The sequence below is a fragment of the Chryseobacterium sp. sg2396 genome, assembly GCF_042610505.1.
GTDB lineage: Bacteria > Bacteroidota > Bacteroidia > Flavobacteriales > Weeksellaceae > Chryseobacterium.
Genome location: NZ_JBHGAQ010000001.1, coordinates 1 through 57,671, shown reverse-complemented (window position 1 = coordinate 57,671; position 57,671 = coordinate 1). Strand labels below are relative to the sequence as shown.

The 57,671-nt window shown below is 43.1% G+C and carries 52 protein-coding genes (1 of these 52 running past the window's edge); 9 read left to right on the top strand and 43 right to left on the bottom strand.

Annotated elements, in window-relative coordinates:
• On the bottom strand, positions 1 to 1,380 hold the 5' portion of the coding sequence (locus ACED20_RS00260; RefSeq protein ID WP_378103236.1) for a transketolase C-terminal domain-containing protein. 1,053 nt of this gene lie to the left of the window's left edge; 1,380 of the gene's 2,433 nt are visible here — the first part of the coding sequence; the start codon lies at positions 1,378 to 1,380; its stop codon lies off the left edge, out of view.
• A gap of 138 nt (positions 1,381 to 1,518) precedes the next feature.
• On the opposite strand from ACED20_RS00260, the gene ACED20_RS00255 reads away from it, so the two are divergent.
• Positions 1,519 to 1,812, top strand: a complete 294-nt coding sequence (locus ACED20_RS00255; protein WP_294198951.1) for a hypothetical protein — start codon at positions 1,519 to 1,521, stop codon at positions 1,810 to 1,812.
• A 1-nt stretch (position 1,813) separates the two neighbouring features.
• Here ACED20_RS00255 and ACED20_RS00250 read toward each other — a convergent pair whose 3' ends face one another.
• The 15 genes from ACED20_RS00250 to ACED20_RS00180 all read right to left on the bottom strand — a co-directional run bounded on the left by ACED20_RS00250 (position 1,814) and on the right by ACED20_RS00180 (position 18,360).
• Positions 1,814 to 2,791: a polyprenyl synthetase family protein gene (locus tag ACED20_RS00250; RefSeq protein ID WP_294198952.1), complete on the bottom strand. Its 978-nt coding sequence runs from the start codon at positions 2,789 to 2,791 to the stop codon at positions 1,814 to 1,816.
• Positions 2,792 to 2,860: 69 nt separating this feature from the next.
• Positions 2,861 to 3,733: a hypothetical protein gene (locus tag ACED20_RS00245; RefSeq protein WP_378103235.1), complete on the bottom strand. Its 873-nt coding sequence runs from the start codon at positions 3,731 to 3,733 to the stop codon at positions 2,861 to 2,863.
• Positions 3,734 to 4,012: 279 nt separating this feature from the next.
• Positions 4,013 to 4,951 (bottom strand): sterol desaturase family protein, encoded by a 939-nt coding sequence (locus ACED20_RS00240; RefSeq protein ID WP_294198970.1) that lies wholly within the window; start codon positions 4,949 to 4,951, stop codon positions 4,013 to 4,015.
• Positions 4,952 to 5,026: 75 nt separating this feature from the next.
• The gene (gene rlmN / locus ACED20_RS00235; protein WP_294198954.1) at positions 5,027 to 6,061 is read right to left on the bottom strand and encodes a 23S rRNA (adenine(2503)-C(2))-methyltransferase RlmN; all 1,035 of its coding nucleotides are present in this window, start codon (positions 6,059 to 6,061) and stop codon (positions 5,027 to 5,029) included.
• A 158-nt stretch (positions 6,062 to 6,219) separates the two neighbouring features.
• Positions 6,220 to 6,321: a hypothetical protein gene (locus ACED20_RS00230; protein WP_378103310.1), complete on the bottom strand. Its 102-nt coding sequence runs from the start codon at positions 6,319 to 6,321 to the stop codon at positions 6,220 to 6,222.
• Positions 6,322 to 6,500: 179 nt separating this feature from the next.
• Positions 6,501 to 7,550: a tRNA preQ1(34) S-adenosylmethionine ribosyltransferase-isomerase QueA gene (queA, locus tag ACED20_RS00225; protein WP_294198956.1), complete on the bottom strand. Its 1,050-nt coding sequence runs from the start codon at positions 7,548 to 7,550 to the stop codon at positions 6,501 to 6,503.
• Positions 7,551 to 7,989: 439 nt separating this feature from the next.
• The gene (locus ACED20_RS00220; RefSeq protein ID WP_295220593.1) at positions 7,990 to 8,667 is read right to left on the bottom strand and encodes a hypothetical protein; all 678 of its coding nucleotides are present in this window, start codon (positions 8,665 to 8,667) and stop codon (positions 7,990 to 7,992) included.
• Positions 8,664 to 9,152 carry a DNA-deoxyinosine glycosylase gene (locus tag ACED20_RS00215; protein ID WP_294229488.1) on the bottom strand — a complete coding sequence of 163 codons (489 nt, stop codon included), beginning with the start codon at positions 9,150 to 9,152 and terminating at the stop codon, positions 8,664 to 8,666. The genes ACED20_RS00220 and ACED20_RS00215 overlap by 4 nt, the downstream gene beginning before the upstream one ends.
• Positions 9,153 to 9,263: 111 nt before the next feature.
• Positions 9,264 to 11,258 carry a S9 family peptidase gene (locus ACED20_RS00210; protein WP_378103234.1) on the bottom strand — a complete coding sequence of 665 codons (1,995 nt, stop codon included), beginning with the start codon at positions 11,256 to 11,258 and terminating at the stop codon, positions 9,264 to 9,266.
• A 441-nt stretch (positions 11,259 to 11,699) separates the two neighbouring features.
• Entirely contained in the window at positions 11,700 to 12,044 is a 345-nt protein-coding gene (locus ACED20_RS00205) for a phage holin family protein (protein WP_294229493.1), read from the bottom strand.
• Between the two features lie 731 nt (positions 12,045 to 12,775).
• On the bottom strand, positions 12,776 to 13,198 hold the full coding sequence (locus ACED20_RS00200) for a PaaI family thioesterase (RefSeq protein ID WP_294312617.1): 423 nt from the start codon (positions 13,196 to 13,198) through the stop codon (positions 12,776 to 12,778).
• A 323-nt stretch (positions 13,199 to 13,521) separates the two neighbouring features.
• Entirely contained in the window at positions 13,522 to 14,304 is a 783-nt protein-coding gene (locus ACED20_RS00195) for an alpha/beta fold hydrolase (RefSeq protein WP_378103233.1), read from the bottom strand.
• A 78-nt stretch (positions 14,305 to 14,382) separates the two neighbouring features.
• The gene (locus ACED20_RS00190; protein WP_378103232.1) at positions 14,383 to 16,509 is read right to left on the bottom strand and encodes a DNA topoisomerase 3; all 2,127 of its coding nucleotides are present in this window, start codon (positions 16,507 to 16,509) and stop codon (positions 14,383 to 14,385) included.
• A gap of 323 nt (positions 16,510 to 16,832) precedes the next feature.
• Positions 16,833 to 17,861: a pirin family protein gene (locus ACED20_RS00185; protein WP_345766031.1), complete on the bottom strand. Its 1,029-nt coding sequence runs from the start codon at positions 17,859 to 17,861 to the stop codon at positions 16,833 to 16,835.
• Between the two features lie 202 nt (positions 17,862 to 18,063).
• Positions 18,064 to 18,360 (bottom strand): GNAT family N-acetyltransferase, encoded by a 297-nt coding sequence (locus tag ACED20_RS00180; RefSeq protein ID WP_294264105.1) that lies wholly within the window; start codon positions 18,358 to 18,360, stop codon positions 18,064 to 18,066.
• Positions 18,361 to 18,830: 470 nt separating this feature from the next.
• On the opposite strand from ACED20_RS00180, the gene ACED20_RS00175 reads away from it, so the two are divergent.
• The 4 genes from ACED20_RS00175 to ACED20_RS00160 all read left to right on the top strand — a co-directional run bounded on the left by ACED20_RS00175 (position 18,831) and on the right by ACED20_RS00160 (position 24,273).
• On the top strand, positions 18,831 to 19,859 hold the full coding sequence (locus ACED20_RS00175) for an ATP-binding cassette domain-containing protein (protein WP_345766032.1): 1,029 nt from the start codon (positions 18,831 to 18,833) through the stop codon (positions 19,857 to 19,859).
• A complete protein-coding gene (locus tag ACED20_RS00170; protein ID WP_294264101.1) occupies positions 19,852 to 20,508 on the top strand; it encodes a methionine ABC transporter permease MetI in 657 nt (218 codons plus the stop codon). Before ACED20_RS00175 ends, ACED20_RS00170 begins: the two co-directional genes overlap by 8 nt.
• 247 nt (positions 20,509 to 20,755) lie before the next feature.
• Entirely contained in the window at positions 20,756 to 21,568 is an 813-nt protein-coding gene (gene metQ, locus ACED20_RS00165) for a methionine ABC transporter substrate-binding lipoprotein MetQ (protein WP_378103231.1), read from the top strand.
• 443 nt (positions 21,569 to 22,011) lie between these two features.
• Positions 22,012 to 24,273 (top strand): glycoside hydrolase family 3 C-terminal domain-containing protein, encoded by a 2,262-nt coding sequence (locus ACED20_RS00160; RefSeq protein WP_378103230.1) that lies wholly within the window; start codon positions 22,012 to 22,014, stop codon positions 24,271 to 24,273.
• Positions 24,274 to 24,328: 55 nt separating this feature from the next.
• Here ACED20_RS00160 and ACED20_RS00155 read toward each other — a convergent pair whose 3' ends face one another.
• From ACED20_RS00155 to ACED20_RS00145, 3 genes are all read right to left on the bottom strand, one after another.
• Complete coding sequence (locus tag ACED20_RS00155) at positions 24,329 to 24,931, bottom strand: hypothetical protein (RefSeq protein WP_378103229.1); 603 nt, start codon at positions 24,929 to 24,931, stop codon at positions 24,329 to 24,331.
• A 242-nt stretch (positions 24,932 to 25,173) separates the two neighbouring features.
• On the bottom strand, positions 25,174 to 25,920 hold the full coding sequence (locus tag ACED20_RS00150) for a metallophosphoesterase (protein WP_378103228.1): 747 nt from the start codon (positions 25,918 to 25,920) through the stop codon (positions 25,174 to 25,176).
• Positions 25,921 to 26,199: 279 nt separating this feature from the next.
• Positions 26,200 to 27,582 carry an MFS transporter gene (locus ACED20_RS00145; protein ID WP_378103227.1) on the bottom strand — a complete coding sequence of 461 codons (1,383 nt, stop codon included), beginning with the start codon at positions 27,580 to 27,582 and terminating at the stop codon, positions 26,200 to 26,202.
• Between the two features lie 143 nt (positions 27,583 to 27,725).
• On the opposite strand from ACED20_RS00145, the gene ACED20_RS00140 reads away from it, so the two are divergent.
• Positions 27,726 to 28,196 carry an Lrp/AsnC family transcriptional regulator gene (locus tag ACED20_RS00140; RefSeq protein ID WP_378103226.1) on the top strand — a complete coding sequence of 157 codons (471 nt, stop codon included), beginning with the start codon at positions 27,726 to 27,728 and terminating at the stop codon, positions 28,194 to 28,196.
• A gap of 275 nt (positions 28,197 to 28,471) precedes the next feature.
• Positions 28,472 to 29,239: a methyltransferase domain-containing protein gene (locus ACED20_RS00135; RefSeq protein WP_295211897.1), complete on the top strand. Its 768-nt coding sequence runs from the start codon at positions 28,472 to 28,474 to the stop codon at positions 29,237 to 29,239.
• Between the two features lie 370 nt (positions 29,240 to 29,609).
• Here the strand turns inward: ACED20_RS00135 and ilvA are convergent, their stop codons facing one another.
• The 7 genes from ilvA to ACED20_RS00100 form a co-directional block, all read right to left on the bottom strand.
• A complete protein-coding gene (gene ilvA, locus ACED20_RS00130) occupies positions 29,610 to 30,872 on the bottom strand; it encodes a threonine ammonia-lyase IlvA (protein WP_294236810.1) in 1,263 nt (420 codons plus the stop codon).
• 11 nt (positions 30,873 to 30,883) lie between these two features.
• Positions 30,884 to 32,365 (bottom strand): ketol-acid reductoisomerase, encoded by a 1,482-nt coding sequence (gene ilvC, locus ACED20_RS00125; protein WP_294236808.1) that lies wholly within the window; start codon positions 32,363 to 32,365, stop codon positions 30,884 to 30,886.
• An 80-nt stretch (positions 32,366 to 32,445) separates the two neighbouring features.
• Positions 32,446 to 33,036 carry an acetolactate synthase small subunit gene (ilvN, locus tag ACED20_RS00120; RefSeq protein ID WP_294203547.1) on the bottom strand — a complete coding sequence of 197 codons (591 nt, stop codon included), beginning with the start codon at positions 33,034 to 33,036 and terminating at the stop codon, positions 32,446 to 32,448.
• 122 nt (positions 33,037 to 33,158) lie between these two features.
• On the bottom strand, positions 33,159 to 34,901 hold the full coding sequence (ilvB, locus tag ACED20_RS00115; protein WP_294236805.1) for a biosynthetic-type acetolactate synthase large subunit: 1,743 nt from the start codon (positions 34,899 to 34,901) through the stop codon (positions 33,159 to 33,161).
• Between the two features lie 202 nt (positions 34,902 to 35,103).
• Entirely contained in the window at positions 35,104 to 36,786 is a 1,683-nt protein-coding gene (gene ilvD / locus ACED20_RS00110) for a dihydroxy-acid dehydratase (RefSeq protein ID WP_294236803.1), read from the bottom strand.
• Positions 36,779 to 37,681 (bottom strand): branched-chain amino acid transaminase, encoded by a 903-nt coding sequence (locus ACED20_RS00105; RefSeq protein WP_294229543.1) that lies wholly within the window; start codon positions 37,679 to 37,681, stop codon positions 36,779 to 36,781. The genes ilvD and ACED20_RS00105 overlap by 8 nt, the downstream gene beginning before the upstream one ends.
• A 388-nt stretch (positions 37,682 to 38,069) precedes the next feature.
• Positions 38,070 to 38,666: a Crp/Fnr family transcriptional regulator gene (locus tag ACED20_RS00100; protein WP_294201914.1), complete on the bottom strand. Its 597-nt coding sequence runs from the start codon at positions 38,664 to 38,666 to the stop codon at positions 38,070 to 38,072.
• Positions 38,667 to 39,023: 357 nt separating this feature from the next.
• Here ACED20_RS00100 and ACED20_RS00095 point away from each other — a divergent pair, with 357 nt between their 5' ends.
• Entirely contained in the window at positions 39,024 to 40,157 is a 1,134-nt protein-coding gene (locus tag ACED20_RS00095; protein ID WP_378103225.1) for a cysteine desulfurase family protein, read from the top strand.
• A gap of 275 nt (positions 40,158 to 40,432) precedes the next feature.
• On the opposite strand, the gene ACED20_RS00090 is transcribed toward ACED20_RS00095, so the two are convergent.
• From ACED20_RS00090 to ACED20_RS00015, 16 genes are all read right to left on the bottom strand, one after another.
• Positions 40,433 to 42,673: a xanthine dehydrogenase family protein molybdopterin-binding subunit gene (locus ACED20_RS00090; RefSeq protein WP_294317067.1), complete on the bottom strand. Its 2,241-nt coding sequence runs from the start codon at positions 42,671 to 42,673 to the stop codon at positions 40,433 to 40,435.
• Between the two features lie 29 nt (positions 42,674 to 42,702).
• Positions 42,703 to 43,722 (bottom strand): xanthine dehydrogenase family protein subunit M, encoded by a 1,020-nt coding sequence (locus tag ACED20_RS00085; protein WP_294317070.1) that lies wholly within the window; start codon positions 43,720 to 43,722, stop codon positions 42,703 to 42,705.
• Entirely contained in the window at positions 43,719 to 44,198 is a 480-nt protein-coding gene (locus ACED20_RS00080) for a (2Fe-2S)-binding protein (RefSeq protein ID WP_294201909.1), read from the bottom strand. Before ACED20_RS00080 ends, ACED20_RS00085 begins: the two co-directional genes overlap by 4 nt.
• A 292-nt stretch (positions 44,199 to 44,490) precedes the next feature.
• Positions 44,491 to 45,402 (bottom strand): bifunctional molybdenum cofactor biosynthesis protein MoaC/MoaB, encoded by a 912-nt coding sequence (moaCB, locus tag ACED20_RS00075; RefSeq protein WP_378103224.1) that lies wholly within the window; start codon positions 45,400 to 45,402, stop codon positions 44,491 to 44,493.
• A gap of 233 nt (positions 45,403 to 45,635) precedes the next feature.
• On the bottom strand, positions 45,636 to 46,076 hold the full coding sequence (locus ACED20_RS00070; protein ID WP_294236790.1) for a molybdenum cofactor biosynthesis protein MoaE: 441 nt from the start codon (positions 46,074 to 46,076) through the stop codon (positions 45,636 to 45,638).
• Positions 46,060 to 47,178, bottom strand: coding sequence for a ThiF family adenylyltransferase (locus ACED20_RS00065; RefSeq protein ID WP_378103223.1), 1,119 nt, complete (start codon positions 47,176 to 47,178; stop codon positions 46,060 to 46,062). The genes ACED20_RS00070 and ACED20_RS00065 overlap by 17 nt, the downstream gene beginning before the upstream one ends.
• A gap of 1 nt (position 47,179) precedes the next feature.
• A complete protein-coding gene (locus ACED20_RS00060; RefSeq protein ID WP_294236784.1) occupies positions 47,180 to 47,407 on the bottom strand; it encodes a MoaD/ThiS family protein in 228 nt (75 codons plus the stop codon).
• A 1-nt stretch (position 47,408) separates the two neighbouring features.
• Entirely contained in the window at positions 47,409 to 47,903 is a 495-nt protein-coding gene (locus ACED20_RS00055; protein ID WP_294229558.1) for a molybdopterin-binding protein, read from the bottom strand.
• A gap of 2 nt (positions 47,904 to 47,905) precedes the next feature.
• Positions 47,906 to 48,640, bottom strand: a complete 735-nt coding sequence (locus ACED20_RS00050) for a sulfite exporter TauE/SafE family protein (RefSeq protein ID WP_378103222.1) — start codon at positions 48,638 to 48,640, stop codon at positions 47,906 to 47,908.
• A 21-nt stretch (positions 48,641 to 48,661) separates the two neighbouring features.
• On the bottom strand, positions 48,662 to 49,840 hold the full coding sequence (glp, locus tag ACED20_RS00045) for a gephyrin-like molybdotransferase Glp (RefSeq protein WP_378103221.1): 1,179 nt from the start codon (positions 49,838 to 49,840) through the stop codon (positions 48,662 to 48,664).
• A complete protein-coding gene (locus ACED20_RS00040; protein WP_378103220.1) occupies positions 49,837 to 50,421 on the bottom strand; it encodes an NTP transferase domain-containing protein in 585 nt (194 codons plus the stop codon). The genes glp and ACED20_RS00040 overlap by 4 nt, the downstream gene beginning before the upstream one ends.
• Entirely contained in the window at positions 50,421 to 51,401 is a 981-nt protein-coding gene (gene moaA, locus ACED20_RS00035; RefSeq protein WP_294236771.1) for a GTP 3',8-cyclase MoaA, read from the bottom strand. Before moaA ends, ACED20_RS00040 begins: the two co-directional genes overlap by 1 nt.
• 3 nt (positions 51,402 to 51,404) lie before the next feature.
• A complete protein-coding gene (locus ACED20_RS00030; RefSeq protein WP_294236768.1) occupies positions 51,405 to 52,529 on the bottom strand; it encodes an XdhC family protein in 1,125 nt (374 codons plus the stop codon).
• A 215-nt stretch (positions 52,530 to 52,744) separates the two neighbouring features.
• Entirely contained in the window at positions 52,745 to 54,892 is a 2,148-nt protein-coding gene (locus tag ACED20_RS00025) for a molybdopterin cofactor-binding domain-containing protein (protein WP_294236765.1), read from the bottom strand.
• A gap of 9 nt (positions 54,893 to 54,901) precedes the next feature.
• Positions 54,902 to 55,534, bottom strand: a complete 633-nt coding sequence (locus tag ACED20_RS00020) for a hypothetical protein (protein WP_378103219.1) — start codon at positions 55,532 to 55,534, stop codon at positions 54,902 to 54,904.
• Positions 55,535 to 55,550: 16 nt separating this feature from the next.
• Entirely contained in the window at positions 55,551 to 56,018 is a 468-nt protein-coding gene (locus ACED20_RS00015; RefSeq protein WP_294229576.1) for a (2Fe-2S)-binding protein, read from the bottom strand.
• Positions 56,019 to 56,527: 509 nt separating this feature from the next.
• On the opposite strand from ACED20_RS00015, the gene ACED20_RS00010 reads away from it, so the two are divergent.
• Positions 56,528 to 57,445, top strand: coding sequence for a universal stress protein (locus ACED20_RS00010; protein WP_294291348.1), 918 nt, complete (start codon positions 56,528 to 56,530; stop codon positions 57,443 to 57,445).
• A 28-nt stretch (positions 57,446 to 57,473) separates the two neighbouring features.
• On the opposite strand, the gene ACED20_RS00005 is transcribed toward ACED20_RS00010, so the two are convergent.
• On the bottom strand, positions 57,474 to 57,671 hold a 198-nt coding region (locus tag ACED20_RS00005), incomplete at its 5' end, for a hypothetical protein (RefSeq protein ID WP_378103218.1).

The window sequence follows — 57,671 nt, the reverse complement described above, 5'->3', positions numbered from 1 at the left end:
TTCCGCCTTCCATTGAGACTGTGAATACAAATGAGAAGAATAATTGTCCTTTTCTACCTCAAAGATCTCGTGGTATTTCTGCATCAGCTGATTTCTTTCCGAAGTGTTTGATCCTCTGGTTGCCAGCAAAGCTTTTCTTACCAAATGGAATACATCTTTTTTCGCCTTGGAAACAAGCTTATTGAATTGACCAATATAACCTTCAATCTCAGTATTCTGTCCTTTCAGATTCTCCACCAATGGCAATACAGTCTGGCTAAGATCCGTAATGGTTTTCTGGTAGTTTTCCCAGGCAGCTTTCTGGCCGGCCTTTACCGTCTTTTTCGCCTCATCGTCGATGGCACTCAGATCTTCTGCCGTAGCCAGGACCTCTTCTTTGCCGTCGATCTCAATGGAATAATTCAGGATCCATTCTCTGAATTTCACCAAACCGTCAAATTGGGATTCCCAGGCCAGACGTTCTTCATTTTTATATCTTTCGTGGGAACCCGATGTCGAGTGTCCCTGCGGCTGTGTTACTTCCACCACATGCACCACTACCGGAATGCTTTCCACCCGGGCAAACTGTTCCGCGCGCGCGTAAGCATCCAGCAATGCCGGATAATCCCATGCTTTTACCTGGATGATCTCACAGCCCTGAAATTCACCTTCTTTTCTCTGGAAACCGCTCAGCATTTCGGCAATATCCGCCTTTGCCCGCTGTTTCATCGTCGGAACCGAAATTCCGTACCCGTCGTCCCAGATCGATACGATCATCGGAACCTGAAGGGCACAGGCCGCGTTTAAGGTTTCCCAGAAATGGCCTTCCGCCGTAGAAGCATCACCGATGGTTCCGAAAGCGATCTCGTTACCGTCTTTCGAAAACTTCTCCGAGCCCTCAAATTTTACGGATTTATATACTTTGGAAGCCTGGGCCAGTCCCAATAATCTCGGCATCTGTCCCGCAGTAGGAGAAATATCCGATGAAATGTTTTTCTGGGCCGTTAAATCTTTCCAGCTTCCGTCTTCATTTAAACTTCTTGTGGCAAAATGGCCGTTCATCTGTCTTCCGGCAGAAGCGGGTTCTCTTTCTACATTGGTATCGGCGTACAGCTGTGCGAAGAAACTTTCCACCGTAAGTGCATCTACAGACAACGCAAAAGTCTGGTCCCTGTAATATCCGGAACGGAAATCCCCGTTTCTGAAAACCTTTGCCATTGCCAGCTGGGGAAGCTCCTTACCATCCCCAAAAATACCGAATTTAGCTTTTCCTGTAAGCACTTCCCGTCTCCCCAAATAGGACATTTCACGAGAAATCCTGCCTAATTTATAATCTTCAAGTATCTGATTTTTAAAGTCCTGAAAGGAAATTTGCTGCGTTTCAATATAGGTAGTCTGCATAGCCAAATATTAAATATTTTTAATGTTGAAGTATTTTGCTAATATACACTTTTTAAATTAATTTTAATTTTTAATAATCTTTTTTAAAAATTTGATAATAAAAAAAAATGTGTCTATCTTGGGATAAATTTGTAGGTAATGGAGAAAAAGTCGACCCATATTCTTAATGCTTCAAGCAATCTTCTGGGATTTTCGCTGGTGATTATTACTTCATTAAAGATCTCGAGAATCAGCCGCAGCACGCATTTGGACGAATTTGCAGGATTGGCGTGCACGTTTTTTGCCTTAAGCTGCTTCTTTTCTTTTCTGGCCATCCGCACCGCCCATGAAAAACGTGCGGGCAGGTTTGAAACCATTGCGGATTATTTATTTTTAATCGCTTTATTTTGCATAGTTGCAGCCGTTATTATCGTAACCCTGAAAATAATTTAAACTAGAATTTCCTTTCAATCACATAATCGAGCATAATGTGCAGCGACCTTTTTGCTTCGGAATCCGGAAATTCATTCAGAATATCTTTTGCTTTCTGCTGGAAATTTTTCATTACCGTAATGGCATAATCGAGGCCGCCGGAACTTTTAACAAAACTAATCAGTTCCTTCACCCGCTTCTGGTCGTTGTTGTAGCGTCTGATGGTATTAAAATAATACTTCCGGTCCTTTTCTTCCGCATTTTTTAAGGTATGAATCAGCGGAAGGGTCATTTTCTGCTCCTTTATATCTATTCCCACCGGCTTACCGATCACGTTGGAGGTAAGATAGTCGAAGAGGTCGTCTTTGATCTGAAAGGCCATCCCCGTATAGGTTCCGAAGTCCATCATTTTTTTGGCCAGCTGTTCGTCCGCATTGTTCGACAACACGCCGATTTCACAGCATGCAGCGATGAGAGTAGCTGTTTTCTGCCGGATGATTTCATAATATACATCTTCCGTAATATCCAGCTTCCTTGCTTTTTCCAGCTGAAGAAGCTCCCCTTCCGACATTTCGCGGATGGTCCTGGAAATCACACCCAGCAGATCGTAATCTTTATGATCCGTAGACAGCAGCACCGATTTCGACAGAAGGTAATCCCCTACCAAAACGGCAATTTTGTTCTTCCAAAGCGCATTGATAGAAAAGAAATTACGGCGTTTGAAGCTTTCATCCACCACATCATCATGGACCAGCGTCGCCGTATGAATCAGCTCGATCATGGAAGCACCGCGATAGGTTTTTTCATTGACTATCCCTACAAGCTTTGCACAGAGAAAGACAAACATCGGACGCATCTGCTTCCCCTTTGTCGTAACGATAAAACGGGTGACCTTATCCAATAAAGGCACTTTGCTCTGCATGGATTCATAAAACTTCTGCTCGAAAAGTTTCATTTCCTCATTGATCGGTCGCTTGATTTCTTCTACAGTGTTGGCCACAGTCTTTGAATGATGGATAAATTATTAATTCCCACAAAGATAATTTTTTTCAGGCAAATTCAAGGGAATTTAATTCCCGAGTTTATCTTTCGGGATAAAATAGAGGCTCTGTTTTCCGCCGCCTACCGGAGAATTGAATTTTTCCCCGGAAATATATATCCCGCTATCATCCACTGCTATGCCTTCAATCTGCCCGATCGCCAAGGCACTTCCGAGATAGTATCTCTTAGGATTTTCTTTAAAAAACATCCCGGCTTCTGTTTCGTTAAAAACCTCCAGAAATACCTCGGTCTTTTTGGTATAGCCGACCAGATAGAGTTTTTTATCGAAATAGGAAGCATCTGTCACCATAAAGCCGGTTTTGTAAGTTTCCGTTTTCCGGGCTCTCTGCTTTCCGGATATTTCCGGATCAATAAGATAATGGGTTGTTGATTTGGCGCCCCATTCTTTGGTAAAAAGATGGATCTTCCCATCCAAGTACGCCATGGCTTCCGCATCGAAATCGGTTTCGGAATATTTCGGGACGAATTCCTGCTGTTCGGGATATTCAAACGAAATCAGCAGAAGCGAATCTTTTGAGGAAGCTTCCATGGGCACTTTGTAGATCTCCAGGTCTTTCCGGGTTCCGCCGTTATTGCCGAAGTCGCCGATATAGAAATGAGTTCCATCGTTTGCCAAAGCTTCCCAGTCTTTATTTTTACCGTTAATTTTCAGAGTACTGATGATCTTGCCCGTTTTTTTGTCCAGTTCAAAAAGCTCCGGCGTATTGCCGCTGTCGTTGAAAGTATATAGTTTTCCGTTGATAAGGCTCAACCCCGAACTTTCTTTAATCCGGTTATCCAGATAGCCGACTCTGTATTTCCTGATTTTCAGCAGTGTGGATTGCTGGGAAAATGATAAAGTGGAAATAGCCAAGGCAATGATCACGAGTGTTTTTTTCATCGGATAAAGTATTATTTAAATATAAACGGGAAGATAATGACCAAAATTTGTTCCTACCTATGATCCGATGAGATTAAATTTATTGGATCTTAAACGGTATGTTAAAGCATTAAGGAATAACAGACCGTGTATGAAAATTTTTGCAGACCTGATGTTATCCTTTGTGGTCTCAATGAAAATCAAACCTTTTGACTGAGGAACTCACAGCCCTTACTAAAGCTTTGCGAAATCCATTGGGAGCCTTAGGATGACGTTACGCTGTCATTAGCCTGAACCTATTTAAGCCGATTTCTTTTGCTTTCCTTCCTTCTGTTTGTTTTTTCTTTCGAGGTAATCCTTTTGGTACTGCCTTACGGTTTTCCCGGTTCCGTCATGCCTCCATCCCGGCGAATTGAAAATATAATTAATACGGTCTGAAAGTTTCAGTCCCGGCTGTTTGATGTCTTTCCAGATTTTCCGCCATTCGTAGAAGAGAACGGTGTCCGGTTTGTTGTCCGGCATTTTAGGATAGATTCCATATTTTACAGGAACATTCGGGTCTTCCTTTTCGAAAGTTCCAAACATTTTATCCCAGATGATCAGGCACATTCCCATATTCCGGTCCAGGTATTTAATGTTGCAGGCATGATGTACCCGATGATGTGAAGGAGTAACCAGGATGTATTCCAGGATGCCCATGCTTTTTACGGTCTGCGTATGCACCCAGGTTCCGTATACCTGACCGATGGCGTATACCACCATGATATGCCACGGATCAAAGCCTAAAAAAGCCAACGGTGAAAAGTAGAGATACCGGTATAAAGGCTGGAGCACCGGGCTTCTGAAGCCGGTCGTCAGGTTAAAATATTCAGAATTGTGATGGGTAATATGAACGGCCCAGAAGGCTCTGGAATGATGATCCACATAATGCAGTACAAAATAGGCAAAATCGGTTACGACGAAACACAGCAGCCAGTACCAGAGGGTAAAGTCCCACGTAAAAAGCCTGTGGTTGTAAAAGAAAAACATCACTGCCATGGCAAAAGCCTTCATCACAAGATCAAGCCCGAAATTGAGCACCGCCAGAAAAATACTTGTTGCAACGTCTTTTCCGTTATACAGCTTGGCTTCAGAGATATGACTGTAAATCATTTCTGCCAAGATAATCGCAGCGAGGATCGGGATAGACCAAGCATATACACTTTCTAATCCGTCTTCACCTAAAAAGTAATCCACCATCACTTCAAATTTGTCCTGCAAATTTAAGGTTTTGAGAATTTGTTAAGAAAAATTTTTAATTTTTTTAATAAAAATTTAATCCGTTGTTTTATTGGCCAGCTGGCCGCAGGCTGCATCGATATCGCCTCCGCGGCTTTTTCTTACCACACAGACGATTCCGGCATTTTCAAGCTGACGGATATAATTTTCTTCCGCCTGCTTGTTGCATTGATCATATTTTCCATCGCCAATCGGATTATACTGGATGAGGTTCACTTTGGAAGGAACCTGCCTGCAGTATTTAATTAAAGCTTTGATGTCTTCATCACCGTCATTGATGCCTTTCCATACACAGTATTCAAAAGTAATAACCGAGCCTGTTTTTTTATACCAATACTGAAGGGATTCCATAATTTCCGTTAATGGGAACTTATCGGAAAACGGCATGATCTCGTTACGCTTGGATTCAATAGCCGAGTGCAGCGACAATGCCAATTTCACCTTCAGTTCTTCATCGGCCAGCATCTTTATCATTTTAGGAATTCCCGAAGTGGAAACGGTAATTCTCCTTGGTGACATGCCCAAACCTTCCGGCTGGGTAATCTTACGGATGGCTTCCACTACATTTTTGTAGTTCATCATCGGCTCGCCCATCCCCATAAAAACGATGTTGGAAAGCGGCCTGTCGAAATACATTTTGCTTTGGCTGTCGATCAGGGCCACCTGGTCCACAATTTCGGCTACTTCAAGATTTCTCATTCTCTTGAGCCTTGCCGTCGCGCAGAATTCGCAATTCAGGGAACATCCTACCTGAGACGAAACACAGGCTGTTGTTCTGGTTTCTGTAGGAATAAGAACGGATTCCACTAACAAACCGTCATGCAGTTTTACCCCATTTTTAATGGTTCCGTCCGTACTCTTCTGGAGCTGGTCCACCGAAACCGGATTAATGGTATATTCTTCGGCAATTCTTTCCCGAAGGGTTTTCGAAAGATTCGTCATTTCATCAATCGAATGAAGATTTTTACTCCACAGCCAGTCGTATACCTGCTTCGCGCGGAACGGTTTTTCTCCCAAAGAAGCAAAGTATTCTTTAAGCTGGTCAAGTGATAAAGTCCGGATATCTTTCATATATAGGTAAGAGCCAAGTTAAAAGTAAAAATTCAAAAGTTTTACAACTTTGTGTTGTTAACTATTGCTGCTAAAATATTTTTTAATTCAGCGCTTTCATTTAACAATAATTGAAATTCTTCTGAATTATAACTGTCTAAATTTTTTAAAATCCGAAGTCAGAAATTGCTTTCCCGAGATTCTCTTAAGGCAATTTTCACCTTATTTTTAAAATTAGCTTTCGAAGATCCTGCTTGTGATTCTTCATAATTTGCCCCTATCGAAGTGGCTGATTTTCCAAGTTAAAACCTAATTAATTTACTTTCAGGATCATTTGGCAGTATTCTTAAAAACTTAAGACAATTCACTCCAAACAAAAAAGTTCTTGTAAGTAAATCATTTTGTTTCATATTGTGTTCTTTAACTTTTTACCTTTAACCTGGCTCTTTTTACTTATTTTTTATAAAATTAACATCGCATCCCCGTACGAGTAGAATTTGTATTTTTCTTTTACGGCTTCTTCGTAAGCGTGCATGATGAAGTCTCTTCCTGCAAACGCTGCAATCATCATAATCAGGGTAGATTTCGGCGTGTGGAAGTTGGTGATCATACAGTTGGCTACTCCGAAATCGTGCGGCGGATAAATGAACTTATTCGTCCATCCGTGGAAAGCGGAAATTTTCTTATTGGAAGAAACGGAGGTTTCCAGGGTTCTCATCGTGGTGGTTCCTACTGCACAAACTCTTCTGTGAGCATCAACGGCATTATTGATGATCTGAGCATTTTTCTCATCTATGAAAATTTCCTCAGATTCCATTTTGTGCTTGGAAAGGTCTTCTACTTCAATCGGATTAAAGGTCCCCAATCCTACATGAAGGGTAACTTCAGCAAAATCAATCCCTTTTATTTCCAGTCTTTTCATCAGATGTCTTGAGAAGTGAAGTCCTGCGGTAGGAGCTGCAACGGCACCTTCTACTTTTGCATAGATTGTCTGATATCTTTCGGCATCTTCCGGCTCAACATCTCTTTTGATATATTTAGGAAGCGGCGTTTCGCCAAGTTCCTTCAGTTTGGCTCTGAATTCTTCATAAGAACCATCGAATAAGAATCTCAGGGTTCTTCCTCTTGAAGTGGTATTGTCGATAACCTCAGCCACCAGAGATTCGTCTTCCGTGAAGAATAATTTATTTCCGATTCTGATTTTTCTTGCAGGATCTACCAGAACGTCCCAAACACGCGTTTCCTTGTCTAGCTCTCTCAATAGGAAAACTTCGATTTTCGCTCCGGTTTTTTCTTTGTTTCCGTAAAGACGGGCCGGGAAAACTTTGGTATTGTTAAAGATAAAAAGATCTCCTTCGTCAAAATAGTCTACCACATCCTTGAAGAGTTTATGCTCAATCGTTTCGGTTTTTCTGTCCAAAACCATTAGTCTTGCTTCGTCTCTGTGTTCGGATGGGTGCTCTGCCAATAATTCTGCAGGAAGATCAAAATTAAAATCTGATGTTTTCATTTTTTAAATTACGGTTTAAAAATTACTGAAATTACAAGGTGTAATTTTCGGACTGCAAATATACGACATCGGACACCCCTTTGTCAAGTATTATTTAAACAGATGTTAAATTAATTTTAAATCGATTGAGAAACCGTTATTTCACGGGGATCGGTCCCCTTAAAAAACTATTTGTAGAAACCTAAAAACTTTAGACGTATCAGTAAATATTAAATCGCACAAACTTTACTGGTGACGCATGATACAACGGTTTTTAAGGATCCGGATGCTATACTCGGAAACCTCAGCTCTAAATTGAAAACCAATATTTTTTCAAAATCCTGATCGGAAAAAGCATCGGTTAAGAATTCCAGATGAATTTTTTGGGCTGTTTCCTTATTCGGCCGTATATGGAAATTTACAGGATGAAGAAATAATGATCATTATGTTGGGGAATAAGCTATTTCTGAAATTCATTAAAGAAATCATATTCTTTTATGATCAGCTTTTCAGGAAGCTTTAACAAGAAATCGACGTTTGTTATCTTGTATGAAATCTCTGAAGAATACCCTTCTGAATAATCTAATTTTATGTTTGTTATTATGTAATGATTAGAAGTAAGATCCAGATACTGTTTAATTTTATTTTTCATCTCATCTGTTTTGGAATGCTCAATGTACATTTCCAGATAATTAAACTTTGATTTTTCCAATGATACGATTGCAGTTAATCTTCTTTTTGTTTTCTTCTTATTTTTAAAAACGACAACCTCATAATGCAATGAATCAATTTGATTCACCTCTATAATTTCGTTCTTAGAAAAACTGTAATTTTTACTCTTACTGAAATCATTTGTATGAGTATATTCAAATATTACGGATCCTTTTGTTTCGGTTACTTTAAAAGAATGCCTCAAATACTTATCTTTATCATAGATTGAAGCTCTTAGCCTATTATCGTATTTTGCCAATTGTAAATAAACATTATTTCTAGTATCGTAAAAAGACGTAGATATTCGTTTCTCTTTATTTGGTTTTGTCTGATTTTCCTGGCTTTCTACTGAGTAATCAAAATGATATTCCTGGGAAAATATCCGCATACAGATGAAAATAAAGAATAGCGGTATTAGTTTTTTCATAAATATATTTTTATTTCCTTCCATGCTTCCAGTTTCTTTTCAAAAGAAACCGTGTGAAGCGGGCTGGTGGAAGGCAGTAAAAATACAGGAATTTTATAGTTTTTTCCTAAGATTTTCTGCAGATTTTTATACGATTTTCCACCGTTGCAGAAGACGGCTTTAATATTGGAATGGCTTTCCAGCAGCTCATCGATTCGGTTGGCTTCTTCGTTCCTAATCTCGGAATCGAGGCTCCCTTTTCTTTCGCAGGAATCGATGACATCCCAAAGCGCAATATGGTGCTTCTTTAGGACCTGAATTCTTTCAGCATAATCCTCCGCGAAATCCTCATTCAGCAATTCAAATATAATTTTCCAGAATTTGTTTTGCGGGTGGCCGTAATACTGCTGCTTTTCAAGGGATTTCACACCGGGAATCGAGCCTAAGATCAGGATTTTGGAATCATTATCGATGACGGGCGCAAAGGATGAAATTCTATTTGACATAACGATTATAATTTGGGGCTAAAGCCGTTTTCTTAAATGAACAAAAAGCGGGCTAAAAGCCCGCTCCTGTTGATATTGTTATCTTTATACGATGTAATTCATCCATGTGAATTATAATGTTTCTTTTAACCAATCGAAGAACTCTCTCTGCCAAACCAATCCGTTCTGCGGGTGAAGTACCCAGTGGTTTTCGTTCGGGAAATACACCAGCTTGGATTTCAGTCCGCGGAGTTGTGCTGCCTGGAAAGCTTCCTGACCCTGCTCGTAAGGCACACGGTAATCGATTCCGCCCTGTACGATCATGATTGGTTTGTTCCATTTGTCTACAAAATTGCTCGGATTGAATTCCGTGTATGCTTTCGGCAAAGGTTTTTCCCACGGTGAGCCCAGGTCCCAATTGGCAAACCATAATTCTTCGGTCGTCAGGTACCAGGATTTCATATCAAACAGTCCGTCGTGTGCGATGAACGTCTTGAAACGGTTCTGGTGAATTCCGGCCAGCATGAATACGCTGTATCCTCCGTAGCTCGCTCCTACCGCTGCCACCCTGTTTCCGTCAACATACGGTAATGTTTTAGCATAATCCGTTGCAGCCAGGTAATCGCGCATCGGCTGTCCGCCCCAGTCTCTTGAAATTTCTTCATTCCATTTCGTTCCCCAGCCCGGCATTCCTCTTCTGTTCGGGGCCACAACGATGTAGCCGTTGGCTGCCATTAAAGCAAAGTTCCACCTTGTGCTGAAAAACTGGGTAAGCGCAGATTGCGGACCACCCTGACAATACACCAGGGTAGGATATTTTTTATTCGGATCGAAGTTGGGCGGATAATGGAACCACACCCCCATTTCTTTACCGTCGGAAGTCTTTACCATCTTCAGCTCAGATTTTCCCTTGGCCAATTGGGCATATATTTCTTTATTGGCTTCCGTTACCTGCTTCATCTCTCCGTTTTTAACGTTTACTGCAAACAGATCGGTCGCATGATTGATATCAGTTCGTCCTACCACAAGCGAATTTTTCTGATCGGCAAATATTTCATTCACATCAAATTCACCTTTGGTAATCTGCTGAACTTTCGCATTTTTAGGATCTAAGGAAAAAAGCTGCTTCGTCCCTCGGAAAGCTGCCGTAAAATAGATCATTTTAGAATCTCCGCTCCAGAAAACGTCACCGGAAACGCTTTCGTCCCAGCCGGCTGTAAGATTGGTGATTTTCCCTGATTTCCAGTCCATGATCTTCACGTCATTTTTATCCGCTTCATAACCGTCTCTGGCCATACTCTGCCACACCAGAGATTTCCCGTCGGGGCTAAATTTAGGATTGACATCATATCCTTTGTTGGCTTCCGTTAGATTCTTTGTCGTTCCCGAAGCCAGATCATAAGCAAAAATATCCGTATTGGTGCTTGTCGCATATTCTTTGCCGCTTTTCGGCTTGGTTACATATAAAAGCTGTGAAGAATCAGGACTCCAGATGAAATCTTCCGCTCCCCCGAAAGGCCGTTGCGGCGAATCCCACATTTTCCCTTCCAAAAGGTCTTTGGCAGCCTCTGCCTTTTCAGAAACACTGACTACGAAAACATGATTGTATTTTCCTTCATTAAAGTAATCCCAGTGCCGGTGGTTAAGGTCGGTGTATACCTGGGCCGTGGTTTTAGGCGTGTCGGGATATTTGTCTTTTCCCATTACCTTTTCCATCAGCACCTGTTTGCTGAATGCCACTTTTTTACCATCCGGAGAAATCACGATATTATCAGCTTCTCCAATGGTATAAAATTCCGTCCATGTTTTTCCGCTGTCTTTGGAGAGGAATATATTGTCTCCTTCCTGCGCATAGATTCCGTTTTTATCCCACTGGATCAGGGATTTTTTACCCAGATCTATTTTAGTGGACTGGTGATTGAGAACATTCAGGAAATAGTTCTCATTTTTGGTCTTTTCTGTTTTGAGATCTACCTGTCCTACTTTATAGATAAGTGAAGAATGATCCGGAGAAACGGCCTGTACACCCACTTTTTTCAAAGTCCACAGGATTTCAGGCGTCATTAGTTGTTGTGCATTCATTAAAAGCGGAGCTGCCATAGCGAGCAGGCTGTACTTAAGTTTCATATGTTGATATTCATTTTTACGGCCCATCAAGCTTCAGGAATTGCAGGCCTTATTCAGTTCAAAGATTGCCAAAGTTAATTATTTAAAATAAAACAGGAAGCGGGAATCGGGATTAATTTATCAGAAGGCTGGAAGAAGGATGCTGGATGCAGGAATTTTTACAGTCAATATCAAAAAATAAGTATCCTAAGTCTGAATGGAATTGTTCGATATCCGGTCAATAAAATTTCTTTCCAGATCGGATTTAAATACCCGAAACTTTTCACCTTACTAACTTACTGAAAATAAGATGTAAAGACTAAACCTAACAGATTTCGAAAACCCGTTAGGTTTATTAAACCCGGTTCCTGAATTTTGAAAATGATGATTTGATCCGTCCAAAAAAAGAACGAACCGAAGTTCGTCCAAGTTGATTGATATGTAACCTTTGTTTGATTGATTCTAATCTTTATCTGAAAACATAGAATTAGCAAGCGAAGTAACAACAGATAACAGGATGCTGAAAATAAGGGCCCATAAAAATCCGTTGACTTCCATACTGTCGATGAAATAATCCGCGATCAGAATGATGATCGCATTGATGACCAACGTAAATAAACCCAATGTAACAATCGTAAGCGGCAATCCCAGAAGATTCAGCACCGGTTTTACAAATAAGTTCAGGAGTCCGAGAACGATGGAAAAGATGATCGCCCCTCCAAATCCGGAAAACTGCACGCCCGGTAAAATCCAGGTAAGCAGATAGGCTACTATAGCGGTTACCAGCAGGCGGATGATGAGATTCATACTTTTGATTTTTATTGTTGATCAGGTGTTGGGCAACAAAATGCATTCCATTTCCTAGTGAAATTTAATATTCGTCGGGTTGAATGGAACAAATGTTGGCTGGTTGTTGAAATTATGGCTTCTGTTATTGCATTCTCTTCAATAATTCGATTGCCTTTCAGTCATCGGGTTGCACCCGATCCTGTTTTAAGCCGCCCCTTTGGGGCTCGATAATTGTTGAATTTGGATGAAATTCTTTCTGCTGTTATTTGATGGTATTGAACATCAATCATCGGGACACGCCCAATCCTGTTTTAAGCCGCCCCTTTGGGGCTCGATAATTGTTGAATTTGGATGAAATTCTTTCTGATGTTATTTGATGGTATTGAACATCAATCATCGGGACACGCCCAATCCTGTTTTAAGCCGCCCTTTTGGGGCTCGATAATTGTTGAATTTGGCTGAAATTCTTTCTGATGTTATTTGATGGTATTGAACATCAATCATCGGGACACGCCCAATCCTGTTTTAAGCCGCCCCTTTGGGGCTCGATAATTGTTGAATTTGGCTGAAATTCTTCCTGTTGTTATTTGATGGTATTAAACACCAATCATCGGGTTGCACCCGATTCTGTTTTAAGCCGCCCCTTTGGGGCTGGGAAATTTCTGAAGAGATGTTTTAATATTTAAGACTAATCGAGCAATGCTGACAAAACAACTTCCAGCACCCAGCATCCATCTTCCAGCCTACCTTTACTTTATTTTCATCATCGTTACCAGGGAAGTCGCTACATGGCTTTCAGATTCTCCTTTTTCATCCACCGTATAAATTTCCGTCCGGATCACACTGATCTTCGCACCGCCTTTCACCACATAAGATTTGGAAACCAACGCATCGCCAATGGCCGGCCTGAGATAATTGACTTTCAGTTCGACTGTTACCACATAGCAGTCTTCTTCATAATGGCTGACGGCGGCATAACCTGAAGAAACATCCACCAATGAAGCGATCATAGCCCCGTTAAACATTCCTGCTTTCCGGGTCATCAACTCCATTTTCGGGATTTTCATCGAGATAAAGTCGGTTTCCGCTTCCAGGAGTTCGGCTTTATAGAATTTTAAAGTTTCGGAACGGTTGAAGCTGTCCGTAATCAGCTGCTTTTTTTCTGGGGTCATATTTCCGGTTTGTTACAAATGTAGCGCAATGAGGAAAATCATGAAAATTTTTTGATGAGAAAAAGTGGAGTCGGAATACGCAAAGTCGCAATTTTTTTTAATACTTTGCGTGAAAGGTCGCAAGGATTTTATCTTTGATAAAATTGAAGGCCGCTTATTTTGAAAAGAAAAATTTCAGAGATTAGTTTTAGCGGTATGAAAATTTGACTTCTTCAAATTTTTTGCGCCTTTTCCCGCAACACATTTCGGAAACGTTTGCACCATTGCGCTTTCCAACAATGTATTTGGATGAAAGACACAAAACGTAAAACGGTCTTTTATCTTTAAGGCTCCTTTATAAATTCAATAACATCTTTACTGAGCTCTTCCGCCCTTTCAACAGGAACCCCGTGAGAAGCACCTTTATAGATCTTTAGCTTTGAATGCGGAATTTCTTTGGCGATGTATTCGGTGTGGAAACGGAGGATGAGGTCGTTTTCTCCGGCCGCTACGAGAACTTTGGCTTTGATTTGGTTAAGCTGCCCTTTCGTAATCTTAGGTTCATCAATCATCAGCTGGAGAAGGCGGATTTCACTTTGGGGTTTCTGCTGTGCGATTTTTTCAGCCACTTCATTTTTCATCGACTGCACTTCGTTTTCCCCAACTCCTGCAGGAAAGACATTGGCCCCGCTGGTAATAATCTTATTTACCCGGCCAGGATATTTAATGGCAAACTCAAGTGCGGTATTTCCGCCATCACTCCATCCGAGAATGTTGATTTTCTTCAATTTCAATTCATCAGCCAGCATTTTTACATCGTCCGCGAATTTCCTGTAGGTCAACGGTTCTTTGGAAGCATCCGTACTTTTTCCCTGTCCTCGAGAATCCATCGCAATAATCATGAAATGTTTTGAAAGGATCGGAATTTCTTTGGCAAAGGCATCGATGCTGCCTCCGTTTCCGTGAAGCAGGAACAGGGGTTTTCCTCTTCCGTAGACTTCGTAATAAATGTCAGCGTCTTTCAGATGCAGGATTTTTCCGGCAGCGGGATTTTTTCCGAAATTCTGGTTTTGTGCAAAGCCGAGGGTATACATCAAAAAGAGGAACAGTCCTGTTATTTTTTTCATGCTGTTAAAATTTTAGCTGAGATTAAAGGTAGGAAATTTACCCGTATTAATCCTGTAATATAGAGGCGAAAGAAAAATTTACCCAAGAGTTACAACAAACTTTTCATCCATGGACAAAATACCTTCAGAAAGGGTTTCCGGATGAGTCGTAAAGCCTTTCAGTTTTGAACTTTTCCCTTTTACGACCAGGTCCATCAATTGTTTATCCGACAGCTTTTTACCGAAGATTTCAAAGGATACTTTGAATCCGCAGTTTTTGAAATCGGAACAGCCGACTGCGGTTTTTCCTTTCAGCAGATGGTGTTGTCTGCATTTCGGGCATTGGGTTTCCTCCCAGGCTGCCAGTTCTTTTTTTACCGCCGGCTCCCGTTTTTTCTTTTCTTTAACGATCTCCGTTTTTTCTTCTTCCAGGGAAATTACCTTTCCTTTTCCGTCCACCACCTTTTTGGTAAGTTCCGTCACCATCTGGATCAGCTCTTCCTTAAACTGGTTGGCTTCGTACTGACCACTTTCAATTCTGCGGAGCTTGGATTCCCATTCTCCGGTAAGTTCAGGGCTTTTCAGCAGTTCGTCTTCAATGGTGTCGATCAGCTGGATTCCGGTTTGGGTTGCGATCAGGTTTTTCCTTTTCTTTTCGATGTATTTCCGTTTGAAAAGGGTTTCGATAATATTAGCCCGGGTCGACGGCCTTCCGATCCCGTTGTTTTTGAGCATTTCGCGGAGTTCTTCATCTTCCACCTGTCTTCCGGCCGTTTCCATGGCTCTCAGAAGAGTTGCTTCGGTATATGGTTTCGGCGGCGACGTTTTTCCCTGGTGGATCATCGGATCGTGCGGTCCGGTTTCACCCACAATAAATTCAGGGATGGTCTGTTCCTCCTCCTTTTCTTTTTCCTTGTCGGTGGTTTCTTCTTTCGGCTCTTTGGCATACACGGCTCTCCAGCCCTGTTCCAAAACCTGCCTTCCGCTGGTTTTAAAAGGGATGGTTTCTACTTTTCCTTCCACCAGGGTATTGGAGATCTTACATTCCGGATAAAAAACGGCAATAAAACGTTTGGCTACCAAATCATATACGAGCTTTTCCTCACGGCTCAGATTCTGGGACGGCGGAACTTCCGTCGGGATAATCGCGTGGTGGTCGGTAACTTTCGTATCATCGAAAACCGCCTTCGATTTCGGGATCGGGGCTTCCAGCAACGGCGCGATCAGCTCCTGGTAGAAATACATCTTCCGGAGAATGCCGTCTATTTTAGGATGCAGGCTTTCGGATAGGTAGGTCGTATCCACACGCGGATAGGTCACATGCTTTTTCTCGTATAAGCTCTGAATATAGTTCAGCGTATTTTCTGCAGAATAGCCGTATTTCTTATTGGCTTCTACCTGAAGTGCCGTTAGATCAAAAAGTCTCGGATTTTTTTCCCGGCCTTCTTTAATTTCAAACGAAACGATTTCAAAAGGATTCTGCTTCAGATATTCCAGCCCTTTTTCCGCGCGCTCCAGGGTTTTAAGACGGTCAATGGCCGCATTGAAAATGACGTCGCGGTATTTGGTTTTGAGTTCCCAGTATTCTTCGGTGGTAAAAGCGTCAATCTCTTTCTGCCGCTGCACCAGCATGGCCAGCGTAGGCGTCTGCACCCTTCCGATGGAAAGGACGGCTTTGTTTCCGCCGAATTTTTTTGTAAAAAGACGCGTGGCGTTGATGCCCAGCAACCAGTCGCCGATCGCTCTGGCATTTCCCGCGAGGTACAAATTTTTATATTCTTCCGCCGGCTTTAAATTTGAAAAGCCTTCTTTAATCGCCTCTTCGGTCAGGGATGAAATCCACAGCCGCTGTACCGGCTTGTTGCATTTGGCTTTCTGCAATACCCACCGCTGGATCAGTTCCCCTTCCTGCCCGGCATCCCCGCAATTGATCACCTCATTACATTCTTCCACCAGCTTTTCAATGACTTTAAATTGATTTTCAACGCCTTTGTTCGGAATTAATTTGATCCCAAAATTAGGAGGAATGATCGGCAGCAGGAAAAGATTCCAGGATTTGTACTGCGGACCGTAATCATGCGGTTCCTTGAGGGTGCAGAGGTGCCCGAATGTCCACGTCACGCAATAGCCGTTTCCTTCCATATAGCCCTGCTTGGGCGTCGTCGCGCCCAATACTTTGGCAATATCTCTGGCAACACTGGGTTTTTCGGCAATACAAAGTTTCATGAAGTTCTCGGGATTTTGAAGAGGGCAAAAATCGGGAATTTTTTTGGAATTTGCTAATTTGTTAAAATTGCTCATTAACTGCCAACCAAAACTGACAATTTATCATATCTTTATTTCCTCTTCAAATGTCTGCTCATTGCTGTAAAAACAACATGCTTTCTTTTTAGAATCTGATTTATAAATACTATTCCCGAAATACAAGATTTTTGCTAATGCATGAAAAAGAAAAGCTTCCTTTGAAAGAAAGCCTTACCAACATTTAGGTATTTTATTTTTCATTGATGGTATGAGCTGTACATTCCTTCCAACAACAGTCAGATTTCTTATTTCACCATCGGCACATCCATCAAAAGAATCTCCGTATTCTCCGAAGTCACTTTGATTTTTAAGTCAGAAATCCCGCTGATGCCGAAACCGTCTTTGGCTCCTAAGTGTTCGCCGTCAATTTCCGCGCTTCCTTTAATGATGAAGGCATAGACTCCGTTTCCTTCTTTTTTAATCTCGTAAAGAGTTTCCGTATGATTTTCAAAATATCCCAGGTGAAACCAGGCCTCCTGATAGATCCAGATTCCGTCGTCTTCGGGATCAGGCGAAAGGATTTGCTGGAAGCGGTTCTTACTTTTGGCCGGGTCCAGCGTCATCTGGTCGTATCTTGGCGTAACGTTTCTTTGATTCGGGTAGATCCATATCTGCAGGAATTTCCCGAAACCGCTTCCTTCCTTGCCGAATTCGCTGTGCATCACGCCGGTTCCGGCACTCATCACCTGCACATCGCCGCCTTTTATTTCGGTCCGGTTCCCAAGGTTATCTTCATGAATCAGCGTTCCTTCCAGGGCGATGCTGATGATCTCCATATTGTCGTGGGGATGGGTCCCGAAACCTTTTCCGGCTTCTATGGAATCATCGTTTAAAACCCTTAAAGCCCCGAAGCGGATGCGTTCAGGATCATAAAATTCGCTAAAGCTGAAGGTTTTTTCACCGGAAACCCAGCCCATATCCGTGATTCCTCCGGAACCGGCACGGTGAACAACCCTTTTTTCAGGATCTCTGCGCTCAGCATAAAGTTCTTCCACTTCACTGCGCAGCAGGCCGCTTCCGCCACCGTAATGTTCGATCACGTTAACCTTTTTATCCAGATTTTTACAGAAAGCTTTGATGTCTTTTTCAAACCGGTCTTCCAGTCCGGAACTCAGCAGTACAATATCCACTTCATGGGTGGTGATAAAATCCCGGCTTTGCTCTTCATCAATAAGAATATTTGCATTCCAGCCTTCATTTTTTTCAATCACCCTTTTCAGGGTATCCAATATTTCCTGGTTCTTTCCGATCACTAAGAAGTTCAATTTTTTCATTTGATTTTAATTAAAGGTTAAAGGTGGTGTGAAACAGTACTGTTTTTTTTAACATTTTAAATTAATTTTAACGCAAAGCCCACAAAGCTCTTTTTTAATGCTGAATGTTTTCTAGGTTCACAAAGCCGTAAACTCATAAAAGCTCACTGAGTTTTTTTAATATGTTCCGGTTTAAAAACAGTTTCGTCATTCGGACCATTTCCTACATCTGTTCTTTCAGCCAAACATCGTTGTATTCATCGGGATGCCTTTTGAACTGTGCATGAACGTACGGACAGAGCGGAACAATTTTCAGATGATGCTCCCTCGCATAGCCTACCAGTTTTTCAAGAAGGATCTTCGCAAAGCCCCGGCCTTCAAATTCTTCATTCACTTCCGTATGATACACGGTAAGCTTATCGCCGATTACTGAAATATCCATTTTCCCGGCTTTTTTATCATCTGAGAAAAGCTGAATTTCCCCTCTTACGTTTCCTAAAACAACTTCCGTTCTTTCCATAATTCTGATTTTAATGTTACCGTAAAATTAAGCGGTTTAAAATTTCCAGGTCATGATCTATGATAATTTTTTATTTTTTTAAAGAATCCGTCATCAACAGCAAAAACTCAGAATCCGGCCGTATTTATAATTAAGTCTGGAAGACCTTTCATTTCTTTTTAAAAATTAAAACCTTAATTATCAATCAATTAAATACAACAATCAGAATTCACTACAAAAAAGTCTACTTTTTTAGTAGACTAATAGAAATTTATGCCTTATATTTGCAACCGTAATCAGACAAAGAAATAAAATGAAGTCAGTATTCAGAACCCATTCCATAACAAAGCAAACCATCAATACCATGATGATGTATTGCTGTATGCCTGGCATACGAAATTGCGGTGGTTGACCTTACTTTTATATGACATATTTTTTAAAGGCTTTACCACGTTGTAGAGCCTTTTTTATTTACCCAGACCAACATTAACATGATACAGATCAAAAATATTTCCAAAACCTTCCATCAGAAAAACCAATCCTTCAAAGCACTTGATGATGTAAGCCTGAATATTGAAAAAGGCGATATCGTAGGAATTATCGGGTTTTCCGGAGCCGGAAAAAGCACGCTGATCCGGACGATAAACCTGCTGGAAAAGCCCGACAAGGGTGAAATCATCATTAACGGAAAAGATTTTATGAAATTGAATTCCCGGCAGCTGGCCAGCGAAAGAAAAAAGATCGGAATGATCTTCCAGCATTTCAACTTACTGTCTTCCAGAACGGTTTCTGAAAATATTGCGCTTCCGTTAGAATTGGATAACCTTGATAAATCTGAAATCAACCGGAAGGTTAATGATTTACTAAAAATCGTCGGCCTGGAAGATAAAGCACACGACTATCCCAAAAGCCTTTCGGGCGGGCAAAAACAAAGGGTAGCCATCGCGAGGGCTCTGGCAAACAATCCCTACCTCCTGCTCTGCGACGAGGCGACCAGTGCACTGGATCCGGCTACCACACAATCGATCCTGCAGCTGTTGAGGGATATCAATCACAGGCTGCGCATCACCATCCTGCTGATTACCCATGAAATGGAAGTTATTAAATCGGTCTGCAACCACGTTGCCGTAATCGATAAGGGAAAGCTTATTTCCAAAGGCACTTTAAGGGAAATTATCTCCGATAAGGAAAACCCGATTATCAAACAATTTTTAAACTCAGGCGTTATGACCATACCCCAGGAACTGAATAAAAAACTACAGAAAGAACCGCAGGAAGGATTATTCCCGCTGGTTGAAGTAGAACTTAACGAAAAGATTTCCGTTGAAGAACTGCTTTTCATCATCTATGAAAAATATAAAATCCCTTATAAACTGCTGAAGGCTGACGTCGAATATCTCGGAGATTCAAATTTCGGGAAACTGCTGCTACAGCTGCAGGGCGAAGAGGAGAAAAACCAGCAGGCGATCTATTATTTCAATCAGAATAAAATTCAAAATACGGTAAGAGGATATGCTTAGTGAGACGGTAATTTCCCTCTTATCAAAGGGTATCTGGGAAACGGTTTTTATGACTTTCGTGTCGGGATTTTTCGGTTTTGTTCTGGGTCTGCCCGTAGGAATTCTGCTGTTTTTAACGAGAAAAGAACAGTTGCTGGAAAATATGGTGTACAACAGGATACTGTCTGTTCTGGTTAATATTTTCCGTTCGATTCCTTTTATTATCCTGATCGTGTGGATGATTCCCTTTACGAGAAGCCTGGTCGGGACCTCCATCGGAGTGAATGCCGCATTGGTACCGCTGAGCATCGGTGCCGCACCATTTATTGCCCGTCTGGTAGAAAACAGCCTGCTGGAAGTCCCGCAGGGCTTAATCGAAACCGCAAGGGCTTTAGGCGCCACTCCCTTTCAGATCGTCCGGAAAATTTTACTGCCGGAAGCTTTGCCTTCACTGATCAATAATGCAACGATTACTTTGATTACGCTGGTGGGCTATTCAGCGATGGGCGGTGCGGTCGGAGCCGGCGGATTGGGACAGATCGGGTATCAATACGGCTATATCGGCTATGACGCTGTAATTATGAACCTTGTTCTGGCTTTGCTGGTGGCCATCGTTTTTATTATCCAGTTTTCGGGAGACCGGCTGGCGAAAAGGTTTGATCATCGGTAGATGGGGTTGGAGAGTATGAGAGTGAGAGTGTGAGAGTATGTGGGTAAGAGAGTATGTGAGACTAAGGATTATAAGTGATGGTATTAAGTGATTTTAATATAGTGTGAATGTGAACTCGTGTGGTGGTTTGGAGATTCCGGCCATCAGTCGGCGGAAAGGAAGCCTTGAAGGTAAAAGCTATATTTTATTAGTTTATTAAAGATCCCTTTTTCCTTTTCGCCGTTTTTTGAAATGAAAATAATCAACAATGAAAAAAATAAAGATTTTAAGTTTTGTAACAGTTGTTCTTTTTCTGTTAACTTCCTGCAATTCTTCAAAGAAGGACAATCCCAATTTTATCCGTGTCGGCATTACTTCCGGACCGGAACAGGAAATTGCCGAAGCGGCTAAAAAAGTAGCCAAAGAAAAGTATAACCTCGATGTGGAGCTGGTGTCCTTTAACGACTATGTGGTTCCCAACGAAGCCCTGAATAACGGCGATATTGATGCGAATGCTTTTCAGCATGTACCTTATTTAACGGAGCAGTCCAGGCAGCGGGGCTATAAGCTTGCGGTGGTCGGAAATACTTTTGTTTACCCTATCGTAGCCTACTCAAAGAAGATCAGAAATATCAGTGAACTGCAAAACGGAAGCACGGTTGTGATCCCCAATGATCCTACCAATGGCGGACGTTCCCTGCTTCTACTGCAGAAAAACGGTTTACTGAAATTAAAAGACGGCATCGGCCTGCTTCCAAAGGTAACGGATATCGCCGAGAACCCGAAGCAGCTGAAAATCCTTGAAATCGAGGCTCCGCAATTGCCGAGGGTATTGGATGATAAAGAAGTTGTTATTGCCATCATCAACAATAATTTCGCTGCCCAGGCCGGACTGGATGCCGAGAAACAGGGAATCTTCAGGGAAGATAAAGATTCTCCTTATATGAATGTAATCGTTTCCAGAGAAGATAACAAAACCTCGGAAAAAGTGAAAAATTTCGTAAAAGCCTACGAATCGGATGAAGTGGCGAGAAAAGCCGAAGAGATTTTCAAAGGCGGTGCGGTTAAAGGATGGAAATAATGTCGCTGGTGAATGGTCAATCCCCTTTGCTTGTCAATTCTTTCAAGTTAAAATTAACAATTTGACGTGAATTCGATGGTTTTTAAATCATTGTCAATATTTTAAACCCGATAAAGAGCGCGTCCGGTTCTGTAATGGTGGTATTAACCCCGGGCGTCGTCTGGGGTTAAATTATTTACAGATAAAATCAAGCCTTGCAGGAATAATTATTAAACCCGGGTTATTGTTCAGATGCTCCTGCGGTATTATATTTTTTTGTATGCAGGACCGGTAGCAAGATGTTGATAGAAGAAACATCCATGTTCCATCTTCAGGCTTTTAAGTTGCTTTTTTTTCAGAAAAAAAGCTGGTCATTAATAACCATTTAACATAAATATTTATTTTCTCAATTTGAGACTATAAATATTTTTGCTATTTTTGTTACCAATCAAAAAAGGCTTTTTATGTTAAAGAAAACCGCCATTGTAAGCTTATTCACTCTTATTTCGGCTTCTTATATGGCTCAAAATACCTCGCTTCCGGTATATCTGGATGAATCAAAACCTGTGGAACAGCGTGTGCAGGACGCACTTTCAAGAATGACGCTGGAAGAAAAAGTGGCAATGCTTCATGCCCAGTCAAAATTCAGTTCACCCGGCGTTCCGAGACTGGGAATTCCTGAATTCTGGACCACCGACGGACCACATGGCGTTCGCCCGGAAGTAATGTGGGACGAGTGGAACCAGGCAGGCTGGACCAACGATTCCATTATTGCCTACCCTGCCCTGACCGCTCTTTCGGCAACCTGGAACAAAAAAGTGTCATGGAATTATGGAAAAGCACTCGGTGAAGAGGCCCGTTACCGTAAAAAAGACATTCTTTTAGGGCCGGGCGTTAATATTTACAGGACTCCCCTGAACGGCCGGAATTTCGAATATATGGGCGAAGATCCTTATCTGACCTCAAAAATGGTGGTGCCTTACATCAAAGGAGTACAGTCTAACGGCGTGGCCACCTCTGTAAAACATTTTGCCCTGAACAACCAGGAAATGTTCCGTCATACGAGCAATGTAAAAGTAGACGACCGGACACTCTATGAAATTTATCTGCCGGCTTTCAAAGCAGCCGTAACGGAAGGTGATTCATGGACGATCATGGGCGCATATGATATGTACAAAGGCCAATATGCCAGCCAGAACCAGTATCTCTTGAATGATATTTTAAAAGGCGAATGGAAATACAAAGGCGTGGTGGTTTCCGACTGGGGCGCGGTAAACAATACGGAACAGGCCATCCACAACGGACTGGATCTCGAATTCGGAAGCTGGACCAACGGGCTTTCAGCCGGAACTAAAAATGCCTACGACAACTATTATTTAGCAAAGCCATATTTAGATTTAATTAGATCCGGAAAAGTAGGAACCAAAGAACTGGACGACAAAGTTTCAAGGCTCCTGAATTTGGCCTATAAAACAACGATGAATCGTAACAAACCTTTTGGCAATATTGCTTCCGAAGAGCATAAAGCGATTGCCAAAGAGATCGGGGAAGAAGGAATCGTATTGCTGAAAAACCAGGGCAGTGTTCTTCCGGTTGACATAAACAAGGCGAAAAAGATAGCCGTAATCGGTGAAAATGCTATTAAGATCATGACCGTTGGCGGCGGTTCTTCGTCATTGAAAGTGAAATACGAAACCCTTCCTCTGGATGGAATTAAGGCACGATTCGGGAAACAATCCGAGGTGCAGTATGCAAGAGGATATGTGGGTGATATCGGCGGCGAATACAACGGCGTAAAATCCGGACAGGACCTGAAAGACACCCGTTCTCCACAGGAACTCCTGAATGAAGCGGTAGAATTGGCACAAAATTCAGACTACGTCATTTTCATCGGCGGCCTGAACAAAGCAGATTTCCAGGATAGTGAAGGGAACGACCGTAAAAGCTACGGGTTACCTTATAATCAGGATCATGTAATTTCCGCTCTTGCCAAAGCCAATAAAAACCTGGCTGTGGTATTGATTTCCGGAAATGCAGTAGCCATGCCATGGATCAAGGAGGTTCCTACGGTGGTCCAGGCCTGGTATCTGGGCTCCGAAGCAGGAAATTCTATCGCTTCTGTTTTAGCAGGAGATGCAAATCCATCGGGTAAACTTCCGTTCACCTTCCCGGTGCGGTTAGAAGATAATTCTGCGCATAAGTTGGGAGAATATCCCGGTAACAAAGAAGAGCTGGCAGCAGATAAGGGCAAAGACCAGAAAAACCCGATCAATATTGCTTATAACGAGGGAATCTTTGTGGGTTACCGATGGCACGACACCAAAAAAATAAAACCCTTATTCAGTTTCGGACATGGATTAAGCTATACGACTTTTGAGTTCGGAAAGGCTAAAGCCGATAAGACAACGATGTCTCAGGACGATACGATCACCTTTACGGTTTCCGTGAAAAACACCGGAAAAAGAGCCGGTGCAGAAGTAGCCCAATTATACATTTCGGATCTGAAATCTTCCGTGGAAAGGCCGGTCAAAGAACTGAAAGGCTTTGAAAAGGTGTACCTGAACCCCGGCGAACAGAAGGAAGTTACCTTTACCATTGATAAAACGGCTTTAAGTTTCTTCGACGCGCAGAAGCACGACTGGGTAGCAGAGCCGGGAGATTTCGAAGCACAGATCGGAAATTCTTCCGATGCCATCAAAACCAAGGTGAAGTTTACCCTGAAGTAATTTTACTTATATATATTTCTAAAACGTGAATGCCCGGGCTTTAGCCCGGGTATTTTTATTCCTTTAATGCAGAACGAATCCTTTGGGTATAATACTTAGCATTCAATTTCAATGTTTCAACCAGATCCCACAGGTGATCTCCTTCCTGATCCGCTGTCTCTCCAATAAATTTTACAATCTCATCTTCGGAGATCTCATCCAAAAATATTTTACAGCAAAGGATCAGCTCTTTGATTTTGATTGCCCTGTCATTCAATTCCAGATCCTGAAAATACCGGATGTCAATTTCCGAAAACACAGATTCTGCTTTTAAAAATTTTCCCGTATCGTAAAGATACAGACCATACAGATACTGTAAAGGGGGATTATATGTATCAATGTCCAGCGACCATTTAAAAGGATTCTCCACCACAGGATTCCCGGGAAGCAGATTCTGATAAGGGGTATTTTTCACCTTCGATTTACAGATGAAATAGGCCAAAGTTCCCATTAACTGATAATAAGCAGAATTTTTTACAAATTTCTCATTTTCAGCACGATTCAGGAGATCGGTTAATTCTGGGTTTGCCTTTTCATAATCATGGCTGTAAGCGAAAATAATTTCATAAGCCTGATCTAAATAATCGAACGCTTTCTCTGTTATCTTTTCCGGTTTCAAGATATCATCAAATTAAATCAATATAAATTCTACACTATGTAACTTGTTTTCAGTGACTTAAAAATAAAAAAGCAGAAATATGGTCCTGATTTTAGATATAGTTCTCTCTTAACAGCACACAAACAATATCATTTAATATATAGGACGCCAGCAATATATCGACAGAAGAAACTTCCAGCATCCAGCTTCCTTCTTCCAGCCTTTTAAACCTTGTTTTTACTTAGACTCCACATTAATTGGTTTTAAATCTCCACCATCAACTCCTTTTCATAGCTATTATACTTTTCACTGATATAGCCATACGGATTGCAGATAACTTCCGTCTCTCCTATTGTATACCGTTTCGGCGTATGGATATGGCCGTGGATCCAGTACAGCGGCTGGTACTCCAGAATAAAACCCTCAAGATCCGAAGCATAAGCTGAACTAAGCGGATCTTCTTTAAAATGTTCCGGAACCGACTGAATGCTGGGTGCATGATGGGTCACCACGATATTTTTCATGTCTTTTGAATTCTCCAGGCTTTCTTTCAGCCATAATTTTGAAAACTGATGAATCTTAAAAATATCGATGGATCGCATTTTTGAATAGGACGGATCGCGCCGGATCTGCTTATAATCGTTCATCCCGTTCTGGCAGACAAATCCGTAATACCGCGGATCCCCGAAAATGGAAAAATCAGTCCAGAGCGTTGCCCCGTGAAAACGGATCCCCTCGATATCCACGGAATCATTTTCCAGTACAAAAATATTGGAATTACGGGCAGCTTCTTTTATCTTGTGCAGTGTTTTCGGATAGGAACCTTTGTAGTATTCATGGTTTCCGAGAACATAGATCACCGGTTTATCCCTGATCTTTACTTTGATCCATTCGATTCCTTTTGTTCCCAGATTTATATCGCCGGCCAAAACAACAACATCCGCACGGTCAAACGACAGTTCGGTAATTCCGAATTCCTGGTGAAGATCGCTGATGATCTGTATTTTCATCCCGCTAAAATAACAAAAGAACCGGTACATTGCACCGGTCCTTTATCAATATAATTCAGTTAAAGGAAAATTCGCCTGAGATCCTTTTTAAAATTTGGAATTTATTTTTAAAGTTAATAAATTAATTTATTTAGTTAAAAATCAACATATTGTACATTCAATACTATTCACTAAAATCATTGGGATCATCATACTGAGCGAAGAATTAACAAAGTTTATTTTAAGTCAGAAAATTAAGAGGTATAAAGGAAATTTCTGACTTAAAAATTTAAACATCCTCTAAGAAACAGCAACTTCCCGCGGTTCATTTCTAAGGCTTCTGATCATGAAGTAAAACAGCATGCTCAACGCAAAAACCGCATAGCCAATTAATATCGTGATGCTTAAATCGCCTACAGCCAACACCGAAGGGAAAACCTGGCTCATCAGCGTCATGAAAGACAATCCGAGGCCCGCCCCCAGAAAATAACTGGTGGAACCCAGACTGGAAGCTACTCCATAATCTGCAGCAGCCACCTCATGAATTCCCAGCACGGATAATGCCGTAAAACAGAAAGTCATCCCAATTCCCGATATGCAGGCTGCGCCCGATAAAACCAGGGGCAACGGATGACCGGAATGTATGGAGATGAGCAATACAATGGCCCCTGTCAGCATAAATACCCACCCGAAAATTCCCATCTGTGCCGAACTCAGTCTCTTAGCGACCAAAGGCAATACAAATTTCGCAACCAAGGCCGACATAATGCTGAAAGGAACAAGCATCAGCCCCGCCGAAGCCGCACTGTGGCTCATGTCTTTCTGCAGCATCAGAGAAATCAGGAATAAGAATCCGATAAAAAAGGCACCCAATGCGACGAATGCAAAATTGGAAACCATGAGTGAACGGTGCCTGAATATTTTAACGTCGATCAGGGGTTGCGCTGTCGATTTCAGACGGTACATGACCAGCACCAGCAACACGGCAGCCAGGAATAAAGCACCCGCCACCCTAAAGGGATATTCTTTGATATGAATCAGCTCATGGGTCCCATAAGTAAGTCCCAACAGTCCCAGCACCAACAATACGCCTGAAAGCAGGTCCGTTTTTTGGGTTACCTCCTTTTTATCTTTGGGAAGATACCGGTAGGCAAAAATCAAAGTGATCAGTAAAACAGGAACATTGATCAAGAATACCCAATGCCAGCTCAGATACGTGCTGATGATTCCTCCCAATGACAGTCCGCTTCCGGAACCTATCGCAGCAAAGGAACTGAAAATCCCTACGGCACGGCTCCGCTCCCGCTCTTCCCTAAACGTATGGGTGACGATCGACATAGCCGAAGGCATGATGAAAGCCGCTCCCAATCCCTGCAATGCCCTGAAAACCGCCAGTGTCCCGAAACTTGTGGACAGTCCGGCTCCTAAAGATGTCAGCATAAAGATCAGGGAACCCCAGAGAAAAATTTTCCTGCTTCCGACCTGGTCGGATAATTTTCCACCGATAATCAGGAATCCTCCGAAAAACAATACGTAAAGGGTTTGCAGCCACTGAACGGTTTCGGTGGTGATCCCAAACTGCTCCTGGATGGAAGGAATCGTTAAGTTAATAATGGCAATATCCAATGCTTCCACAAATGTGCCTGCCGATGCGATCATCAATAATAAATTCTTCCTATCCATACTATTTAATTATGCTGCAAAATTAAAAATAACAGGACGTATGTAAAAATTATAGATTAAATTTGGAACATATTTAATCTATAAATTACTTAAAAAGAACGATTGTACTTTTATTAAGCTTTTAACCCCGATAAAAAGAACAAATGGCCGCAGAACAATATACCGTCGATGAAAAAGACCTTTCCATACTCCGGATTTTACAGAAAGATGCAAAGCTGAGCGTCCGTGATATTGCCGCAAGGATTAACCTCAGCCCTACTCCAACCCATGAACGGATCAAGAGAATGGAAAAGCTGGGCATCATAAGGGAATATACAGCCTTGGTCGACCGGAAAAAGGTAAACAAAGGGATGATGGTGATCTGCATGATCGCCCTGAATGTTCATAACAAAAAAACCGCAGGACATTTCATCGCAGAAGTAAGTAAACTGAAAGAAGTGGTGGAATTTTACAACATCAGCGGAGATTTCGATTTCATGCTGAAAATACTGGCCCCGAATATGGATAAATTCCACGAATTTTTCGTCAATACTTTATCCGAAATCGAAGGCATCGGCCAGACGAAAAGTATTTTTGTGATGAACAGCATTAAGGAAAGTTCGCAGATTTTGTAAAGGCATTTTTAATATACTTAAACATTATAAATTAACGTGAACCCGGCGTAAAAACAAGGTTTAAAAGGCTGGAAGAAGGGAAGCTGGATGATGGAAGTTTCTCTTTAAGTCAATCTCATTTAAAATTCCTGTTATTCTTTAATTTTTTTAATTACTAGAAACAAATTACATATTATCAAATTCACGTTAAACTAATTAAATTATTAATCAGGAAACATTCCGGACTTTTTATTCCATTTAAATCCGTACCTTAATTCAGCCAAAATAATTCAGCCATGCCGTGGAATCCCGAGATTTACAACCAGTTTAAAAATATCCGTTTTCAGCCGTTCTTTGATCTTGCAGATCTCATTGCGGATGACCAATCGATGAAAGCGATCGACCTGGGATGCGGGACGGGTGAACAAACGGCCATTCTTGCCGAAAAATTTCCGGAATCAAATTTCACCGGAATCGATTCTTCGCCGGAGATGCTCGAAAAAGCAGGGAATTTTCAGCATGAAAGGCTTCACTTTAAACAAATGACTACGGAAGAAATTCTGGAAAGTGACGAACGCTGGGACCTCATCTTCAGCAATGCCGCATTGCAGTGGTCTGACCGTCATGAAGAATTATTCCCGAAACTGATTTCAAAATTAAATCCGGGAGGTCAGCTGGCGGTGCAAATGCCCTATCAGCCAGGGAATGTCCTGAATCAGATTTTATCCGGTCTCGCATCGGAAGAGCCTTTCAGCAGCCAATTGAATGGCTGGAACCTCCATTCTCCGGTTTTAACCCTGGATGAATACGCCCGGATCCTTTTTGATAACGGCATCGGAGAACTCAATTTATTTCAGAAAGTATATCCCCTCATCGCAGAGGAGCACAAAACCCTGTTTAATTTTATTTCAGGATCGGCATTAATTCCTTACCTGGAAAGGCTTACCGAAGATCAGAAAACCATTTTCACCACCGAATTCAACAGGAGGATTGCAAAAGCGTTTCCGAAGCTCCCGGCGATTTATTCTTTTAAAAGAATTTTAATATATGGACGAAAGATGTAGGTGAAAAGCGATTCAGGACTTGTGAAATCGATCTTTACCATAAGTCATTGTGATTAATTAAATAAAGTGGACATTGCATCATATCTTATAAAAAATAAGCAATGTATCGTGTTGCGCAATCCTTTGACAGGCTCAGGATGACATTGCTCATACTAATGGTTTTAATTTTAATAAATTGTTAATTTGAAATAGATTTTGAAAAACTTTGACAAAGTTGAAATGCAATATGTTGTTTTAATTTTTATAGAAATTAAAACGCATCGATTTTAGTTTAACCATTCCTTAATTTGCAAGCTGAGTTTGTCAAAGCAGTTAAGCTTAAAAAAACTTACGGTCTCCCGCTTTCTCCATCCAGCCCGTAACTTCCGTTTCAAACCAGCATATTCAGCACATCAGGGTTGTCGTTGAGGTAGGATTCGAAATAGCCCAGCTCTTGCATCCGGGTTCTGAGGCCGCTGAAGCCGGAAGGATCGGAAAGTTCGATACCGACAACGGCCAGGGCGGTTTCCCGCGAATTTTTTTTGGTATATTCAAAATGGGTAATGTCGTCATCGGAACCGAGGACGTTCAGCACAAAATCCTTGAGGGCACCGGGACGTTGCGGAAATTTAACCATAAAATAATGCTTCAGCCCTTTGTACAGCAACGCCCGTTCCTTGATCTCTTCCATCCGGGTAATATCATTGTTGCTGCCGCTTACGATGCAGACCACGTTTTTACCTTTGATCTGATCCCTGTACTGATCCAAGGCGGAAATCGACAGGGCACCGGCAGGTTCCAGCACAATGGCATCTTTGTTATACAGCTGGAGGATCGTATCACAAACCCGGCCTTCATCCACCGCGATACAGTCGTAAAGCGCATCCTTGCAGATCTCGAAATTCAGGTCTCCTACCCTTTTTACTGCAGCTCCATCCACGAAGCCATCAATTTCCGGAAGTTCCGTATTGGCATTATTGAACAGGGAAGCTTTCATGGAAGCAGCTCCTTTAGGCTCGGTACCGACAAGCAGAGTTTCCGGAGAAAGCGCCTTAAATACCGTAGCAATCCCGGAAGCCAATCCACCGCCACCGATCGGAATGAATACAAAATCGATCTTCTCCTGCTGCTGTTCGAGGATTTCCAACGCCAGGGTCGCCTGCCCTTCAATAATACGGACATCATCGAAGGGATGAATAAAAGCCGCACCGGAAAGGGCTGCAAATTCAAGGGCTGCTGCTTTTGAAGCGTCGAAAGTGTCTCCGGTCAGCCTTACCTCCACGGCGTTTCCTCCGAACATTTCTACCTGCTCCAGCTTTTGCCTTGGCGTGGTAACCGGCATAAAGATGGTTCCCCTGATACCGAGCTGGCGACAGGAAAAAGCAACCCCCTGGGCATGGTTCCCAGCGCTGGCACAGACGATACCATCTGAAGTTTTTCCTTCCAGAAAAAGGCTGTTGATCTTATTGTAGGCGCCCCGCAGCTTGTAAGAACGTACCGGCTGCAGGTCTTCCCTTTTCAGGAAAATACGGGCCCCGAATTTCTCCGACAGCCGCTGGCTGTATTGCAGCGGCGTATAATTGACAACGCTTTCTATGCTTTTCCGGGCTTTCTTTACTGCTTCCAGCGTGGGAAATGTAGCCGTCTCACTCATTTTCTGTTATTTTAAACGGTTTTGATGGATTTCATGGCCGTCATAGCCTGGCGCAGTTTTCTGCCTACGACTTCTACCGGATGGTTTCTCAACACTTCGTTTACGTGTACCAACTGTGCGTTGTCTACCGTGCCATCCTTTCCTTCATTGAAATTTTTCCCCGCCACATCCGTATCGACTTTCTTCATAAAATCTGCGAGCAACGGTTTGCAGGCCTGGTCGAAAAGATAGCAGCCATATTCCGCCGTATCGGAAATTACCCGGTTCATTTCGAACAGCTTTTTCCGGGCAATGGTATTTGCGATCAGCGGCGCTTCATGCAGAGATTCGTAATAAGCGGATTCCGGTTTGATCCCCGCTTCCACCATGGTTTCAAAAGCCAGTTCCACTCCGGCTCGGATAAAGGCTGGCATCAGCAGGTAATGGTCGAAATATTCCTGTTCAGAGATTTTTATATCGCCAGCCGGTGTTCTTTCAAAAGCAGTTTCCCCGGTTTCCGCGCGCCATTTCAACAGATTGGCATCATCATTCGCCCAGTCTTCCATCATCGTTCCGGAGAACTCCCCTGACATAATATCATCCTGATGTTTCCTGAACAGCGGACGCATAATGTCTTTCAGCTCTTCCGAAAGTTCAAAGGCTTTCAGCTTGGCAGGATTGGACAGCCTGTCGAGCATTCCGCTGACACCACCGTGCTTCAGGGCTTCGGTAATTACCTCAACGCCGTACTGCACGAGTCTGGAAGCGTACCCTGCATCGATTCCCTTTTCCACCATTTTGTCGAAAGAAAGGATGGAGCCGGTTTGCAGGAGTCCGCACAGGATTGTCTGCTCTCCCATCAGGTCAGATTTTACTTCTGCCACGAAAGAAGATTTCAAAACTCCCGCTTTATGGCCGCCGGTTCCCGCACAGTAGGCTTTGGCCTGTTCCCAGCCTTTTCCCTGCGGATCATTTTCCGGATGTACGGCAATGAGCGTCGGAACCCCGAAACCCCGCAGGTATTCGGCGCGGACTTCGGAACCGGGGCATTTTGGGGCCACCATAATGACCGTCAGGTCTTTGCGGATCTGCATGCCTTCTTCCACGATATTGAAACCGTGGGAGTATGACAACGTGGCACCTTCTTTCATTAAAGGCTGAACGGCGTTGATTACGGCAGTATGCTGTTTATCCGGTGTAAGATTGATCACCAGGTCTGCCGTGGGAATCAGTTCTTCATACGCTCCCACCGGAAAACCGTTTTCGGTAGCGTTTTTCCAGGAATCCCTTTTCTGATCAATGGCTTCCTGCCGTAATGCGTAAGAAACATCCAGCCCGCTGTCCCTGAGGTTCAGCCCCTGATTGAGTCCCTGTGCGCCACAGCCTACAATGACGATTTTTTTTCCTTGTAACGCTGAAACGCCCTCGGAAAATTCCGAATTGTCCATAAATTCCGCCTGACCTAACTGGTGAAGCTGTTCTCTGAGTGATAAGGTATTGAAGTAATTTGACATATCTGATGATGATTGATAAATGATGATTGATGAAATAACTTTGTCAAAGATTTTAACTTTGACAAAGTTTGTGATCTTTTTTACATGGTAAAAACATTGTCCCGCTGATCGAGATATTGGTTTTCTACGATATGCGGAGAAGGTTCCCGGTTTTCAAACTGAAGCACCTTTTCATGGATCCCTGCACTGTTTTTAATGATGGCAATCCGGGCTCCGCGTACGAATTCGATAAGCCCGTATTTATTGAGTTCTTCGGTCAGCCGGTCGATTTCTTCCCGGTGTCCCGCGGTTTCAAAAACAATATAATCCTGGCGGATAACCACCGTAGAAGCCCCGTACTGCCGGAGCAGCCTTTCTACATAGACTTTTTCCGTGACAACATCTGCCGGAACTTTGTACAGGGCCTGTTCCTGCCATACGATCTCGTCATCGGTATTGTAATAGGATTTCAGGACATCGATCTGCTTTTCCAGCTGACGGCAAAGTTTTCTGACGATGTCTTCATTTTCGGTAATGACCAAAGTAAACCGATGGATGCCTTCCACTTCGGAAGGTGAAGTATTCAGACTTTCAATGTTGATTTTCCTGCGCGAAAAAATTCCGGCGATCCGGCCGATCAGTCCGACGGAGTTTTCGGTATATAAGGTGATGGTAAATTCTTTCTTTTCCATGAATGATTGATTTAAGATGAGATTAAAGCTTAGGTTGAGATTCAGATATAAAAATTTTTGTTTTAAATGGATTACCTGAATGTTTCTCAATGCCTTAATGATTAATTACTTTCCCGGGAGCCTTACTTTAAGCGGATTTCTGAGACGGATGAACCTTGCGTGACCATCGGGAATACATTATTCTCTTTTCCGACCATCACTTCCAGCAGGTAGGCTCCATCATGACTGAGCATGGTTTCCATAGCCGTTTTCAGATCTTTACGCTCCGATATTTTTTGTCCTTCGATATAATATCCTTTTGCTACGGCTACGAAATCGGGGCTGGTAATATTGACAAAGGAATACCGCCGGTCGTGGAACAGCTGCTGCCATTGCCGTACCATTCCTAGGAACTCATTGTTGAGGATCAGGATCTTTACTTTGGCACCGAACTGCATGATGGTTCCCAGTTCCTGAATCGTCATCTGGAAGCCGCCGTCACCGATAATGGCCACCACGATTTTTTCCGGTGCACCATACCATGCCCCGATGGCAGCAGGCAGTCCGAATCCCATGGTTCCAAGACCGCCGGACGTCACACTGGACCGTGAATGGTTGAAATCTGCATAACGGCACGACACCATCTGGTGCTGACCGACGTCGGTGGCAATAATGGCATCACCATTGGTCAGCTCATTCAATACTTTAATCACTTCACCCATGGTCATCGTATCGGTAACAGGGTTCAGTTCATTCTGAATAACTTCCCTGATTTCTTCTTTTTCCAGTTCGCGGAATTGCTGCAGCCAGTCCGAGTGATCATTTTCCTGAAGAAGCGCTGTAAGTAACGGAAGTGTTTTTTTGCAATTGCCCCAGACCGGAACTGTGGTCTTCACATTTTTATCGATTTCAGCAGGATCAATATCCAGATGGATTACTTTCGCCTGTTTGGCGTATTTATCAAGCCTTCCCGTTACGCGATCATCGAAACGCATCCCCACCGCGATAAGCACATCGCATTCATTGGTCATGACATTCGGGGCATAATTCCCGTGCATTCCCAGCATCCCGACATGCAGTGGGTGATCGGTTGGCAAAGCACTCAGTCCCATGACCGTTGCCGCTGCCGGCAGATTAACTTTTTCAATAAATGCCTTGAATTCCTCTTCTGCATTTCCTAAAATGACCCCCTGACCGAATACCACAAAAGGTTTTTGGGCCTGGTTGATCAGTTCCGCTGCCCGTTCTACATATTCATTTCTGATTTCCGGTTCGGGACGGTAGCTCCGGATATGGCTGCATTTCTTGTATCCTGCGTATTCAAACAGCTGCAGTTGTGCGTTTTTGGTAATATCTATAAGAACCGGGCCGGGCCGCCCGGCAGCCGCAATATGGAAAGCTTTGGCAATGGCTTCCGGGATTTCCGTAGCATCGGTCACCTGGTAATTCCATTTGGTAACCGGTGTGGTGATGTTAATGACATCCGTTTCCTGAAAGGCATCCGTTCCCAGGAGCGAGGCAAACACCTGCCCCGTGATACAAACTATCGGGTTGCTGTCGATCATTGCATCTGCCAGTCCGGTCACAAGATTGGTAGCACCTGGACCGCTGGTTGCAAACACGACACCCGTTTTTCCGGAAGTGCGGGCAAATCCCTGGGCAGCATGTATCGCACCCTGCTCGTGACGGACCAGGATGTGCTTCAACTGTTCGGAATAATCATACAAAGCATCATAAATCGGCATGATCGCCCCGCCGGGATATCCGAAAACCGTGTTTACGCCTTCCGCCAGCAAAGCTTCCAAAAGGGCTTTGGAACCGGATATTTCTACCGTTTCCTGTTGCGTTACTTTATTGTTTTCTTTTTTTGATAGGATCGTATTCATTTTTGTTGTTTTTTATATCATAAACCTGTATAAAATAAGTTTTGAATTTTTGCTTTATTAATTTAATCGCAACGACAGACAAAGGATTAGATGATCTGAGTGCATATTTTTAGGCAGGCAAAAGCATTCATTTAACAGGGTAAAACAATATTTCATTGTATTCTGAATATTATTTAACACAAATACATAACAGATCCGAGATTTACAGATCCGTGACACAGCCTTGGGAAGCATCTGCAACCGATTTGGCATATTTGTAGAGGATTCCCTTTTTCACTTTGTATTCCGGCTGTAAGAAAGCGGCTTTGCGCCGGGCAATTTCTTCATCGGATAATAAGGCATTGATGGTATTTTTTTCGGCATCCAGCTCGATGAGATCACCGTCTTCAATAAGTCCGATCAGCCCTCCGGAAAATGCTTCAGGCGTGATATGGCCTACAACAAAGCCGTGGGTTCCGCCTGAAAAACGTCCGTCGGTAATCAGCGCTACATTTTTACCTAAATCTGACCCCATTAGTGCGGAGGTCGGTTTTAGCATTTCGGGCATTCCCGGTGCGCCTTTCGGGCCTTCGTTTTTAATCACGACTACATTTCCTTCGTTAATTTTACGGTCTTCGATGCCTTTGATAAATTCTTTCTCGCCGTCAAAAACAATGGCCGTTCCCTTAAAATAGTTGCCTTCTTTTCCAGTAATTTTAGCTACAGAACCTTTTTCCGCAAGATTCCCGTACATGATCCGGATATGACCGGTTTCCTTGATCGGATCTTTAATATCGCGAATGATGTTCTGCTCTCTGTCGATGATTGAGGTTACGTGTTCTAAATTTTCAGCTACCGTTTTACCCGTAACCGTTAAGCAATCGCCATGAAGCAGTCCCAGATCCAGCAGGTATTTCATCACCGCAGGAACACCGCCTACTTTGTGCAGGTCTTCCATCAGGTATTTTCCGCTGGGCTTCAGATCGGCCAGCAATGGGGTTTCGTCGCTGATCCTTTGAAAATCGTCTAGGGTCAGATCATAACCGATCGCTTTTGCAATGGCAATAAAATGGAGAACGGCATTGGTACTCCCACCCAGGATCATGATCAGCCTGAGAGCATTTTCAAAGGCTTTCGGCGTCATGATGTCTGAAGGCTTGATGTCTTTTTCCAGCAGGATTTTCATATAATGCCCGGCAAATCGACATTCCTCTTTCTTTTCTCGGCTGAGTGCGGGATAAGAGGACGAATACGGCAGGCTCATTCCCAATGCTTCGATGGCAGAAGCCATGGTATTTGCGGTGTACATTCCGCCACAGGCTCCTGCGCTCGGACATGAATTTTTTATCACCCCCTGAAAGTCCTCTTCGGAGATTTTGCCGGCAATTTTGTTTCCCAACGCTTCAAAAGCAGAAACAATATTGAGGTCTTCGCCTTTGTAATGTCCCGGGGCAATGCTTCCGCCGTAGACCATGATGGAAGGCCGGTCCAGCCTTGCCATGGCGATCAGGGAACCCGGCATATTTTTGTCGCAGCCCGGGACGGTAATGAGTCCGTCATAATACTGTCCCGCGCAGACGGTTTCAATGGAGTCGGCGATGATGTCGCGGCTAACCAGCGAATAGCGCATTCCGTCGGTACCGTTGGTCATGCCGTCACTGATCCCGATGGTATGGAACATTAATCCTACAAGATCTTGATCTTTTACCCCCTGTTTAACGGTTTCCGCCAGGCTGTTGAGGTGCATATTGCAGGTATTCCCGTCATAGCCCATGCTGGCGATGCCCACTTGTGCTTTATTGAAGTCTTCCTCCTGAAATCCGATCCCGTAGAACATAGCCTGGGTTGCCGGCTGGGTAGGATCTTTTGTCAGGGTTTTTGAATATTTATTTAACGTATTACACATATAGGGCTTGGTTTTTCAGGTAAGCATAATCCTCTTCCAGCACGAGATGGCGATAGGCCTGCTGTACTTTGGCGGAAAGGCTGTTTTCCCAATCCAGTTTAAAAGGGATATTGTCTAAAGAATCCAAAGCGACAATTTCAGCTGCGGTCCCACAGAAGAATCCGGCATCCGCACCCTGCATTTCTTCCGGTTTGAAGAATTTTTCCTCTGCCGGTATTCCCAGGTTATCACATATCTGAAAGACCGTAGCCCGTGTGATTCCCGGAAGGATATTGCCTTTGGCCGGCGTGAACAGTTTTCCGTCTTTTTCGTAAAATACATTGGCTCCGGAGCTTTCCGCCACATTCCCGTTTTCGTCCAGCACCAGCGCTTCATCAAAGCCTTTGTCCTTGGCTTCCTGGCAGGCCAGAATGGAGTTTACATAATGGCCGCTCACCTTTGCTTCCACTTTGAAAGCCTTTGGATTCGGACGTTGGAAAGAAGAGGTCATGATCCTCATTTTGTTGGCGAGATAGCCGTTGTCCCAATTCCAGACTTCGATTACAAGATAGCTTTTCTGCCCTTTGGATAATGCCATATTCGGCGAGCAGATCACGATCGGACGGATGTAAGCATTTTCCAGTTTGTTCATTTCCAGCAGTCTGTACGTCGCTTCTACCATTTCTTCCGTGGAATAATTGAAAGGCATCATCATCGCTTCGGCTGATTTCCTGAGCCTGTCGTAATGTTCTTCTGCTTTGAAAATCCGGGTACCGTTTGCGGTTTTATAAGATTTGATCCCCTCAAACACGGCATAGCCATAATGTAAGGATTGCCCGTATAAGTCGGTTTTTGCATCTTTTGCTTTTACATACTCTCCATCGAAAAAGAGAACACTGTCATCATTGTAATACATGTTGTACTGGTTTTTTTATTTTATTTATTCTTTACATTCAGGAAATAAAAAAAACCATTCCCGTGATGAGAATGGTTTGTGTTATTTTTTCAACAATTATCACGAGCCATTACTCATCACCGGCAGTCCGATAATGATAAAAATGACAATAATGATAATCGTGTGGTTCATTTTTTATATTTATGGTACAAATGTATAATTAATTTTCAAAAATTTTAAATTTTCATCAAAAATTATTCGTTTAAGCTACAGAATATTGTAAAAAACCAATATATTTTACGATACTCATCAATTTAATTATTGTATATAAAATATTGATTTTCAATAGATGGAACTTACAAAAACTACGATGTCTGAATTTTGATGACTATCTTTTCGTTATAGAACCTTAATAATAAATTTTCGTGTTATCAATCCTAACAATGTTCAGTTTTTCCATTTTTTTTACGGTTCGGATGAGGGTTTCTACGCGCATTCCGGTAAGGGATGCCAGCTGGTATCTTGTGAAGGGAACGAGAAAGCTGTACTTTTCCTGATATCCGAAATAACTTTTGAGATGGTCAAGAAGCTTCTGGATCTTGATCTGGGGATCGAGAATGGCCAAGAAAGAGGAAACCAGATACCGGAAATGCAGCCTTTCCGCAGTATAACGGTTGATTTTGAAAAAAAGCTGTGGATTTTCATGAACCATTTTCAGGTATGCTGTTTTATTCAGTTTGATTATGGTACAGCCTGTTACGGCAATGGCGTTCATGGCATACTGCTTTTCCGTCAGCAGATAGATTTCACCAAAGCAATGCCCATCGTACGGAAAACCGTGTACGAATTCTTTACCGTCCTCAAAAAAATTATTGAGCTTTACCACGCCCGTCCTTATCTGAAAATAAAATTGAGACTGCCCTCCTTCCCTGAAGATATATTCATCCTGCATAAAATCCTGCAGTACGGCTCCGTATTCAAATAAAATCTCTTCTGATATAATCATATAGTGATTATTGCTGTATTTTTTAGGTAAAATTAAAAAAATTACCTGATATTATCAATCTAAAGCAATAAAATTAACGATATTAAGAATAATCAGCTAACCATAATCGGTATATTTTACATGAAATGAAGCAAAAAACTGATTAGAAAATGTATACTTTTTGGTTTCTTATCAACCTCCTGATTTAAAAAAGGAGACGGATTGGTGCTACCTTGCTCCTGGATATTTTTGATGATCCATGCTGATTATTTTCAATAAACAAATCGTGTCTTCGCCCAGCCCGATTGCTTTTATCCTTCTTCCAAAAGAATTCCGTATATTTATAATTCATGAACAGAAACGAATCCTTATATTGATATGATTTCCCACAATATTTATCTCGATCATAACGCGACCACGAAACTTGACGGAAACGTATTGGAAGCTATGATTCCTTTCTTCACGGAACATTACGAAAATCCCGGTAGCAGCCATCTCGCGGGACTTACCGTTGATGAATATATCGAAGAGGCCTTCAGACAAGTAGCCGATCTTATCGGATGCCGTACGAATGAGATTATATTTACTTCCGGAGCAACGGAATCCATCAATCTTGCCATTCGGGGGATTTCTCATGGCGAAAGAAATCATCTGGTGACTTTGTGTACGGAACACAAAGCGGTTCTGGATACGGTGAAAGATCATGCGGAAAAAAGTCATTTAAACTGCTCCATTCTTCCGGTTCAAAACGATGGGCTGGCTGATCTTGACCTTCTTGAACAGGCCATTACAGGTAAAACCCTTCTTGTCAGCGTCATGTTGGTGAATAATGAAACGGGAACCATTCAGTATATTAAAGAAATCAGCGAACTCGTACACGCTAAAGGTGCTTTTTTATTGTGTGATGCCACTCAGGCTGTAGGAAAAATCCCGGTAAATGTCCAGGAGTTGGGAATCGATCTGATGGCTTTTTCCGCTCATAAGTTTTACGGACCGAAAGGCATCGGTGCCCTGTATGTTTCGAAAGACGTAAAAAAGTATTTGAGTTCCCAGATCACCGGCGGCGGACAGCAGAAAAACAGGCGAAGCGGCACTTTGAATGTGCCGGGAATTATCGGGATGGCGAAAGCATGTGAAATAGCCAAAGAAAGCATGGATCACCATGCCGCTTATGTAAAAAACCTCCGTGACAGACTGGAAAACAGACTGCTGGCTATTGACGGGACCTCAGTAAATGGCTCCCTCAGGCACCGGATTTTCAATACCACGAACGTGGTATTTAAAAATGTATTCTCAGAACAGCTGATTATGGCTTTACAGCATATTTCAGTATCCAGCGGATCGGCCTGTTCTTCGGCAACTACCGAACCGTCGCATGTGCTTAAAGGTTTAGGATTAAATGACGAGGATGCTTTGTGCTCCATCAGGTTCAGCCTGGGAAAAGATAATACAAAAGAGGAAATTGACGTTGTGGTCAGGAGAATTTCGGAATTGGTAGCGCAGTTCAGGTAAAATGATCGGAAAAATTTTACCACAAAAGATTTAAAAAGACATACATTCTGTTTAGTAAAGCTGAATATTACACTCCGGATAAGTTCGCAAAAGCTTAAAAAAAATCTTTGATTTTTAATCTTTTTTCTAAGACATACGCAATGCATCAAAGTCTTTTTCTGTGACCTATGTGTTAAATTAAAGCAGTATAATGCACAAAATCTACAAGTTTCTTTCAATTTAAATATCGTACATAAAAAAGGGCCGAAGCCCGTTTCTGTTGATTATCGAAATTATTACTCCAGCAGGTAATCAAAATGGATCGGCAGGTCGTAAATTCTTTTGCCGGTGGCATGATAAACTGCATTGGTAATTGCCGGCGGCATGCCGACCCCACCTATTTCTCCGACCCCTTTTATACCTAGATCATTTACGAAATTATCCTCTTCTTTGATAAATAACACCTGCAAATCATGAATATCCGCATGAACAGGAATATGGTATTCCGCCAGGTCATCATTCATGTATTTACCAAGTGTATGATCGGTAATCGTCTCTTCGTGGAGCGCTTTGCTGATTCCCCAGATCATCCCTCCCAGCAGCTGGCTTTCGGCCGTTTTAGGGTTGATAATCCTTCCGGCAGCTACTGCCGTTAAGGCTCTTTTCACTTCGATCACGCCCAGTTCTTCATCCACTTCCACTTCTACAAAGACCGCACTGTGAACGGCCCTCGCCTTTTTTCCGGACGTCAGGGGATTAGGCATGGCCGAATTTTTCGTGCGGATTTCCTTTCCGTCGTTGTGCTTCATAATTTCATCATAACTGATTTTCTTTTCAGGATCACTTTTAAGCATAATATAACGGTTCATGAATGCCACCTCTTCCAGTTTTGTGTCGGCAAACACCGATTTTTCCATCGATTTTGCTATTTTCAGCAGTCTTTTATTTAAAGCTTCGCAGGCGGCCTTCACAGCCGGACCCACCGTCGCTGTGGTAAAAGATCCTCCCTGGATCGGAGCAAATGGCATTTTGCTGTCAGCATAAGAAAAGGTAACTTCTTCCACCGGCAATCCCAGCTGATCGGCCGCGATCTGCGTCATTACGGTTAATGTTCCCGTTCCGATATCGGTAACGGCACTTTTAACCTCTACCTTTCCATCTGCAGTAAGGATGGCTTCAGCTCTGCCAAGAATACGGTTGGCATCCCAGATACCGGTGGCCATTCCATACCCTATGAGCTTATTGCCACGCTTCATGCTTCGCGGAACCGGATTGCGCTGATCCCAGCCGAACTGCTTTGCACCCTGCAGATAACATTCTTTCAGTTCCTTGCTGGAATATTCCTTTTCGCTGCTTTGGTCGACCATCGAATAATTGATGAGCCTCAGCTCTACAGGATCAATATTCAGCTGATAAGCAATTTCATCCATGGTAACTTCAATGGCATGCATTCCGGTACTTCCTCCAGGCGCACGCATGTCCAGAGGACTGTATACGTCCAATGGAATTACTTTGTGTTTTAATAGTGTATTTTTTGCGGGATACAGCATATTGGCCCAGTTGACCACAATTTCCACATAATCTTCAAACTGTGAGGTTTCACCGGTTGCTTCGTGAAATATGGCATTTACCTTTCCATTTTCATCCGCTCCGAATTTGGTATGCTGCATCGTGGGCGGACGGTGACCGATCATGTACATCTGCGCACGGTCCAGCGTTACCCTAATATTCCTTTTTAAATACAGAGAAGCCATCACCGCCATAAACAGCTGGTGCTGCGGCCGGAGTCCGGATCCGAACCCTCCGCCGACAAAGGGCGAAATCACCTGTACATTTTTCATTTTAAGCCCGAAAACATTCGCTACGTACATCTGGGAATTAATGGTCCCCTGGGTTTTATCGTAAATTTTTAATTTGCCTTCGCCTTCGTAAATCACCGTAGATGCAAAAAGTTCCATCGGGTTATGATGTTCTGTACCATGACTGAACCGGCTGTCTGTTTTTGCAAAAGATTCTTTGTAGGCTTTATCAAAATCGCCTTTCGGTTTTGGCGGAGGCGGTTTAAGCAGAGAAGCGAGCCCTTTTTTAGGATCGCGGGCTTTTTCAAGATTGGCAGCCATTTCTGTACTAAATCCTTCGGTTTCATATTCAACAGTGATTTTAGCTGCCGCATATCTGGCCATTTCAAATGTTTCGGCAATTATCAGGGCAATCGGCTGCCCATTATAGCGGATAATATTGTCTTTCAGTGGTTTGAAAACCGTTCCCGGAGGAGCATCCATATCCGCATACTGGAAATCGAACCAGGCAGTAGAGGGTCTGTTCTCATGCGTTAATATTTCAATGACCCCGTCCAGTTTTTTAACTTCCGAAGTGTCGATGTTTTTAATTTTCCCTTTGGTTATGGTGCTGTTGACCACATAGCCGTATAAAAGACCGTCCGTATTGTAATCGCCGGCATATTTTGCGCTGCCGGTAACTTTAAGAGCGCCTTCCAGGCGGTTATGCGGCTGTCCTATCGATGGTAAATTTTTCATAAATGATTTCTGGTTTGGTGTTGGAATAACTACAGGGATGGTTTTGCGCCCGGCCTCTGAGAATCAGGTTCCAGGGCCATCATACAGTTCCGGATGATGGCTTTTCTGGCAAGCTTAATTTTGAAACGGTTATGTTTAAATCCTTTGGCATCTGCAAGAATAATCTCCGCTGCCTGGGCAAAATGTTCCCTGTCCGGCGATTTTCCTTTAAGATACTCTTCAGCTTCATACGAACGCCACGGCTTATGTGCCACGCCACCTAACGCAATCCTTGCTTCAGTAATCCTATTATTTTCAATCTTGAATGCAGTTGCTACGGAGACCAGTGCAAAAGCATAGGAGCTTCTGTCCCTTAGTTTCAGATAGGAATAATTTTGTGAGAAGTCCTCATTGGGGAGTTCGATAGCGGTGATAATTTCTCCTTCTTTCAGATTATTATCGATTTCCGGACTGTTTCCCGGCAGCCGGTGAAAGTCTTCAAAGTCGATCTGTCGCTTTCCTTCTGCGCTCTTCACATGCACGGTTGCGTTCAATGCCGCCAACGCCACGCACATATCGGAAGGAAATACGGCAATACAATCCTGAGAATGTCCCAGAATCGCATGAATACGGTTATATCCTTTAACAGCAGGACATCCGGAGCCCGGTTCTCTTTTGTTGCAGGGCACATGTGGATCGTAAAAATAATAACACCTTGTTTTCTGCAGTAAATTCCCACCGTTGGTCGCCATATTCCGGATTTGTCCGGAAGCACCCGCCAAAATTGTTCTGGAAAGCAAAGGGTATTTTTCTTCGATCACAGGATGATAGGCCGTTGCAGCATTGGTCATTAAAGCACCAAGAAGTACACTGCCCGTCTCCGTTTCCGTAAGTGCATCCATTCCTGAAATTCCGTTGAGATCTACCAGGGTATTTGCTTCTACAACGAAATATTTCATCAGATCGACGATATTGGTACCGCCGGCAATGGCTTTGTTGCCCTTATGGTCTTTCAGCAATACCGATGCATCGGAAAGTTCTTTTATTTTAGTGTAGGAAAAGTTGTTCATTCTGTTTCGTTTTTTACCGACATGATCGCATTGATAATCCCTCTGTTAGCTCCGCAGCGGCAAAGGTTTCCGCTCATCAGGTCCTGCACATCTTCCCTGGTTTTGGCCTTGCCTTCTTCGAGCATACCTACTGCACTGCAAATCTGCCCGGGTGTGCAATAACCGCACTGGAAAGCATCATGCTCTATAAATGCTTTCTGTACCGGGTGTAAATTGTCCGGACTGCCAATGCCTTCAATGGTCGTTATTTCAGAACCATCTTTCATCACCGCCAAAGTAAGACAGCTTAATACTCTTTTGCCATCTACCAATACCGTACACGCCCCGCATTGTCCGTGGTCGCATCCTTTTTTGGTTCCGGTAAGATTGAGGGTGTGTCTGAGGGTATCCAGAAGAGAAACCCAGGGCCTGAGCTCAAGCCGGTGCAGGTGTCCGTTTACCGTTAAGGCAACCGACTGATTATTCTGATCAAGCATAATGTTGAGTTTTGATGTTGTATTGGGTATGCAAAAAAAGAACCGTAATCGGGGATTACGGTAAAGTGAGGTATGTAAAAACGGACAGCTTATAACGCAGTGTTCCGTTACACTTAAAATCTTTTCATATGCCTTACGGTTACGGCTGTGACAGAGGGATTTTAGCTTATTTAAAAATATGCATTCCGGTTATTAAGAATGTATCTAAATTTAATTTAAAACAATCTGGCGCAGATTATGCAGATTTTTCCGGGTGAAATCAAATGGTTCAGCAGTATCAACAATAACACTATCACTCATGGCGTTTTCCCTTTTTCACTTCAAAAACGTGGAGCACCTGCGGAAATAGAGATTGCATATATTCGGTGGCGCCTTTCTCGGAGCCGGGGAATGTAAGGACGAAAGTATCTCCGCTGAAACCTGCAATTCCTCTGGAAAGCATGGACGTTTTGATACGTTCCTGCCCGTAGGCCCTCGCCGTTTCCATGATCCCGGGCATTGGCCTGTCGATCATAGGCAATAAAGCATCAGGAGTAATGTCCCGTGGTGAAATGCCGGTCCCACCGGTGAAAATCACCAGATTGATCCCATCATTTTTATAAGTGGAAAGTGCCTGCTGAATTTCTTTTACCTCATCCGGAACCACAAGATAATCAATATTACCCAATTCAAGTTCCTGTAGTTTCTGAACAATTATTTTTCCCGAAGTATCCTCATTCTCTCCATTGTAAATACTGTCTGAACAGACCACCACAGCCGCTTTCAAAGTTTCGGTACTGTATTTTTTATTACCGGATTTACCCCCTTTTTTTTCCAGCAGCCTGATGTTATGGATTTCCACATTTTTATCGATCGGCTTCAGCATGTCATACATCACGAGTGCGGCTACCGATGCGCCGTGCATGGCTTCCACCTCCACCCCGGTTTTATAAATCGTATGGACTTCTACCGAAATGATAACCGACAAATCCTCAATCTGATAAGTAATGGCCGTATATTCTACCGGCAGCGGATGGCAGTCGGGGATGACGTCACTTGTTTTCTTTACGGCAAATAATGCGGCGGCCCTGGAAAATTCAAATATATCCCCTTTCGGAACCTTCCGCTGCCGGATGGCTTGGATGGTGGCTTCGGATGAGGTTTTTACGGTGGCAGTAGCCATCGCCTTTCTTAATGTTGATGATTTATGGGTAATGTTGACCATTTTAGAAGTTTAAAAGTTTTTGGTTCAAAGTTCAGAGGCTAATCCGTAAATGTCGGAGATTAATTCTTCATGCAATCATTTGCAATTGATGTTGTTTGGTAATCTGATCCTGTTTTAATGTTGACTCTATAATAAGCCACAGGGATTTATTCTTTTTTAAAGACGGGCTAAAGCCCATCCCTATTGACATTCATAATACTTTTTATCAAACTGATCTGAATTCATTCAACTATTTATCGATTGATTTTCCATTGATGGGAATTGTCTCCGAAAATTTCCCGGCCCCAGATCGGAAGCTCTTTTTTGATGCGCTCCACGAGTTCATTGCAGCTTTCCATGGCAGCGACTCTGTGCTTTGACGATGTGAATACGAACAGGCAAATCTCTCCTGTCCGTATCATACCCAGGCTGTGGTAGATATGCATGCAGGTAAGATTATATTTGGTAAAAATCTCCTCACGTATCTGGTGCATCTTTTCCAGTGCCATTTCTTCATAGGCTGTATATTCAATCGCTGCTACGGGTTTTCCGCCGACCACATCTTCCCGGATCTGGCCCAGAAAAATGCTGTGCGCACCGATCTCTTTTTTCGCGGAGTGTTTTGCTATGCTTTCAGAAATGAATAATGGGTCAATAGCTCCTTGTCTAAATATGTTTTTAATCTCTCTGTTCATTTTTTTTCTGTATTAAAGCCAGTATTCCGCCTTTAAGATGACTGGGTTTCGATGATGCCTTTCTAAGGCGAATAAAAATTTCCGCAGCTTTAAGGCTCCGATTTCCGCCCTGACAGAAAAAGGCTATTTCCGTTTCCGGGATTTCGGTAATGGATTCTTCCAGCCGCGATAAAGGAATATGGAGATGGGTAAAAGCAGCTACAGGGAGCTCCTCTTTTTCCCTTACATCGATGGCAGTAATTTTACCATTCTTTATTTTGTTTAAAAAATCTTCAGGATCTAAAGCCTGGATTTCAGGATGAGACCATCCGCAAAGCCATTGGTAATCTGTTTTTTCAAGTTCTTCCCTGTTTTTCGGCATCAGCTTTTCGGAATCTTTAGTTTTGGACAGTTCAAGAATCATTGTTTCATACGTGAGCATGCTGAACATCAGGAGACGACCAGTTAAACTTTCGCCAATTCCGGTAATCAGCTTGATGACTTCATTGGCCTGCATCATCCCGATCATCCCAGGAAGTACACCCAATACGCCCGCGACATTACAGTCCTGGACTTCACCGGGAGACGGAGGTTCAGGAAAGAGATCGCGGTAACTGATGTACTGTCCCCGGTCATTAAGTCCGAACACCGCCACCTGTCCTTCATACTGAGAGACCGCTCCGAAAACCAAAGTCTTTTGCAAGAGATAGCAGGCATCACCGATCAGATATCTCGTGGCAAAATTATCCGTAGCATCCACCACCAGGTCATATCCTGAAATCAGATGCCAGACATTTGAGGTGGTAACTTCTTGGGTATACTCCGTAATGGTAATTTCGGGATTTAAAGCGGCAAGTTTTGCTGCTGCCGTTATCGCTTTCGGTTTTCCTGTTTCGGCTGTTGTATAGAGGGTCTGTCTTTGCAGGTTGCTCAGCGAAATCCTGTCATGATCCGCAATCCCGATGGCTCCTACACCTGCAGCTGCAAGATACTGCAGAACAGGGCAGCCCAATCCGCCGGCACCGATCACGAGGACCTTTGCCTTCAAAAGTTTTTCCTGTCCCGCTTTTCCGAACCCCGAAAGGCTGAAATGCCGGGAATACCTGTCGTTCGGCTGCTCCATATTATCCTCCGGAATAAGGCGGCATCAGGGCCACCGTATCACTATTGTTAAGTACCGTATTTTCTTCAGTTATTTTTTTATTGACTGCAACGGCATATTTCATATCAGCAAGCTGCGGAAAAAGCCCAGACAGCTGTTTTTTTAATGCTTCGGTATCGGATGCGGAGACAGAAAACTCTTTCCCTGTAATCTCGGCGATCTTCCCGAAGGATATTACTTTTACTTCCATATCAATCCACTTTTTTTATAGTAATTTCGGAAATATTTTTAACATACCTTCTTCCTGTAGCGCGGTCTCCCGGTGTAATTAAAGTAATCCCGTCTTTTGTACCGGAAGTCGGGATTCCGTTCTCGCCTGTTACCAGCATAGTGCGATCACCGGCTTCCGTGTTGAAGACCTCGTTCCAGGAATAGACCACTTTGTAACCGTCATCTGCCGTACACACCATATAGAAAGTGCTGAGCTCCTTTGGTGAAGGGGAATTGAAGGTCACCTGACTTAAAACATCCTTTAGCAAAACGCCTTTCAGATTTTTAAGGTTTTTCTTAAATTCCATTTTATGGTTCAGGATATCGATGCTTTTTACTTCATGCTCCGTATATTTTTTAAGATCTTCGTAGGTAACGGTTACCGGATTGCTGATCGCCCCTTTAATTCTAACAGAGCTTTTCTGTGCCTGCAGGAATACGGTGAAAAACACGAATATAGTTGCGAAATATTTCATGTTTAAGCTTTTGTAAATAAGAGTTTATAAGAGGCCATCAGTAAAACGGTTGCCAGCACATATTTTAAGACATTCTGATTGAATTTTTTCGATCCCAGGTAAGCACCTAAAAGTCCTCCTGTAAAGGCAACGATCACATACATCACCATATTGTCGGTAAATTTGATCCCCTGTGTGAGCATTCCACCCAGTCCGGAAAGCGAGTTCACGAATATAAATGCCGCGCTGATGGCTGCCGTCTGTTTCTGGTTGGTCCATTTAAGCAACAGTAAAATCGGGGAAAGAATGATGCCGCCCCCAATACCGATCATCCCGGATAATAACCCGACAATACCTCCGATAACTACTGCTACTGCAATATTCTGATCCTTCAGTTCATGATCCTCCGTATTCCTGAAAAAGAAAAACCGGATGACCGGGAACAGCAGAAGAACGCCCAGAATACGTTTATAAATATTTTCTTCCACCGTCATCATTCCGCCGATAAAAGCAAGCGGTATGGAAGCAGCGGCAATGGGTATAAACAATTTTTTCGAAAAATATCCGCCCCGGTAATATTGGATGAACGACGTAAGTGATACAAACAGGTTCAGGACCAGAGCCGTGGGTTTCATTTCTTCGGGGGCCACCCCATACAGCGCCATGAGCGCGAGATAACCGCTTGCTCCGCCGTGGCCGACCGCTGCGTAGAAAAATGCGACGATAAAAAGGATTGCATAAAACAGTTCTATACTCATTAATTCTTTTTTAAATGTAAATTATACGGGCAACAAATGGATTTCTACGGAATCATCTTTCTTACATCCTGTTGATTCTTCAGGCAGTACCAGAAAACAATTGGCATGGGCGAAAGAATGCAGCCTGTACGATTCCTGGGCGTGAAGCGGCGTTACTTTGCCTTCTTCATAAAAAGCCTTGAGAAAATGCGTCAGTCCGGTAGGTTTTGTGTAATCATGGGTTGCCACTGCACGGAGTTGCTGTATTGAATTTTTTAATCCTGAAAGCTGCTCAACGGCCGGCAGAACATATTCGTAAAAACAGGTCAGTGACGAAGAGGGATTTCCCGGCAGTCCGAACACAAGCTTTTCTCCTTTGATTCCGAAGAACAAGGGTTTTCCGGGTTTCTGTTTTATTTTATGGAATTTTTCTTCGATTCCGCATTGTTCTGCAGCACGGGTTACGAAATCGTAATCGCCGACGCTCACGCCTCCGTTAAGCAGAACCATATCACTTATTGCCAAAGCCTGTTCCAGAATCTGCTGTAGCATTTCGGGATCATCTTCAGCCCTGAAAATATGAATTTCTTTAACCCCCGTTTTTTCCAGTGCCGCTCTAAGCTGATAGGAATTTGCTTCATAAACCTGTCCGAAAGCCAGTCCGTTCCCCGGATTCTGAAGTTCGTTTCCTGTTAAGATGATCGCGACTACCGGTGGACGATACACCTCAACCTGATCCTTCCCTATTCCGGCCAGAAATCCGATGGCTGCCGGACTTAATACCGTTCCTGCAGTCATGGCAACTGCGCCCTGCTTCACTTCCGATCCTTTCGGACGCACGTTGAGTCCCAGGCTAAGGTTTTCATCGTTAATGATCAGCTGATGGTTTTCTACCGTTATTTTTTCCTGCATCACTACAGTATCGGCACCTTCCGGCAACGGTGCTCCGGTAAAAATCCTGGAAGCCTGGCGATTTTTTATGTGTAATGCTGTTGTAGTTCCCGCCGCCATGACGCCACTGATCTCCAATGGCACGTCTTTATCTTCAAATTTTAAAGCATAACCGTCCATGGAGGATTGCGGAAAACCGGGAATATCCGTACCGGCAATTACCTCGGCAGAAGTAACCAAGCCCGCTGCTTGATAAAGTGGCAATACTCTTGTTGTCCGTTCCGGTAGATTATTAAGAATGATATTTTTTGCTTCTGTAACTGAAATCATGAGTTGATTAATTTTTTATAGTCTTCCGGGGTATCAATATCCCACCGGCCCTGCTCAAAAGGTATGGAATCCGTATCATCTAGGTAGTGCAGAATCAGCTTCCGGGCTCCTTCCTGGCCTTTCAGGGTTAATAATTCCTGTATATACGAACTACTGAAAAGCACCGGAACGCCTAACGTTTCTGCATAAGCCGATGCTATAATTCCTTTCGGTGAAGTATTTTTTTTCTCAATTAAAGCTTTAAAAACAGAAGAGGTGATAAAAGGCTGATCACAGACAGTAAAAATAAGCTGTTCCGTTTCCTGAAAACGTTGTAAAGTTTTCTTTAAGCCTACTTTGAGGGAAGACGCCATGCCTTCTGACCAGTTTTCATTTCTAACTTGATGAAGACCGGTGATCTGTTCCGCAATCTGCGGATTTTCTTCTCCTGTTACCACTACTACTTTTTCAGTGATGAGTAATGCTTCGTCTGCGGTATGCCTTAACAGGGTTTTGCCTTTATAATTCAATAATTGTTTGGGTTCGCCCAATCTGGATGAGCTTCCTGCTGCGAGAATGATGACTGCTGTTGTATTTTCCATTATCCTCCGATGGTTATCATACTGCGGTTTTCGATTTTGGCAGCATCAATGTTCTGAAATATTCCCTCAAACTGTCCGCCTAAGGCTTTTGCTTTGGACAGAATGGTGGTTTCAATTAAAGGAATAATATTTTCTCCGTTTCGTAAAGCTGTCAGGAGATCGGTTTCCCCTTTGGAAAACAGGCAGTTTTTAAGCTTGCCGTCTGCCGTTAACCGGATCCTGTTGCAGGATGAACAAAAAGGTGCACTCATCGTACTGATCACCGCAAAATTGCCGGTAAATCCCGGAATTTTAAATCTTTTGGCCGTATCGTGTGCTTCATGGGGTAATGTGATAAGATCGTACCTGGTTTGTATTTCACGAAGAATTTCCTCCAGCGTCACGACCTGGTTGCTCGTCCAACGGTTACCGCTGAACGGCATAAATTCAATAAACCGTACTTCTACATTATGATGTCTGGTCATTTCAACAAAATCGTTGATTTCATCGTCGTTGAGGTCTTTCATCAGAACCACATTGATTTTCACCCGGAAATTATTTTCCAGTACAACCGCAATACTGTCCTTTACTTTATTAAAAAGATCCCGTCTTGTAATCTTCTGAAATTTAGCGGCGTCCAAAGTATCCAGGCTGATATTTACGGTGCTGACATTCGCTGCCAAAAGCTGCGGCAGTAATTCTTTCACCCGTATCCCATTGGTGGTAATGGCAAGTTCGATGCCCAGTTTCCCTAATTTTTCCAGAATCAGTGGTGCATCCTTCCGTACCAACGGCTCTCCACCGGTCAGGCGGATTTTTTTAACTCCTGCAGCCACAAAAATCTTGGCAATTGCTTCGATTTCACCGGGCTGCATCAGCTTTGCCGCAGGAGCAAAGGCATACTTCTCATCGGGCATGCAGTAGAAGCACCGAAGATTGCAGTTGTCGGTGAGAGAAATCCTGAGATAGTCGTGTATGCGTCCGAAGGTGTCCGTTATCATATTTTATTGGGCATCACCATTGATGGCTTGGTGAATTTTATTTTTTTTATACCGTAATGAGTTTCCTTGTTTATTTTCGAGCACCGCTTTTATTTCAGCAACGATGGAAAGGGCAATCTCTTCTGAAGTTTCCGCTCCGATATCGAGTCCGACAGGACCGTAGATCCTCTGCATCTGTTCTTCAGAAACCTCAACACTTTCTTCTGTAAGATCACTGAGCATTCGGTTGAGCTTTGATTTCGGTCCAAGGATACCGATGTAGCGGTTGTTACGGTTCAGCATATTTTTTAAGACTGTAAGGTCGTACCGGTAATTGTGTGTCATTAATACCACAAAGGTATGTTCGTCCACAACGATTTCGTTTAAAAAATCTTCGGCACTGACCACTTTTACCGTTTTCGCTAAAGGAAATCTTTTTTCCGTGGCGTGGCTTACCCGGCCTTCTGCCACCGTCATTTCCCAGCCCATGACAGATGCGATTTCAACCAATGGCTTCACATCATTTCCGGCCCCTGCAATCACCAGGGATACGGCAGGCGGAAGATATTCGATTAACGCCTCAAAGGGAATATTATCATGAACAATGCTTTTAACAGCAGACAGCCGATTTTCCAAAACTTTTTCTACATCCTGAATTAAGTGGTCAAAATGATGGCTTTCCGGAAAGGCGGCATACTGACTGTAAAAAAGAACCGTGCCGATCTGAGGGGTTCCTCTTTCTAATGAGAAAATACAGGTAAGTACTGAATCCCGGCGTTCTTCCGCCGCTTTTATCAAAAGATCTACCGGGTGGCCCTGATCGTAATTGATATATTCGAATAAAATATGCACAATCCCGTTGCAGCCTAACTGTACGCCGAAATCCGAATCTTCATCATTGCTGGTATCATAAGTAATCAGCTTATTCTGCTCCTGATGAATGGCAAGCAGCGCTTTTTTCAGGGCATCTCCTTCCAGGCACCCTCCGCTGATGGCCCCGGTAAGCTCCCCGTCTTCGGTGATGAGCATCCGGGCTCCTGGTTGCCTGTATGAGGAACCTTCCACCTTCACGACTGTCGCTAAAGCCGTTTTCTTACCTGCGGCTTTCGCTTTTCGGTAAGCTTTTATGATATCATTGATTTCCTTCATACCTCATCCGGCATTATCCTGTTTATTTTTTCTCCATTTTTCCGGATTATCTCAAAGTATCAAAAATTAAGCTAATCATTCATATTCTCTGAAAAAAGCGTAAAATTTAAATCAGAAAAATTTAATATGTACCACGCTAAATCAGCATTCCGCTGATCCTTACCGGCTTTTATGTAAGCTTAAAGATTCACCCTTGTATCCAACCTTTACATATTTTACAGTTTCGCCAGATCAAACGGCAGGGTTCTGATGCGTTTTCCGGTAAGGTCGAAGATGGCATTAGCCAGCGCCGGGGCAAATGGCGGAAGTCCCGGTTCTCCTACTCCTCCCGCATCTTCCTTATTTTCCATGATATGTATTTCAACCGGCGGGATATCGTAAATTCTTGGCAACGGATACGTATTGTAGTTTGCAAAATCCGCCTTTCCGTCGGTAAAGGTCTGTTCATGCATGGTAGCCCCCAACGCCATGACGATGGATCCTTCTACCTGCGCTTCGATGATATCAGGATTGACGTACCACCCGCAGTCGATTACTGCCCAGACCTTATCAATTTTGATTCCTCCGCCTTTGCGTTTGGATACTTTTACGACCTGTCCGACCGTGCTTTTGAAACATTCGGTGATGGCCACTCCGTATCCTGAATGTTCCGAACCGATTTTCCATTGGCTGAGTTCTGCCAGCTTGTCAATAAGCACATGAGTCCTTTCATCATCCATATATTTTCTTCTGAATTCCAGGGAATCCATGCCCATGCTGCGGGCCATTTCATCCATAAAACTTTCATAGGCAAATCCGTTGGTAGAAGCATAAACAGACCTCCACCACAATACGGGAACAGGCGTCTCAAAAGGAATGTCTGAAAATTTAATGTTTTTGATGGTCTTAAAATACGGTTCCATAAAGCCTTCCGTTGTACTCGGATTGGCAGTTCCTTTTTTACCGCTCTGCCAGTGGTTGATATTCTGCCCCACCATCCTGAACTTAAGATCGGTAATTTTTCCGTTTTCGATAATTCCTTCTCCGCGATAAGAAACACCCGGCCTGAAAGGTCCCTGTGTCGCATCGTCTTCCCGTGACCAGACCACCTGTACCGGAGCGTTGATCCTTTTGGAGATGGCTACCGCTTCATTGGGATAATCGGTAAATGCCTTCCTTCCGAATCCGCCGCCCAGAAACGTCATGTTGACGGTTACATTTTTAGGATCCATCTCAAATGCTTTGGCCACATCTTTCTGAATCCAGTCGGGTGCCTGGATAGGTCCCCAGATTTCAATTTTGTCTTTTTGATAATATGCGATACAGTTGATCGGCTCAAGAGCTACATGCGACTGGTAAGGCGTCATGTAAACCGCTTCAATTTTCTTCCGGTTACCACTTGCCGTCGTACTAACAGTTCCCTGTTCTTTAGCGGTTAATCCTTCTTCCGTAAGAAGCAACTCCTGATGTTTTTTATAAATATCCGGGGTGTTTACATGCTCAAAACCGCTATCATCCCAGACGACTTGAAGAGCTTTCCGACCCTCTAAGGCTGCCCAGCTGTTGTCTGCAATTACGGCAACGCCTTCACGGTCGGTATCCCATACTTTCATTGTGATTTTAATGACATCTTTTACACCTTTTACTTTCCGCGCCTGAGAATCGTCGAAACTCGCCACCTTTCCCCTCAGCCTGGGATTCCGTTCTACAGAAGCGAAGAGCATTCCCGGAAGTCTTTTATCCAGTCCGAATACGGCAGCACCGTTTGTCTTTAATGGGGTATCGATTCTTTTGATGGGTTTTCCGATGATCTTATATTCCGAGCGTGGCTTCAGGTCTACTTTTTCAGGAGGCGTAAGTTTGGATGCTTCCGCTACCAGCTCACCGTAGTGGAATTTACGGGAAGTTTTCTGATGAATAATGTTACCACTGCGGGCCACACATTCCGCCAGCGGAACATTCCAACGCCTGGATGCTGTCTGGCGCAGCATTTCGCGTGCTGTGGCACTAAGTTTTAAAAGGTTTTTATAGGAAGTCCTGATCGTAGAACTTCCCCCGGTAATCTGGCTTCCATACTTCGTGCTTCCCTGTGCGAAAATAACTTCGATCTGCCCGAGATCCACTTCCAGCTCTTCTGCAATGATCTGCGGCACGGAATGATAAGAGCCCTGCCCCATTTCCGCCCGGTGATCGACCAGCGTAATTTTACCTGCAGTATTGATCATGATCCACGCATTCATTTCGACGTTTTCCGCCAGAGCTGCTCCTTCCGTAATAACCGATGCTTTTGAAATACCCGGAAATATCCCCAGACACAAAGCCGCTCCGCCTAATCCTGCCAGCTGCAGGAATTTTCTTCTTGAAAAATCTGTTTCTTTAGCCATATTCCTGTTTTATTTAGCGGGAGCATACGCTCCGGTGGTTAACCATGTGATCCAGGCTTTTTTAAATTCCGCATGGGTCAAAGGCGGTTTCTTCAGTCCGTCTGCCGGATTAAAACCTGCCAGTACCAGACCGTCGTCAGCATGCTTGATGAGATCTTCCATGTTTTTGTTTCCGTTTTCTTTTTTATTAAGCAGCTGTTTGGCCAGCTCATGAGCTGTTTTGCCTTCGAAGACCATTTTCATATTGGCTGGCGGAAGGTGCCATTTCGGGTTTCCGGGCGGCATATGAAGCCCCGGCGTATTTTCGTCTTGGTGGCAGTTGGCACATTTCATGGCATACAGTCCCTTGCCGTTCGGCCCGCGCTGGGGATACATCTGGTGAACATGGCTGTCGTCGCCCTGTAACGGAATATCACCGGCCGGATGGCAGTTGAGGCATCTCGGGCTCATCAGAACTTTATATACCTCGCCGAATGCTTTCACTGAGGCGATGCTGTCTTTTTTCACCACAGAAATTGGAGAATAGGTCTTGCTTATATTTCGGTTTACCATCCCGAAGGCACTGGCTGAAATGGCTACTACAAAGAATCCCTGGAATAGATGCGCGGGCCTTAATTTTATATTTTTGAAAAATGTTATCATAATCTTTCGTTTCAAATTAAACCGTTCCTTTTTTCTGTAACTCTGCAGCGATCTTTATGGCTTTCCTTACACGGGAATAGGTACCGCAACGGCATAAGTTCCCGGCCATGGCCAGATCGATATCCTCATCCGTCGGCGAAGGATTTTCCCTTAAAAGCACCGCTGCCGCCATAATCTGACCGGAATGGCAATAGCCGCACTGTGGTACATCGATTTCCTGCCAGGCTTTCTGAACGGGATGGTCATTGTGCTGTGATAAGCCTTCAATGGTTACTATTTTCTTTCCGACGGCTCTTTTTACTTTGGTAATGCAGGATCTTACCGCCTCCCCGTCCAGATGCACCATGCAGGCACCACATTGGGCGACACCGCATCCGAACTTGGTTCCGGTAAGGCCTATGATGTCCCTGATTACCCACAGGATTGGCATATCTTCGCTGACATCCAGGGTATGGGTTTTTCCGTTAATATTCAATGATATCATATCAGTATTTTATTTGTAATTTATCTGGTTAATAAAAGGTGTTTGATGTAATAATTAATTTCATGATGCTTAACCTTCAAATCAACGATATATTATTCATCTAAATATAGGTATTTTTTAAAAATTATTAACCATAAAATATTTTAATTGGAATAATATAAACCGGAAGTATTAACGAGGCTAATGAGATGGATGCAGGAAGATGGATGCAGGAATTTTTTCTTGTTAAGGGTACAGCTAAAGGTACTGATTATCAAATGGCACTTTACTATTATGTTAAATTAACTTCTTAAATTCAAATTTATCTTTTATATTCTATTGGTTTCTAATCCTTTAAGTGATTAAAAACAAATCAAATATTACTAAAATTCAAATTATTATTAATAAAATAAATTGCTTGTATCGTAAGATCAGCTACGCCGACTGCCGGTAAAAAATACCACACTCGATAAGTTCATGCCTGTTTTCTTTAAAATTATCTGTAACTTGGGTTAACCACCCAGATTATTATGAAAGATTTTATCAGCATAAAAACCATCCTGGTCGCTACGGATTTTACTACAAGATCCGAACAGGCAGTAAAAGTAGCCGTTCATATGGCCCAACGCCATAATGCCCGGATCATCCTTTTTTATAACTTCAGCAGTTTTTATATTATCGACAGGACCGGCAGGCAAATGGTGGGTCAGGAAAGCATCGATGAGAATTTCAAACAGATAGAACACCGCCTGAATCTTATTAAGGATCATCTGCGGCAACAGTATAATTTCACAAACTGCAGTACGGTAATCGGAAACAACACACTCATTTACAGCCTCAATAAAACGATAGATGAAGAATCCGCAGACCTCGTTATTACCGGAGCATCCGGAAGGCAGGGAATTAAAGAACTGATTCTGGGATCTTCTTCCTATCAGATTCTTACGGCTGCCAACTGTTCGGTACTGCTGGTTCCGGAGGACTCGCACCAGCTGAATTTCAAAAAGATCCTTGTTCCGGTAAGGGTGCTTGACAAGCTGCACGAAAAGTTCGACCTCTCCAAGCTGATTGCTGAAAAAAACAAAGGAACCATAAGCCTTCTGGGGATTTCACCCGAACAGCAGTTTACAGACATCCGGAGAGCTTATATCGGTCTCAGGAAAGAATTGAGAAGGAGCCATATCGAATACGATTCTTCCTTTATCGTAAGCAACGATAAAGCCCTGGAGATTTCAAAGGTTTCCAACGATTCCGAATTCGATCTGATTATACTGAATTATCAGGATGAAGAAAACTGGAAATCATTTTTCTCAGAAAATTTCCTTAAGCGGATCATCAACCGAACTTCTGTTCCTCTATTGTTCTTTAAAGATTCCAATCAAAACAATATAAAGAAAGATCCTGAAGAAGACACGGGTTACGATATTACCCTGCCATTCCCGGGATAATCTTCTGTAAAAACCAGGCATCATTAAATTAGGTGACCAAAAGAAATTTATTAACATCAAATTCATCATTGCCAATTGTAATCCTATAAGTTCCTTCCATTACAAACAACAGCATATGATCTTCCAAAAACATCATCTTCTTCATATCATGTGCAAATGTACATGATTCAACAACAGAGACATCCTTCATTTCTAAGAAGCTGTTTGAGTTATTTATTTTGAAAAA

Bases quoted from the DNA above. Each gene is read 5' to 3' on its own strand.
- ACED20_RS00255 (WP_294198951.1), top strand. From the start codon at position 1,519: ATGGAGAAAAAGTCGACCCATATTCTTAATGCTTCAAGCAATCTTCTG.
- ACED20_RS00245 (WP_378103235.1), bottom strand. From the start codon at position 3,733: ATGAAAAAAACACTCGTGATCATTGCCTTGGCTATTTCCACTTTATCA.
- ACED20_RS00240 (WP_294198970.1), bottom strand. From the start codon at position 4,951: ATGGTGGATTACTTTTTAGGTGAAGACGGATTAGAAAGTGTATATGCT.
- rlmN (WP_294198954.1), bottom strand. From the start codon at position 6,061: ATGAAAGATATCCGGACTTTATCACTTGACCAGCTTAAAGAATACTTT.
- queA (WP_294198956.1), bottom strand. From the start codon at position 7,550: ATGAAAACATCAGATTTTAATTTTGATCTTCCTGCAGAATTATTGGCA.
- ACED20_RS00220 (WP_295220593.1), bottom strand. From the start codon at position 8,667: ATGAAAAAACTAATACCGCTATTCTTTATTTTCATCTGTATGCGGATA.
- ACED20_RS00215 (WP_294229488.1), bottom strand. From the start codon at position 9,152: ATGTCAAATAGAATTTCATCCTTTGCGCCCGTCATCGATAATGATTCC.
- ACED20_RS00210 (WP_378103234.1), bottom strand. From the start codon at position 11,258: ATGAAACTTAAGTACAGCCTGCTCGCTATGGCAGCTCCGCTTTTAATG.
- ACED20_RS00205 (WP_294229493.1), bottom strand. From the start codon at position 12,044: ATGAATCTCATCATCCGCCTGCTGGTAACCGCTATAGTAGCCTATCTG.
- ACED20_RS00200 (WP_294312617.1), bottom strand. From the start codon at position 13,198: ATGACCCCAGAAAAAAAGCAGCTGATTACGGACAGCTTCAACCGTTCC.
- ACED20_RS00195 (WP_378103233.1), bottom strand. From the start codon at position 14,304: ATGAAAAAAATAACAGGACTGTTCCTCTTTTTGATGTATACCCTCGGC.
- ACED20_RS00190 (WP_378103232.1), bottom strand. From the start codon at position 16,509: ATGAAACTTTGTATTGCCGAAAAACCCAGTGTTGCCAGAGATATTGCC.
- ACED20_RS00185 (WP_345766031.1), bottom strand. From the start codon at position 17,861: ATGAAAAAATTGAACTTCTTAGTGATCGGAAAGAACCAGGAAATATTG.
- ACED20_RS00180 (WP_294264105.1), bottom strand. From the start codon at position 18,360: ATGGAAAGAACGGAAGTTGTTTTAGGAAACGTAAGAGGGGAAATTCAG.
- ACED20_RS00175 (WP_345766032.1), top strand. From the start codon at position 18,831: ATGATACAGATCAAAAATATTTCCAAAACCTTCCATCAGAAAAACCAA.
- ACED20_RS00170 (WP_294264101.1), top strand. From the start codon at position 19,852: ATGCTTAGTGAGACGGTAATTTCCCTCTTATCAAAGGGTATCTGGGAA.
- metQ (WP_378103231.1), top strand. From the start codon at position 20,756: ATGAAAAAAATAAAGATTTTAAGTTTTGTAACAGTTGTTCTTTTTCTG.
- ACED20_RS00160 (WP_378103230.1), top strand. From the start codon at position 22,012: ATGTTAAAGAAAACCGCCATTGTAAGCTTATTCACTCTTATTTCGGCT.
- ACED20_RS00150 (WP_378103228.1), bottom strand. From the start codon at position 25,920: ATGAAAATACAGATCATCAGCGATCTTCACCAGGAATTCGGAATTACC.
- ACED20_RS00145 (WP_378103227.1), bottom strand. From the start codon at position 27,582: ATGGATAGGAAGAATTTATTATTGATGATCGCATCGGCAGGCACATTT.
- ACED20_RS00140 (WP_378103226.1), top strand. From the start codon at position 27,726: ATGGCCGCAGAACAATATACCGTCGATGAAAAAGACCTTTCCATACTC.
- ACED20_RS00135 (WP_295211897.1), top strand. From the start codon at position 28,472: ATGCCGTGGAATCCCGAGATTTACAACCAGTTTAAAAATATCCGTTTT.
- ilvA (WP_294236810.1), bottom strand. From the start codon at position 30,872: ATGAGTGAGACGGCTACATTTCCCACGCTGGAAGCAGTAAAGAAAGCC.
- ilvC (WP_294236808.1), bottom strand. From the start codon at position 32,365: ATGTCAAATTACTTCAATACCTTATCACTCAGAGAACAGCTTCACCAG.
- ilvN (WP_294203547.1), bottom strand. From the start codon at position 33,036: ATGGAAAAGAAAGAATTTACCATCACCTTATATACCGAAAACTCCGTC.
- ilvB (WP_294236805.1), bottom strand. From the start codon at position 34,901: ATGAATACGATCCTATCAAAAAAAGAAAACAATAAAGTAACGCAACAG.
- ilvD (WP_294236803.1), bottom strand. From the start codon at position 36,786: ATGTGTAATACGTTAAATAAATATTCAAAAACCCTGACAAAAGATCCT.
- ACED20_RS00105 (WP_294229543.1), bottom strand. From the start codon at position 37,681: ATGTATTACAATGATGACAGTGTTCTCTTTTTCGATGGAGAGTATGTA.
- ACED20_RS00100 (WP_294201914.1), bottom strand. From the start codon at position 38,666: ATGATTATATCAGAAGAGATTTTATTTGAATACGGAGCCGTACTGCAG.
- ACED20_RS00095 (WP_378103225.1), top strand. From the start codon at position 39,024: ATGATTTCCCACAATATTTATCTCGATCATAACGCGACCACGAAACTT.
- ACED20_RS00090 (WP_294317067.1), bottom strand. From the start codon at position 42,673: ATGAAAAATTTACCATCGATAGGACAGCCGCATAACCGCCTGGAAGGC.
- ACED20_RS00085 (WP_294317070.1), bottom strand. From the start codon at position 43,722: ATGAACAACTTTTCCTACACTAAAATAAAAGAACTTTCCGATGCATCG.
- ACED20_RS00080 (WP_294201909.1), bottom strand. From the start codon at position 44,198: ATGCTTGATCAGAATAATCAGTCGGTTGCCTTAACGGTAAACGGACAC.
- moaCB (WP_378103224.1), bottom strand. From the start codon at position 45,402: ATGGTCAACATTACCCATAAATCATCAACATTAAGAAAGGCGATGGCT.
- ACED20_RS00070 (WP_294236790.1), bottom strand. From the start codon at position 46,076: ATGAACAGAGAGATTAAAAACATATTTAGACAAGGAGCTATTGACCCA.
- ACED20_RS00065 (WP_378103223.1), bottom strand. From the start codon at position 47,178: ATGGAGCAGCCGAACGACAGGTATTCCCGGCATTTCAGCCTTTCGGGG.
- ACED20_RS00060 (WP_294236784.1), bottom strand. From the start codon at position 47,407: ATGGAAGTAAAAGTAATATCCTTCGGGAAGATCGCCGAGATTACAGGG.
- ACED20_RS00055 (WP_294229558.1), bottom strand. From the start codon at position 47,903: ATGAAATATTTCGCAACTATATTCGTGTTTTTCACCGTATTCCTGCAG.
- ACED20_RS00050 (WP_378103222.1), bottom strand. From the start codon at position 48,640: ATGAGTATAGAACTGTTTTATGCAATCCTTTTTATCGTCGCATTTTTC.
- glp (WP_378103221.1), bottom strand. From the start codon at position 49,840: ATGATTTCAGTTACAGAAGCAAAAAATATCATTCTTAATAATCTACCG.
- ACED20_RS00040 (WP_378103220.1), bottom strand. From the start codon at position 50,421: ATGGAAAATACAACAGCAGTCATCATTCTCGCAGCAGGAAGCTCATCC.
- moaA (WP_294236771.1), bottom strand. From the start codon at position 51,401: ATGATAACGGACACCTTCGGACGCATACACGACTATCTCAGGATTTCT.
- ACED20_RS00030 (WP_294236768.1), bottom strand. From the start codon at position 52,529: ATGAAGGAAATCAATGATATCATAAAAGCTTACCGAAAAGCGAAAGCC.
- ACED20_RS00025 (WP_294236765.1), bottom strand. From the start codon at position 54,892: ATGGCTAAAGAAACAGATTTTTCAAGAAGAAAATTCCTGCAGCTGGCA.
- ACED20_RS00020 (WP_378103219.1), bottom strand. From the start codon at position 55,534: ATGATAACATTTTTCAAAAATATAAAATTAAGGCCCGCGCATCTATTC.
- ACED20_RS00015 (WP_294229576.1), bottom strand. From the start codon at position 56,018: ATGATATCATTGAATATTAACGGAAAAACCCATACCCTGGATGTCAGC.
- ACED20_RS00010 (WP_294291348.1), top strand. From the start codon at position 56,528: ATGAAAGATTTTATCAGCATAAAAACCATCCTGGTCGCTACGGATTTT.